This window comes from Cohnella algarum, assembly GCF_016937515.1.
Taxonomy (GTDB): Bacteria; Bacillota; Bacilli; order Paenibacillales; family Paenibacillaceae; genus Cohnella; species Cohnella algarum.
The window spans coordinates 345,145-399,130 of record NZ_JAFHKM010000002.1; the positions used below are offsets into that span (position 1 = coordinate 345,145).

At 56.7% G+C, this 53,986-nt stretch carries 68 protein-coding genes and 2 pseudogenes (2 of these 70 running past the window's edge); 24 read left to right on the forward strand and 46 right to left on the reverse strand.

What is annotated here, in order from left to right; genetic code table 11:
- The 3 genes in view from JW799_RS01575 to JW799_RS01585 are tightly spaced (each overlapping or abutting the next) and all read right to left on the reverse strand, a layout consistent with a single transcriptional unit that may run on beyond the window.
- A protein-coding gene (locus tag JW799_RS01575) for a gluconokinase (RefSeq protein ID WP_080836348.1) crosses the window boundary here: on the reverse strand, positions 1-526 show its beginning. The gene continues 995 nt to the left of window position 1, outside the view; the window shows 526 of its 1,521 coding nt (coding positions 1-526); the start codon lies at positions 524-526; its stop codon lies off the left edge, out of view.
- Positions 523-1,797: a nickel pincer cofactor-dependent isomerase, group 22 gene (locus JW799_RS01580; RefSeq protein WP_205428388.1), complete on the reverse strand. Its 1,275-nt coding sequence runs from the start codon at positions 1,795-1,797 to the stop codon at positions 523-525. Before JW799_RS01580 ends, JW799_RS01575 begins: the two co-directional genes overlap by 4 nt.
- Entirely contained in the window at positions 1,794-2,561 is a 768-nt protein-coding gene (locus JW799_RS01585; RefSeq protein ID WP_205428389.1) for an SDR family oxidoreductase, read from the reverse strand. The genes JW799_RS01580 and JW799_RS01585 overlap by 4 nt, the downstream gene beginning before the upstream one ends.
- 190 nt (positions 2,562-2,751) lie before the next feature.
- Here JW799_RS01585 and JW799_RS01590 point away from each other — a divergent pair, with 190 nt between their 5' ends.
- Positions 2,752-3,774: a LacI family DNA-binding transcriptional regulator gene (locus JW799_RS01590; RefSeq protein WP_080836341.1), complete on the forward strand. Its 1,023-nt coding sequence runs from the start codon at positions 2,752-2,754 to the stop codon at positions 3,772-3,774.
- 112 nt (positions 3,775-3,886) lie between these two features.
- Here the strand turns inward: JW799_RS01590 and JW799_RS01595 are convergent, their stop codons facing one another.
- The gene (locus JW799_RS01595) at positions 3,887-5,236 is read right to left on the reverse strand and encodes a glucose-6-phosphate isomerase (RefSeq protein ID WP_080836340.1); all 1,350 of its coding nucleotides are present in this window, start codon (positions 5,234-5,236) and stop codon (positions 3,887-3,889) included.
- A gap of 201 nt (positions 5,237-5,437) precedes the next feature.
- On the opposite strand from JW799_RS01595, the gene JW799_RS01600 reads away from it, so the two are divergent.
- The gene (locus tag JW799_RS01600) at positions 5,438-6,325 is read left to right on the forward strand and encodes an NAD(P)-dependent oxidoreductase (RefSeq protein WP_080836338.1); all 888 of its coding nucleotides are present in this window, start codon (positions 5,438-5,440) and stop codon (positions 6,323-6,325) included.
- A 286-nt stretch (positions 6,326-6,611) separates the two neighbouring features.
- Here the strand turns inward: JW799_RS01600 and ppnP are convergent, their stop codons facing one another.
- The 5 genes from ppnP to JW799_RS01625 all read right to left on the reverse strand — a co-directional run bounded on the left by ppnP (position 6,612) and on the right by JW799_RS01625 (position 11,556).
- Complete coding sequence (ppnP, locus tag JW799_RS01605) at positions 6,612-6,923, reverse strand: pyrimidine/purine nucleoside phosphorylase (protein WP_080836337.1); 312 nt, start codon at positions 6,921-6,923, stop codon at positions 6,612-6,614.
- A 74-nt stretch (positions 6,924-6,997) separates the two neighbouring features.
- Complete coding sequence (gene tkt, locus JW799_RS01610; protein WP_080836335.1) at positions 6,998-9,013, reverse strand: transketolase; 2,016 nt, start codon at positions 9,011-9,013, stop codon at positions 6,998-7,000.
- Positions 9,014-9,277: 264 nt separating this feature from the next.
- A complete protein-coding gene (locus JW799_RS01615; protein ID WP_080836333.1) occupies positions 9,278-9,487 on the reverse strand; it encodes a hypothetical protein in 210 nt (69 codons plus the stop codon).
- Entirely contained in the window at positions 9,484-10,389 is a 906-nt protein-coding gene (purU, locus tag JW799_RS01620) for a formyltetrahydrofolate deformylase (RefSeq protein ID WP_080836330.1), read from the reverse strand. Before purU ends, JW799_RS01615 begins: the two co-directional genes overlap by 4 nt.
- Before the next feature lie 36 nt (positions 10,390-10,425).
- Entirely contained in the window at positions 10,426-11,556 is a 1,131-nt protein-coding gene (locus JW799_RS01625; protein ID WP_080836328.1) for a deoxyribonuclease IV, read from the reverse strand.
- Between the two features lie 169 nt (positions 11,557-11,725).
- Here JW799_RS01625 and JW799_RS01630 point away from each other — a divergent pair, with 169 nt between their 5' ends.
- From JW799_RS01630 to JW799_RS01640, 3 genes are all read left to right on the forward strand, one after another.
- Positions 11,726-12,190, forward strand: a complete 465-nt coding sequence (locus tag JW799_RS01630) for a DUF2621 domain-containing protein (protein ID WP_080836326.1) — start codon at positions 11,726-11,728, stop codon at positions 12,188-12,190.
- 100 nt (positions 12,191-12,290) lie between these two features.
- Positions 12,291-12,737 carry a hypothetical protein gene (locus JW799_RS01635; RefSeq protein ID WP_080836324.1) on the forward strand — a complete coding sequence of 149 codons (447 nt, stop codon included), beginning with the start codon at positions 12,291-12,293 and terminating at the stop codon, positions 12,735-12,737.
- Positions 12,738-12,758: 21 nt separating this feature from the next.
- A complete protein-coding gene (locus tag JW799_RS01640) occupies positions 12,759-14,183 on the forward strand; it encodes a DUF1731 domain-containing protein (protein WP_080836322.1) in 1,425 nt (474 codons plus the stop codon).
- A 6-nt stretch (positions 14,184-14,189) separates the two neighbouring features.
- Here the strand turns inward: JW799_RS01640 and JW799_RS01645 are convergent, their stop codons facing one another.
- The 11 genes from JW799_RS01645 to JW799_RS28190 all read right to left on the reverse strand — a co-directional run bounded on the left by JW799_RS01645 (position 14,190) and on the right by JW799_RS28190 (position 24,973).
- Complete coding sequence (locus tag JW799_RS01645; protein ID WP_205428390.1) at positions 14,190-15,857, reverse strand: DUF6382 domain-containing protein; 1,668 nt, start codon at positions 15,855-15,857, stop codon at positions 14,190-14,192.
- A 21-nt stretch (positions 15,858-15,878) separates the two neighbouring features.
- Positions 15,879-16,382 (reverse strand): A24 family peptidase, encoded by a 504-nt coding sequence (locus JW799_RS01650; protein ID WP_205428391.1) that lies wholly within the window; start codon positions 16,380-16,382, stop codon positions 15,879-15,881.
- A 71-nt stretch (positions 16,383-16,453) separates the two neighbouring features.
- Positions 16,454-17,401 (reverse strand): TadE family protein, encoded by a 948-nt coding sequence (locus tag JW799_RS01655; protein ID WP_139787223.1) that lies wholly within the window; start codon positions 17,399-17,401, stop codon positions 16,454-16,456.
- The gene (locus JW799_RS01660; RefSeq protein ID WP_205428392.1) at positions 17,364-19,655 is read right to left on the reverse strand and encodes a hypothetical protein; all 2,292 of its coding nucleotides are present in this window, start codon (positions 19,653-19,655) and stop codon (positions 17,364-17,366) included. Before JW799_RS01660 ends, JW799_RS01655 begins: the two co-directional genes overlap by 38 nt.
- Before the next feature lie 17 nt (positions 19,656-19,672).
- Positions 19,673-20,368: a pilus assembly protein gene (locus JW799_RS01665; protein ID WP_205428394.1), complete on the reverse strand. Its 696-nt coding sequence runs from the start codon at positions 20,366-20,368 to the stop codon at positions 19,673-19,675.
- Positions 20,355-20,561 (reverse strand): Flp1 family type IVb pilin, encoded by a 207-nt coding sequence (locus JW799_RS01670; RefSeq protein WP_205428396.1) that lies wholly within the window; start codon positions 20,559-20,561, stop codon positions 20,355-20,357. Before JW799_RS01670 ends, JW799_RS01665 begins: the two co-directional genes overlap by 14 nt.
- 24 nt (positions 20,562-20,585) lie before the next feature.
- Positions 20,586-21,434: a type II secretion system F family protein gene (locus tag JW799_RS01675; protein WP_205428398.1), complete on the reverse strand. Its 849-nt coding sequence runs from the start codon at positions 21,432-21,434 to the stop codon at positions 20,586-20,588.
- On the reverse strand, positions 21,431-22,171 hold the full coding sequence (locus JW799_RS01680) for a type II secretion system F family protein (protein ID WP_205428400.1): 741 nt from the start codon (positions 22,169-22,171) through the stop codon (positions 21,431-21,433). Before JW799_RS01680 ends, JW799_RS01675 begins: the two co-directional genes overlap by 4 nt.
- A gap of 4 nt (positions 22,172-22,175) precedes the next feature.
- Positions 22,176-23,411, reverse strand: coding sequence for a TadA family conjugal transfer-associated ATPase (locus tag JW799_RS01685; protein WP_245809743.1), 1,236 nt, complete (start codon positions 23,409-23,411; stop codon positions 22,176-22,178).
- Complete coding sequence (locus JW799_RS01690) at positions 23,405-24,520, reverse strand: P-loop NTPase family protein (RefSeq protein WP_205428401.1); 1,116 nt, start codon at positions 24,518-24,520, stop codon at positions 23,405-23,407. The genes JW799_RS01685 and JW799_RS01690 overlap by 7 nt, the downstream gene beginning before the upstream one ends.
- A 180-nt stretch (positions 24,521-24,700) precedes the next feature.
- On the reverse strand, positions 24,701-24,973 hold the full coding sequence (locus JW799_RS28190) for a hypothetical protein (protein ID WP_240353886.1): 273 nt from the start codon (positions 24,971-24,973) through the stop codon (positions 24,701-24,703).
- Between JW799_RS28190 and JW799_RS01695 the strand changes: the two genes are divergently transcribed.
- Entirely contained in the window at positions 24,941-25,987 is a 1,047-nt protein-coding gene (locus JW799_RS01695) for a WD40/YVTN/BNR-like repeat-containing protein (protein WP_240353468.1), read from the forward strand. The two genes, JW799_RS28190 and JW799_RS01695, sit on opposite strands and share 33 nt — an antisense overlap.
- 293 nt (positions 25,988-26,280) lie before the next feature.
- Complete coding sequence (locus JW799_RS01700; protein ID WP_205428403.1) at positions 26,281-27,210, forward strand: J domain-containing protein; 930 nt, start codon at positions 26,281-26,283, stop codon at positions 27,208-27,210.
- A 65-nt stretch (positions 27,211-27,275) separates the two neighbouring features.
- Here the strand turns inward: JW799_RS01700 and JW799_RS01705 are convergent, their stop codons facing one another.
- Positions 27,276-27,656: a hypothetical protein gene (locus JW799_RS01705; RefSeq protein ID WP_205428404.1), complete on the reverse strand. Its 381-nt coding sequence runs from the start codon at positions 27,654-27,656 to the stop codon at positions 27,276-27,278.
- A 329-nt stretch (positions 27,657-27,985) separates the two neighbouring features.
- On the opposite strand from JW799_RS01705, the gene JW799_RS01710 reads away from it, so the two are divergent.
- Together JW799_RS01710 and JW799_RS01715 are read left to right on the forward strand one after the other, a co-directional pair.
- A complete protein-coding gene (locus tag JW799_RS01710; protein ID WP_080836291.1) occupies positions 27,986-28,114 on the forward strand; it encodes a sporulation protein YjcZ in 129 nt (42 codons plus the stop codon).
- A 172-nt stretch (positions 28,115-28,286) separates the two neighbouring features.
- Positions 28,287-28,856, forward strand: a complete 570-nt coding sequence (locus JW799_RS01715) for a stalk domain-containing protein (RefSeq protein ID WP_080836288.1) — start codon at positions 28,287-28,289, stop codon at positions 28,854-28,856.
- Between the two features lie 78 nt (positions 28,857-28,934).
- Here JW799_RS01715 and JW799_RS01720 read toward each other — a convergent pair whose 3' ends face one another.
- The 8 genes from JW799_RS01720 to JW799_RS01755 form a co-directional block, all read right to left on the reverse strand.
- Positions 28,935-30,323, reverse strand: coding sequence for a ComF family protein (locus JW799_RS01720; protein WP_205428405.1), 1,389 nt, complete (start codon positions 30,321-30,323; stop codon positions 28,935-28,937).
- A gap of 18 nt (positions 30,324-30,341) precedes the next feature.
- Positions 30,342-31,250, reverse strand: coding sequence for a DNA-processing protein DprA (locus JW799_RS01725; protein WP_176220782.1), 909 nt, complete (start codon positions 31,248-31,250; stop codon positions 30,342-30,344).
- A 142-nt stretch (positions 31,251-31,392) separates the two neighbouring features.
- Positions 31,393-32,223 carry an SDR family NAD(P)-dependent oxidoreductase gene (locus JW799_RS01730; protein ID WP_205428406.1) on the reverse strand — a complete coding sequence of 277 codons (831 nt, stop codon included), beginning with the start codon at positions 32,221-32,223 and terminating at the stop codon, positions 31,393-31,395.
- A 437-nt stretch (positions 32,224-32,660) separates the two neighbouring features.
- The gene (locus JW799_RS01735; protein ID WP_080836282.1) at positions 32,661-33,281 is read right to left on the reverse strand and encodes a GNAT family acetyltransferase; all 621 of its coding nucleotides are present in this window, start codon (positions 33,279-33,281) and stop codon (positions 32,661-32,663) included.
- Positions 33,281-33,457 (reverse strand): hypothetical protein, encoded by a 177-nt coding sequence (locus JW799_RS01740; protein ID WP_176220781.1) that lies wholly within the window; start codon positions 33,455-33,457, stop codon positions 33,281-33,283. Before JW799_RS01740 ends, JW799_RS01735 begins: the two co-directional genes overlap by 1 nt.
- Positions 33,458-34,443: 986 nt before the next feature.
- Positions 34,444-34,842: a YhjD family protein gene (locus tag JW799_RS01745; RefSeq protein WP_205428408.1), complete on the reverse strand. Its 399-nt coding sequence runs from the start codon at positions 34,840-34,842 to the stop codon at positions 34,444-34,446.
- Positions 34,839-35,039 carry a hypothetical protein gene (locus JW799_RS01750; RefSeq protein WP_205428410.1) on the reverse strand — a complete coding sequence of 67 codons (201 nt, stop codon included), beginning with the start codon at positions 35,037-35,039 and terminating at the stop codon, positions 34,839-34,841. The genes JW799_RS01745 and JW799_RS01750 overlap by 4 nt, the downstream gene beginning before the upstream one ends.
- A 108-nt stretch (positions 35,040-35,147) precedes the next feature.
- Positions 35,148-35,588, reverse strand: a complete 441-nt coding sequence (locus tag JW799_RS01755; RefSeq protein WP_205428412.1) for a hypothetical protein — start codon at positions 35,586-35,588, stop codon at positions 35,148-35,150.
- Positions 35,589-35,748: 160 nt separating this feature from the next.
- On the opposite strand from JW799_RS01755, the gene JW799_RS01760 reads away from it, so the two are divergent.
- Positions 35,749-35,955: a hypothetical protein gene (locus JW799_RS01760; protein WP_205428414.1), complete on the forward strand. Its 207-nt coding sequence runs from the start codon at positions 35,749-35,751 to the stop codon at positions 35,953-35,955.
- A gap of 18 nt (positions 35,956-35,973) precedes the next feature.
- On the opposite strand, the gene JW799_RS01765 is transcribed toward JW799_RS01760, so the two are convergent.
- Together JW799_RS01765 and JW799_RS01770 are read right to left on the reverse strand one after the other, a co-directional pair.
- Positions 35,974-36,132: a hypothetical protein gene (locus JW799_RS01765; protein ID WP_205428416.1), complete on the reverse strand. Its 159-nt coding sequence runs from the start codon at positions 36,130-36,132 to the stop codon at positions 35,974-35,976.
- Positions 36,113-36,325: a YlcI/YnfO family protein gene (locus JW799_RS01770; protein ID WP_240353121.1), complete on the reverse strand. Its 213-nt coding sequence runs from the start codon at positions 36,323-36,325 to the stop codon at positions 36,113-36,115. Before JW799_RS01770 ends, JW799_RS01765 begins: the two co-directional genes overlap by 20 nt.
- A 127-nt stretch (positions 36,326-36,452) precedes the next feature.
- On the opposite strand from JW799_RS01770, the gene JW799_RS01775 reads away from it, so the two are divergent.
- From JW799_RS01775 to JW799_RS29140, 13 genes and pseudogenes are all read left to right on the forward strand, one after another.
- A complete protein-coding gene (locus JW799_RS01775; RefSeq protein WP_205428420.1) occupies positions 36,453-36,965 on the forward strand; it encodes a CBM20 domain-containing protein in 513 nt (170 codons plus the stop codon).
- Between the two features lie 66 nt (positions 36,966-37,031).
- Positions 37,032-37,268 carry a hypothetical protein gene (locus tag JW799_RS01780; protein WP_205428422.1) on the forward strand — a complete coding sequence of 79 codons (237 nt, stop codon included), beginning with the start codon at positions 37,032-37,034 and terminating at the stop codon, positions 37,266-37,268.
- Positions 37,269-37,432: 164 nt separating this feature from the next.
- A complete protein-coding gene (locus JW799_RS01785) occupies positions 37,433-37,705 on the forward strand; it encodes a hypothetical protein (RefSeq protein WP_205428424.1) in 273 nt (90 codons plus the stop codon).
- Positions 37,706-37,808: 103 nt separating this feature from the next.
- Positions 37,809-38,354 (forward strand): hypothetical protein, encoded by a 546-nt coding sequence (locus JW799_RS01790; RefSeq protein ID WP_205428426.1) that lies wholly within the window; start codon positions 37,809-37,811, stop codon positions 38,352-38,354.
- 92 nt (positions 38,355-38,446) lie between these two features.
- Positions 38,447-38,773, forward strand: a complete 327-nt coding sequence (locus tag JW799_RS01795) for a hypothetical protein (protein WP_205428428.1) — start codon at positions 38,447-38,449, stop codon at positions 38,771-38,773.
- A 67-nt stretch (positions 38,774-38,840) separates the two neighbouring features.
- Positions 38,841-39,119, forward strand: coding sequence for a hypothetical protein (locus JW799_RS01800; protein WP_205428430.1), 279 nt, complete (start codon positions 38,841-38,843; stop codon positions 39,117-39,119).
- A gap of 257 nt (positions 39,120-39,376) precedes the next feature.
- Positions 39,377-39,577 carry a DUF7695 domain-containing protein gene (locus JW799_RS29895; RefSeq protein WP_420830595.1) on the forward strand — a complete coding sequence of 67 codons (201 nt, stop codon included), beginning with the start codon at positions 39,377-39,379 and terminating at the stop codon, positions 39,575-39,577.
- A gap of 216 nt (positions 39,578-39,793) precedes the next feature.
- The gene (locus JW799_RS01805) at positions 39,794-40,246 is read left to right on the forward strand and encodes a nucleotidyltransferase domain-containing protein (protein ID WP_205428432.1); all 453 of its coding nucleotides are present in this window, start codon (positions 39,794-39,796) and stop codon (positions 40,244-40,246) included.
- A 113-nt stretch (positions 40,247-40,359) separates the two neighbouring features.
- A pseudogene (locus tag JW799_RS29900) lies at positions 40,360-40,593 on the forward strand (stalk domain-containing protein); the annotation flags it as partial.
- A gap of 39 nt (positions 40,594-40,632) precedes the next feature.
- Positions 40,633-41,109 (forward strand): annotated as a pseudogene (locus JW799_RS29905) (stalk domain-containing protein); the annotation flags it as partial.
- The gene (locus JW799_RS28205; protein ID WP_338026339.1) at positions 41,104-41,316 is read left to right on the forward strand and encodes an excalibur calcium-binding domain-containing protein; all 213 of its coding nucleotides are present in this window, start codon (positions 41,104-41,106) and stop codon (positions 41,314-41,316) included. The pseudogene JW799_RS29905 and the gene JW799_RS28205, both read left to right, overlap by 6 nt.
- A gap of 133 nt (positions 41,317-41,449) precedes the next feature.
- Positions 41,450-42,301 carry an ATP-dependent DNA ligase gene (locus tag JW799_RS01815; protein ID WP_205428434.1) on the forward strand — a complete coding sequence of 284 codons (852 nt, stop codon included), beginning with the start codon at positions 41,450-41,452 and terminating at the stop codon, positions 42,299-42,301.
- Positions 42,302-42,447: 146 nt separating this feature from the next.
- Positions 42,448-42,582: a hypothetical protein gene (locus JW799_RS29140; protein WP_275901428.1), complete on the forward strand. Its 135-nt coding sequence runs from the start codon at positions 42,448-42,450 to the stop codon at positions 42,580-42,582.
- Positions 42,583-42,666: 84 nt separating this feature from the next.
- Here the strand turns inward: JW799_RS29140 and JW799_RS01820 are convergent, their stop codons facing one another.
- From JW799_RS01820 to JW799_RS01875, 12 genes are all read right to left on the reverse strand, one after another.
- The gene (locus tag JW799_RS01820; protein ID WP_205428436.1) at positions 42,667-43,299 is read right to left on the reverse strand and encodes a hypothetical protein; all 633 of its coding nucleotides are present in this window, start codon (positions 43,297-43,299) and stop codon (positions 42,667-42,669) included.
- The gene (locus JW799_RS01825; RefSeq protein WP_205428439.1) at positions 43,292-43,777 is read right to left on the reverse strand and encodes a Panacea domain-containing protein; all 486 of its coding nucleotides are present in this window, start codon (positions 43,775-43,777) and stop codon (positions 43,292-43,294) included. The genes JW799_RS01820 and JW799_RS01825 overlap by 8 nt, the downstream gene beginning before the upstream one ends.
- Positions 43,778-44,076: 299 nt before the next feature.
- Positions 44,077-44,919 (reverse strand): N-acetylmuramoyl-L-alanine amidase, encoded by an 843-nt coding sequence (locus JW799_RS01830; RefSeq protein WP_205428442.1) that lies wholly within the window; start codon positions 44,917-44,919, stop codon positions 44,077-44,079.
- Positions 44,912-45,274, reverse strand: coding sequence for a hypothetical protein (locus JW799_RS01835; protein ID WP_240353122.1), 363 nt, complete (start codon positions 45,272-45,274; stop codon positions 44,912-44,914). The genes JW799_RS01830 and JW799_RS01835 overlap by 8 nt, the downstream gene beginning before the upstream one ends.
- Positions 45,274-45,567, reverse strand: a complete 294-nt coding sequence (locus JW799_RS01840; protein ID WP_205428443.1) for a hypothetical protein — start codon at positions 45,565-45,567, stop codon at positions 45,274-45,276. Before JW799_RS01840 ends, JW799_RS01835 begins: the two co-directional genes overlap by 1 nt.
- Before the next feature lie 43 nt (positions 45,568-45,610).
- Positions 45,611-48,103, reverse strand: a complete 2,493-nt coding sequence (locus JW799_RS01845; RefSeq protein WP_205428445.1) for a hypothetical protein — start codon at positions 48,101-48,103, stop codon at positions 45,611-45,613.
- Entirely contained in the window at positions 48,103-48,390 is a 288-nt protein-coding gene (locus JW799_RS01850; RefSeq protein ID WP_205428447.1) for a ketopantoate hydroxymethyltransferase, read from the reverse strand. Before JW799_RS01850 ends, JW799_RS01845 begins: the two co-directional genes overlap by 1 nt.
- A complete protein-coding gene (locus JW799_RS01855; protein ID WP_205428450.1) occupies positions 48,387-48,974 on the reverse strand; it encodes a putative phage tail protein in 588 nt (195 codons plus the stop codon). Before JW799_RS01855 ends, JW799_RS01850 begins: the two co-directional genes overlap by 4 nt.
- Positions 48,967-50,046, reverse strand: coding sequence for a baseplate J/gp47 family protein (locus JW799_RS01860; RefSeq protein ID WP_205428451.1), 1,080 nt, complete (start codon positions 50,044-50,046; stop codon positions 48,967-48,969). The genes JW799_RS01855 and JW799_RS01860 overlap by 8 nt, the downstream gene beginning before the upstream one ends.
- On the reverse strand, positions 50,039-50,419 hold the full coding sequence (locus JW799_RS01865; RefSeq protein ID WP_205428452.1) for a DUF2634 domain-containing protein: 381 nt from the start codon (positions 50,417-50,419) through the stop codon (positions 50,039-50,041). Before JW799_RS01865 ends, JW799_RS01860 begins: the two co-directional genes overlap by 8 nt.
- Positions 50,304-50,708: a DUF2577 family protein gene (locus tag JW799_RS01870; RefSeq protein WP_205428453.1), complete on the reverse strand. Its 405-nt coding sequence runs from the start codon at positions 50,706-50,708 to the stop codon at positions 50,304-50,306. Before JW799_RS01870 ends, JW799_RS01865 begins: the two co-directional genes overlap by 116 nt.
- The gene (locus JW799_RS01875; protein WP_338026204.1) at positions 50,695-51,675 is read right to left on the reverse strand and encodes an XkdQ/YqbQ family protein; all 981 of its coding nucleotides are present in this window, start codon (positions 51,673-51,675) and stop codon (positions 50,695-50,697) included. The genes JW799_RS01870 and JW799_RS01875 overlap by 14 nt, the downstream gene beginning before the upstream one ends.
- A gap of 93 nt (positions 51,676-51,768) precedes the next feature.
- Between JW799_RS01875 and JW799_RS01880 the strand changes: the two genes are divergently transcribed.
- The gene (locus JW799_RS01880; protein WP_205428455.1) at positions 51,769-51,972 is read left to right on the forward strand and encodes a hypothetical protein; all 204 of its coding nucleotides are present in this window, start codon (positions 51,769-51,771) and stop codon (positions 51,970-51,972) included.
- On the opposite strand, the gene JW799_RS01885 is transcribed toward JW799_RS01880, so the two are convergent.
- The 3 genes in view from JW799_RS01885 to JW799_RS01895 are tightly spaced (at most 48 nt apart) and all read right to left on the reverse strand, a layout consistent with a single transcriptional unit that may run on beyond the window.
- Positions 51,953-52,264: a hypothetical protein gene (locus JW799_RS01885; protein WP_205428457.1), complete on the reverse strand. Its 312-nt coding sequence runs from the start codon at positions 52,262-52,264 to the stop codon at positions 51,953-51,955. The genes JW799_RS01880 and JW799_RS01885 overlap by 20 nt on opposite strands.
- Positions 52,265-52,282: 18 nt before the next feature.
- Entirely contained in the window at positions 52,283-53,002 is a 720-nt protein-coding gene (locus tag JW799_RS01890; protein WP_338026205.1) for a LysM peptidoglycan-binding domain-containing protein, read from the reverse strand.
- A gap of 48 nt (positions 53,003-53,050) precedes the next feature.
- A protein-coding gene (locus tag JW799_RS01895) for a copper amine oxidase N-terminal domain-containing protein (protein ID WP_205428459.1) crosses the window boundary here: on the reverse strand, positions 53,051-53,986 show its 3' portion. It continues 51 nt past the right edge of the window; only the last 936 of its 987 coding nucleotides appear in the window; its start codon lies beyond the right edge, outside the window — the gene reads right to left on this strand; the stop codon is at positions 53,051-53,053.

Genomic DNA, 53,986 nt, shown 5'->3' on the forward strand with positions numbered 1-53,986 from the left:
CGACATAGCGCCCGAACAGCCGCATCAGCACGTATTCCTTGATGCCGATCCATTTGCGGACGGAGGCGAACAGCTCGGGCTGCCGCTCCCGCATCCAGATCAGCTTGACGAGCGGCGACATCGGATGCACGGGCGTTCCCGTGCGCAAATACACCTCGAGCCCCGAGCCGTCCCGGTTGAGCCGGTCCGCCTGCTCCGCGCTTCGCTGATCGGCGAACGTCAGGCTCGGCGTGAGGGGAATTCCCGCGCCGTCGACCCCGATCAGGCTGTGCATCGCGGCGCTGAACGAAACGCACAGCACCTGGTCCGGCCGCAATCCCGCCGCCTCTGCCGTGTCCCGGATCGTCCGCGCGACCGCCTCGAAAATCTCCTCCGGGTCCTGCTCCGCATAGCCCGGCTTCGGCGTATGCAGCGGGTAGCCCTGCGAGCGGCTCGCCAGGACGTTGCCGTCCGAATCGATGGCCAGCGTCTTCGTGCTCGTCGTTCCGATGTCGACCGCCAAAACGCAAGAAGTCGTTCCGCTCATTTCGGCAAATATCCTTCCTCGTCGAATTCGAACTCGTAAGGCCCTTCCAGCACTTCGATCTGCGGATGCTTCAGCGCCTCGGGCAGCAGCGTCTCCGAAATCTCGATCTCGCCGAGATGCAGCGTATCGCGGATACGAACGAGCCTGCATTGCTCGTAATCGAGGATGTTGCACGTCTTGACCGCGGCTTTGATCGCTTCCCGGTCGTTCGGCAGCGTCGTCGCCTGCTTCGTCGGCGCGCATACGGTCGAAGTCAGGCCGTTGGCGTACGTGCCCGGCCAATCCGTTTTGTCCACGAGCCGCTGCGTCGTAAAGTCCGCCGTGCCGACGCCGTTCGCGTTGCCTTTGGATTCGGGCGTAAGATCGAGCACGACCATCTTCGTCACTTCGGGGCCGCCGAACGCGTAAGGCGTCGGATAGCGCCCGGTAATGTTCGGGTCGGCGCCGTCTCCGCTGATGTTTTTCCCGATGTAGTCGATGACGAGCACGTCGATTTGCGGAAAAAGAATTTGCGGAAGACGGGATTTCGCTTCCTCCAGCAAAGGTGGCTCCTTCTCCAGCATCTCGGACGCGGCCACTACTTCGACCCGGCAAATCTGGTCGTAGGCGTTTTCCACGACGGCCACGCCGTAGATGATCGGCAGCTTCTGAAGCATCACCTCGGCCATCGCGGGCACGTTTTCCGCCATATACTTGAAGCCGAGCTGGTGGCACGCTTCCGCGCCTTTTTGCTTGCCGAGCCCGATCGCGATCATTTTCAGCAGGCCGCTTTCGACCTTGCCGCGGAACGCCGTGTGCGGCTTGATCCGGTTGATGACGACAATGACGTCGGCCTCTTTGGCGGCGATGGCGTCGCAGTATACCGGAAGTCCGTTCGGCAGGCGATCCAGCAAAACGACTTCCATCGAGGAACGGACCGGAGCGCCCATCCGCTCCTCGGAAACGCCCAGATGCGCGAGCACGTCCTTCTGCCCTTCGGCCGTCGCCCCGCCATGGCTGCCCATGCAAGGCACGATGAACGGCTCGGCCCCCTGGCGCTTCAAATCGTCGATGACCGCCTTCGTCAGCTCGTCGATGCGCGAGACGCCGCGGCTGCCGACGGCCACCGCCACCTTCTGCCCCGGCTTGACGGCCGCCGCGGGGGCGGCGCGCAGTTTCGCGGCCAGTTCGCCGATCGGGTCCGCCAGCTTGTCGTCGGCGAACTTTTGGCGAATGCGGACCATTTTCGGAATCGGGATTCCTTCCAGCAGCTTCGTCAAAATGTCGTTCATATCGTCATCGCCCCGAATCCGCCGTCGACCCGCAGCGTCGTTCCGGTCACGAACGAAGACGCCTTGGCCGACGCGAGATAAACGATCGCGCCCTGCAGCTCCTCCGGATTGCCGAAACGCCCCATCGGGGTGTGGCCCATAATCGACTGCACCCGCTCGGGGGACAGGATTTTGCGGTTTTGCTCGGCCGGGAAAAAGCCCGGAATAATGGCGTTCACCCGCACGTTATGCGGGGCGAATTCGCGCGCGAGAAATTTGGTGATGCTGTTGATGCCCGCTTTCGAAGCGGAATACGTGAACACCTTGGACAACGGCGGATCGGACGACACGGAGGAAATGTTGACGATCGAGCCTCCCTCGCCCTGGTCGATCAAATGCTTGCCGAAAATTTGCGCCGTGACGACCGCGCTCTTCAGGTTGACGTCCATAATGCGGTCCCATTCTTCCATCTTCAGCTCGAAAAACGGAGTCGGGCTGTTCATCCCCGCACAGTGGACGACCGTATCGACGCGTCCGCCCCATTCGAGTACCCGGCGAAGCACTTCGCGCAAATCTTCCTCGCGGGTGGCGTCGGCCGCGAACGTCGCCGCCTCTCCTCCCGCTTCGGCGATGCGCAAGCGAACGGCTTCCGCCTTTTCCATATCCCTGCCGACGACGGCAACCTTGGAGCCCGCGCCCGCAAGCGCTTCCGACATCGCTCCGCCCAGCACGCCGTTGCCGCCGATGACGACGGAAACGGTGCCCGTCAAATCAAACAAATTCATGTCCATCCCCCAATTGCGCCAACTGGAACGCGCTTAATAACAACGTTGTTATTGCCATCATAGCCGAAACGATTCCCGATGTCCATACATCCCGAAAATGAAAATGAGGCTTTCTTTTCATTCCGCGATCGATTAAGATTAAAGAAAATAACAACGTTGTTAAAAAACTGTGCGGAGGTTGTCGCGTCCTATGTCCGTAACGATTAAAGACATCGCCGAGCGTGCCGGAGTGAGTTTTTCGACCGTCTCGAAGGCGCTTCGCAACAGTCCGCTCGTTCAGGAGAAGACAAAGGCGAAAATACTCGCCATCGCCGAGGAGATGGGCTACCGGCCGAACATCGCCGCCCGGAGCCTCGTCTCCAAGCGCAGCGGGGTCGTCGGCGTCGTCTGGCCGTCCGTCGAGCGCACGACGCTGTCCGCCCTGATCACGCTGATCAATGCGGAGCTTGAGGACAGCGGCTACGCTACGCTGCTGTCGATCAACCGGGCCGACGCCGCCATCGAGACGTTCCGCCGCTTCCAGGTGGACGCGATCTTGCTGTTTTCGGAAAAGGACGAGCCGCTGCTCGGCGTCCCGAGCCCGTCCGGCATCCCGATTCTGTGCTACGGGAACGCCGTCCGTTCCGGGTTCCCGTCGCTCGACGTCAACCGGCAAAAGGCGGTGCGCCTCGCCGTCCGGCACCTGTACGAGCTGGGTCACCGGGATATCGCCTACATCGGCCGGCCGGAGGGGGGCGACCCCCTCCAAGAAGAAAAGGCGTCGGCGTTTCTCGACGAGCTGCGGCGGCTCGGAAAGCGGGAGCCGGCGGAAAAGGCGGTCGCCGCCATTTCCGGCATGGAGTTCCACGACGGCTACGTTGCCGCCAAGGAGCTGCTCAAGCGGCGCGACCGGCCGACGGCGCTGTTCGGCGGCAGCTACGATCTCACCCGCGGCATGATGCGCGCGGCGGCGGAATCGGGCATCCGCGTCCCCGACGACGTCTCGATCGTCGGTTACGACCACATTCCGCAGATGGACAACTTGGAAGTCCCGGTCACCTCCGTCGGCGTCGACATCGCGACCATCGCCGCTACGTTGGCCCGCAGGCTGATCGCCATGATCGAGGAGACCGGAGCACGAGGGAATGGCGCCGAAGGGTCCGCCGTCCTGCTCGAGCCCGAACTCGTCGTGCGGACGTCGACCGCGCCGCCCGCCGCCCCGGCAAGGCGCTGAGATCTCTTCGATAAGATCGCCGCGAGGAGATCGCCGCGAAGCCAATAACGCGGACAAAAAAACGGCCGCATCCCCCGTTTCGGGATGAGGCCGTTTTTTGGCGCTGTCGTACTTACAGGCGAGCTTCCAGCGCTTTTTTCTCCGCTTCGAAGCCCGGTTTGCCAAGCAGCGCGAACATGTTTTTCTTGTATGCCTCGACCCCCGGCTGATCGAACGGGTTGACGCCGAGCAAGTAGCCGCTCACGCCGCACGCGATTTCGAAGAAGTAGACGAGCTGGCCGAACGTATGCGGAGTCATATCCGGCAGGTGAACGACCAGATTCGGCACTTGGCCGTCCGTGTGCGCGAGGAGCGTGCCCTCGAACGCCTTTTTGTTGACGAAGTCGAGCGTTTTGCCCGCCAGGAAGTTCAGGCCGTCCAGATCGGCCGGGTCGCTCTCGATCGTAATCTGCTCCGGCACCTCGCCGACCTGCAGCACCGTTTCGAAAATAATCCGGTTGCCCTCTTGAATAAATTGCCCCATCGAGTGCAAATCCGTGGAAAAGTCAACCGATGCGGGATAAATGCCCTTGTAATCCTTGCCTTCGCTTTCCCCGTACAGCTGCTTCCACCATTCGGACACGAAGTGCAGGCCCGGCTCGTAGTTGACGAGAATTTCCACCGTCTTGCCTTTGCGATACAGCGCGTTGCGGATCGCCGCGTATTGGTAAGCCGGATTCTCGCTCACGTTCGGATTGTTATACAGCTTGGCCGCTTCCTGCGCGCCCTTCATGATCGCTTCGATATCGATGCCCGCCGTGGCGATCGGCAGCAGGCCGACGGCCGTCAGAACCGAATAGCGTCCGCCCACGTCGTCCGGAATGACGAACGTTTCGTAGCCTTCTTCGGTCGCCAGCTTCTTGAGAGCTCCGCGCGCCTTGTCGGTCGTGGCGTAGATGCGCTTCTTGGCGGCTTCCTTGCCGTACTTCTTCTCCAGCGCGTCGCGGAAAATGCGGAAAGCGATCGCCGGCTCGGTCGTCGTGCCGGATTTGGAAATGACGTTGATCGACCAGTCCTTGCCTTCGAGCGCCTGAAGCAGGTGGGTTACGTAGGTGGAGCTGATGTTGTTGCCGGCGAAGAAAATTTGCGGCGTTTTGCGCTGTTCTTTGCCGAGCGTATTGTAAAACGAGTGCGACAGCATCTCGATCGCGGCGCGGGCGCCGAGATAGGAGCCGCCGATGCCGATGACGACGAGCGCTTCCGAATCGGACTGAATTTGCTTCGCGGCCGCCTGAATGCGGGCGAATTCCTCTTTGTCGTAATCGAACGGCAGGTTGATCCAGCCGAGATAGTCGGATCCGGTGCCGGTACCGTTATGCAGCTGCTCATGCGCGAGGCGGATGGCCGGAGCCAGATTGTCGATCTCGTTTTGCCCGATGAATTGCAGCGCTTTGGAATAATCCAAACGAATGTTAGCGGACACTTTACACTTCTCCCTTCAATTCCTATCGGCACGCATAAAGGCGCGCGTCGCTTCTTTGATTTACGTAGCTTAAGGATACTCAAAAAAAAGACGCGGCACAAGCTTGTACGAATGAGTTTCATTAAGTCTTCATCTTATAAGTTCCCATCATTAGGAAAATATGATACAAAGGTTATGATGAAAAGAATGGAGGTTTCACCCGTGAAAAAAATCGGATTTGTCGGACTTGGCGTCATGGGCCAGCCCATGGCGGCCAACCTGGTTCGCAAGGGATACGAACTGGCCGTCTACAATCGCACGCCGGGAAAAACGGCGGAGCTCGAAAAGCTTGGCGCCGTCGCGGCGTCATCCCCGGCAGAGCTTGCGGAAACCTCGGAAGTCGTCATGACGATGATCAGCAACGACCGGGCGATCGAGGACGTCTATTTCGGGCACGAAGGCATTATGGAGGGAATTCGGGCAGGATCGACCGTCATTGACAGCAGCACGATTTCGCCGAGCCTCGCGAAGCGGCTTGCCGCCGAGCTAGGCGCGAAGTCGGCCGGCTTCCTGGACGCGCCGGTAACGGGAAGCAAGCCGGCCGCCATCGACGGCACGCTGCTGTTTATGGTTGGCGGCCCTAAGGCGACCGTGGACGCGTGCCGCGAGCTGCTGCTGGCGATGGGGCGCGAAGTGCTTCACATGGGGGAAAACGGAAGCGGGGCCTCGGCGAAGCTTGCCCACAATACGATCGTCGGCATCAACGCCGCCGGGCTGTTCGAAGGCATGGCGATCGCGGCCAAAGCGGGGATCGACGCCGAATCGTTCCTCCGCGTCGTACAGGGCGGCGGCGCCGCGAGCAAACAGGCCGAGCTGAAAGGGCGCAAAGTAATCGAGCATGAGTTCAGCGTTCAGTTTTCGCTGGCGCTCATGCTGAAGGATCTGAAGCTGTCGTCCGCGTTGACGGACGGGCTCGGCGTGCCGACGCCGATGCTGGAAGCGGCCAAAAGCCTGTTCCAGGCCGGCCAGTCGGCCGGCTACGGCGACGAGGATCTGGCCGCGCTCGCCCGCATTTACGAATCGTGGATCGGCCGGCGCATCGGGGAGTGAGGTCGGCGTGCCCCCGTACTCGGTAATCCGTTTTGCGCTGCCTGGTTGCGATATCCCGTTCGCTCAGTGCTGCGCTTTTTGTCCGGATACCGAAACCAGAAGCGTTTAGTTTGCCTATCACCGACCCAACGGGATACCGCCATAAAGTGCGACAAAAACCCGTACTGACCCAACGGGATACCGCCATAAAGTGCGAAGACGCGCTGCACATGCCCGAAGAAACTTAAAAAACCTTCCCCGATGAACGACGCGTTCGCAAGGGAAGGTTTTTGGCTTTCGCATTCGATTACAGGTAGGAACAAAGATAATCGGTCGTTTGCGTAACTTTTAATTTGAACTTCGAGTTGGCCGGAACGGTGAACTCGCCCGTACCGGAAATCGAAATCCACTCCTCGCTTCCGGGAAGCTGCACGGTCAGCTCTCCGGCCATAATTTTCATAATTTCGGTTTGCGAAGTGCCGAACTCGTAATCGCCCGGCAGCATGATGCCAAGCGTCTTATGGGTTCCGTCCGGAAATTTGACGGTACGGCTCGTGACTTTTCCTTCGAAATAAATGTTCGCTTGCTTGACGACGCTGACGTTATCGAATTGGGACATGTTGGAAAGCCTCCTGTGTGATGGCAACGGCCTTATGAAGCGCCCGGCGGCTTTCGCCCCGGGCGCCCGTTGAATTACAGCAATTTATTGAACTGTGCGATGACGTTTTCGACGGTAAAGCCGTATTCCTTGATGACGCGGTCGCCCGGAGCGGAAGCGCCGAAGGTGGAAATGCCGAGAATCGCGCCGCTATCCCCGACATACCGTTCCCAGCCGAACGGGGAAGCCATTTCGATCGCAAGGCGGGCTTTGACCGATTTCGGCAGCACGCTTTCCTTGTATTCCGTCGATTGCTTCTCGAACAGGTCCCAGCTCGGCAGGCTGACGACGCGGACGTGAACGCCTTGTTCGGCAAGCGCCTTTTGCGAAGCGATCGCGAGCTGAACTTCCGACCCCGTCGCGATCAGAATGCCTTGCGGATTGCCGTTTGCGGCTTCGGAAATGACGTATCCGCCCTTGGCGATGCCTTCGCGCGCTTTTTCCGCCGTGCCGGCCAAGATCGGCAGGTTTTGGCGGGTGAGAACGAGCGCAACCGGATTGGCGTTGTTTTGGACGGCGTACGCCCAAGCGGCGGACGTTTCGTTGCCGTCAGCCGGACGGATGACCGTCAATCCCGGGATGACGCGAATCGATGCCAGCTGCTCGATCGGCTCATGGGTAGGGCCGTCTTCGCCGACGGCGATCGAGTCGTGGGTCAGCACGTAGACGACCGGTTGTTTCATGATCGCGGCGAGACGAACGGCCGGACGCAAATAGTCGGTGAAGACGAAGAACGTGCCGCCGTAAACCTTCAGGCCTCCGTGCAGCGAGATGCCGTTCATCGCCGCGGCCATCCCGAACTCGCGAACGCCGAAATAAATGTTGCGGCCGTCGTATTGGCCGGCCTTGTATACGGGCAAACCTTTCAGATGGGTCATCGTCGAGCTTTCCAGGTCGGCGGAACCGCCGACGAGGTGCGGAACGTTTTTCGCCAGTCCGTTGAGCGCGTTGCCCGAAGCGACGCGGGTCGACAGAGGCTTGTCTTCCGTCGAATAAACCGGGAGATCCGCATCCCAACCTTGCGGCAAACCGCCGGAAACGGCGTTTTCGAATTGGGCTGCGAGCTCCGCGTGCGCCGATTTGTACTTGGCATACAGCTCGTCCCATGCGGCATTCGCCTTCTCGCCTTTCGCTTTCACTTCGGCAAAGTGAGCGCGGACTTCGTCCGGCACATGGAATTCTTCATGCTCCCATTCGTAAAACGCCTTGGTAAGCTTCGCTTCCTCGGAGCCGAGCGGGGAACCGTGCGGTCCGGCGTGTCCGCCTTTGCCGCCCTTGTTCGGCGAGCCGTAGCCGATGACCGTTTTGACTTCGATCAGCGTCGGCTTGCCCGTTTCGGCCTGGGCGGCGGCGATCGCTTCGGACAGCGCGCCGAGGTCGTTGCCGTCTTCCACCCGCAGCACTTGCCAGTTATATCCTTCAAAACGCTTGGCGACGTTTTCCGAGAACGAAAGGTTCAGTTCGCCGTCGAGCGAGATGTCGTTCGAATCGTAAAGCACGATCAGCTTGCCCAGCTTCAGGTGTCCCGCAAGCGATGCGGCTTCGGAGGAAATGCCCTCCATCAAGTCGCCGTCGCCGCAAATGGAGTAGGTGTAGTGGTTGATCAGGTCGAAGCCTTCGCGGTTATAGGTGGCCCCAAGCTGAGCTTCGGCCATCGCCATGCCGACGGCCATCGCGATCCCTTGGCCAAGCGGACCCGTCGTAGCGTCGACGCCGGCCGTGTGCCCGACTTCCGGATGCCCCGGAGTCAAGGAGCCCCATTGGCGGAAGTTTTTCAGTTCTTCGATCGGCAGGTCGTAGCCGCTCAAATGGAGCAGCGAGTAAAGCAGCATCGAGCCGTGGCCCGCGGACAGAACGAAACGGTCGCGGTTGATCCAGGTCGGATTGGACGGGTTGTGGGTCATCGTTTTGGCAAACAGTTGATAGCCCATCGGCGCAGCGCCCATCGGCATGCCCGGGTGGCCGGATTTAGCTTTCTCGATGGCGTCGATCGCCAGCGTACGAACCGTCGTAACCGACAATTGTTCAATGGATTTCGCACTTGCGGTCATTTCGTAAAAAACCTCCTTCTATATGTCGCATAGACGTTGAACGCCTGCGATAAATCACAAACCGAAACCAGGCACGGCTGCCGGTTTATCCCACCTATTGTACCACGGGGCGTCTGGTTTTACCACAACTTGTACGTACAAGCTGAGCATCGGCTCCGCGTCCGGAAACGGCCCGAGACTGCGCTCAAGGGCGCGCGACTGCGCCCCAAGGGCAAGGAAACTGCGCTTCAAGCGGCAGCGGCATGCGGGCGAAAGCGAAAGCCGCTACCGCCTAAGCTTCACTTCCAACTCGTCGCCGGCCTTAAGCGGCGGCAAATTCCGCTCCGCAAGCCGGCGATTGACGGCCGCATACAAATCCGCCATGTCGACGAAGCGGTCGTCGATGTACATGACCCATTCGTCATTCTCCACGTCGTAGGCTACCCGGCCTTCGATGACCGTTTGCTCCTCGCGCGTCGCCATAGCGAACGTCAAACGAAAGCGACCGTCTTGTTCTGGTACACGACCAGACGGTCCTCCGCATGCCACTTGACGGCGCGAGCCAGTACGATACGCTCGATATGGCGGCCGATTCGTTTCAATTCGTCGACGTCGTTGCGATGGCTGACCCGCTGAACGTCCTGCTCGATGATCGGTCCCGCATCGAGTTCCGCAGTCACGTAGTGCGCGGTCGCCCCGATCAGCTTGACGCCGCGGTCGTATGCCTGATGGTATGGCTTGCCGCCGACGAAAGCGGGGAGGAACGAGTGGTGAATATTGATGATGCGGTTCGGAAATTGCTCGATAAACTTGGGCGTCACGATTTGCATATAGCGCGCAAGCACGACCAGATCGATTTTTCCGGTAGCCGTCAGTTCCAATTGCTTGCGCTCGGCTTCCGCCTTCGTATCCGGAGTGACGGGGATATGATGATAAGGAATCCCGTAGGATTCGACCAGCCCGCGCATATCGTCGTGGTTGCTGATGACCATGGCGATGTCGGCGTTCAGATCGCCGGACTGCCATTGCCAAAGCAGCTCGAGCAGGCAATGATCCTCTTTGGACACCATCACGGCGATTCGCTTGTTCCGGCTTGCCCGATACACGCTCCATCGCATGTCGAACCGGTCGGCGACGCGCGTGAAATCCTCCTGCAGCGACGGCAGCTTCCGCTCCAGCTCGCTCAGGTCGAATTCGATCCGCATGAAAAACATGCCGCCCTCGGGGTTCATCGTGTATTGGTCGGATTGGATAATGTTGGCGCCCTGCTCGTACAAAAATTGCGAAACCGTCGCCACGATCCCCGGGCGATCCGGGCAGGAGATCAGCATGCGGGCGCGATTTTTGTTTTCTTCCCTTTGCCGGGCCTCCTGCGCCTTGTAAACGTTGAGACTCATCGATTACGCTTCCTTTCTATCGTTCCGTCTGCCGGATCAAACCTTGGCGAGCCATTCCTTGCCCGCAAGGCTTGCGGTCAAGCGATGGTTGATTTCTTCTTCCGTGTAGTCGGCGGACAGCACCCGGTTTTCGACCGCAAGGTCGTACAGGCGCTCCATCGGTTCGCGCGGATCGGCTTTGCGGGCTTTGGCGTCGGATTTGAGCAATTCCCACGTCTGCAGCACATACAGCCGGGGCACGATCTCTTCCCGTTCGAAAAAATGGTGCAGGCGCTCGACATCCTCCAAAAACTCGCCGCCGAAGCGCTCCTGGGCATTGCCGCGGAGCATGGCGATTTCGGTTTCGTACATTGGGCGCTCCTTCCCCGCGACCTTTCCGATCCACGGGGTTTCCAAAATAAACGGCTTGCCTTGCAGCGCTTCGTGATGCACGATCCGGTCGATCGCGTCGAAACCGATCCAGCCCGACCCGACCGGCGCGTGGCGGTCTTTGGCCGCTCCTTGCGGATTTTTGCTGTCGTTGATATGGACGACGGCTACGCGGTCGAGACCGACGATTTCGTCGAATTTGCGGATGACGCCGTCGAAATCGTTCACGATATCGTAATCGGCGTCGTGCATGTGGCAGGTGTCCATGCAGACGGCGAGGCGATGATTGTCTTCGACGCGCTCGATAATGGCGGCGATCTCCTCGAAGGTTCGCCCGATTTCCGAGCCTTTGCCGGCCATCGTTTCGAGCGCGATATTGACGTCCGTCTCCTTCGTTCCGCCGAGCACTTCGTTCAAACCTTCGGCGATGCGGTCGATGCCGTATTCGGGATCCTTGTCCGTGTACGCTCCCGGATGAAGAACGATATTTCGGACCCCGATATGATGCGTGCGGCGGATTTCCTCCTGAAGGAAATTGACCGCCAGCTCGAAGGTGTCGTTCTTATAAGAACCGAGGTTGATAATGTAGGGGGCATGAACGACGATCTCGCCGATGTCGGCTTCCGCCATCAGTTCCCTACCCTCGGGAATGTACAAGCTCTCGATCGGCTTGCGGCGCGTGTTCTGCGGGGCTCCGGTATAAATCATGAACGTGCTGGAACCGTAGGATACCGCTTCTTTGGCCGCCGTCAGCAAACCCTTGTCCGAAAAAGATACATGAGATCCGATTTTAAGCATTGAGCTGCTCCTCTCCGTATCGACGCCAAGCGCGGTGCCGTATCCGGACCGGTCCGGGCGTCCGTTTGGATCATCCCCTATTGTAGCGCGAACGTCGAAATAAATCTAGAAATGAGATATAATTTAACGATGAAGAATTCATGCGCGCTGAATACGAGGTGGTACGGCTATGAGAAACACGCCCGAATGGTTCATGTATTTCATCGGGTTTTGGACGATCGTGATGGTCGGCTTTATGTGCGTCGGCGGCTTTTTCATGTTCCGCAAATTTCTTAAAGTTCTGCCCAAGCAGGACGGCAAGTCGAAGCTGGATTGGCAGAACTATTGGGTGGAAAAAAGCCGGCCGCTATGGACGGAGGAATCGAAAGCGATGCTGGACAAGCTGGCTTCGCCGGTGCCGTCCGCGTTCCGCGATATCGCGAAGCATTCCATCGCTGCCCGAATCGGGCAGCTCGCCGTCGAAAGCGGCGCCAAGAGCGTCACGGAGGAGCATTGCATCGAAGGCTACATCCTCGCGACGCCGAAGCGGGACCACTCGTTTTTGGTCAGTTTTTTGGAGAAGAACGGAATCGACTATTCGAAATACCGGCATCTGATCGGCGACGTTTCGGAATCGCGGCAAGCGGTTGAATAATAGAAATAACGAAACCTTTGCGCTTGCGAGCCGTCTAACCTCATGAGGGCCTGTTTCGACAGCTCAGATCATCGACTAACTCCTGGAGGTGCTAGATCCTATGAAAAGATCCGGCAAACATTACGGCAAACAATTCGCCTGGTACGTCGCAATCCTGTCTCTGCTTATGGTAGCGGCGGCATGCAGCAATGAAAATAACGCAACGAACGCAAGCGGAACGCCGACGGCAAGTCCTTCCGCCAGTCCTTCCGCCAGTCCTTCCGCCAGCCCGTCTTCGGCTCCCGAATCGCCGAGTGCGAGTCCTTCGGACGAAGCTCCGGAATTGCTGGAAGCGACCGGCGAATATATCGGGCTGATGGACAGCCATTCGATCGAAATCGAAACCGAGGACGGCCCGACCGGCTTCCAAATCGACGAAGCGACGGCGGAGAAAGTTTCCGATTGGGAACAAGGCACGCCCGTACGCTTCGAATACCGTCAAGATACGCTGGATGTAGACGGCGAGCAAGTCAAGCAAAATACGATTCTTACCATTGAGAAGCAATAAAGCCAAAAAGGAGCGCAAGTCATGCGATTTTTGATTTGCGGCGGTACGGGGTTTATCGGCCGGGCGCTAGCCGAGGCCATGCTCGACCGCGGAGACGAAGTGTGGATCGTGACCCGAAAGCTGCCTGCGGCCCCGGCCGCGGGCTTTCTCTATGTTACCTGGGAAGAGTTGTCCAAAAACCCCGCCCGCTGGAACGGAATCGACGGCATCGTAAATTTGGCCGGCGAAACAATCAACCAGCGCTGGAGCGAGGATTCAAAACGGCGAATCCTCATTTCCCGAACGCAGGCGGCGATGCATGTCGCCGACATCGTCAAACGGATGCCCGTCCCGCCCAAAGTCGTCGTAAACGCTTCGGCCGTCGCGATATACGGGCATTCGTACAGCGCGACCAGCCGGGCGAAGGCGGCCTACGCACCGGTTTCGGACGACGAACCATCCCCGAACCCCCCTTCACGCCCGGAACCCGTTGCCGAAACGACAAACGGCCTTGCAGCAAAGGCATCCGAGGCCGTTTCGATGTCCGCGGAGCCGTATCCGGAAACGGGCGACGAGCCGCTTAAAGCCGCTTTCGGCGCAAGTAAAGCACCGGAATCCGAGAAGAACCTCCCCTCCGCCGAACCGTTGCCGGAAGAGCAGCCGGCGCAAAGCGTTTATGCAAACGGGATAAAAGGGTTTTCGCGGGTCCGTCCGTCCCGGATCGACGCAAACGAAGCCGCCGATGCCTGGCCCGGGTTGCCCTCCTCCGCGGAGAAGCGAAAAGAAGCGAGCCCGGCCGAAGCCCGGGAACATCCCGGTCCGGCCGAGGGGCATATCGAGAGCGGCGCCCCGAACGACGCTTCCGCATTCGCTCCGGACGCTCTTTCGGCGGCGGAAGAACCGGCGCAGCCCGCCGACTTCGCGCAATCGTTCATCGAAGAGTTGTTCGACGAAAACTCGCCCCCCGAACCGGCCGATTATCTCGGACGCGTCGTCGTCGCCTGGGAAGAGGCGGCGGATCAAATTCCGGTCGAACGGCTCGTCAAGCTGCGCCTGGGACTCGTGCTCGGTCGCAAAAACGGTTCGTTTCCGCTGTTAAGATTGCCTTACCGGCTCTTCGCCGGCGGAAGAATGGGCGCGGGAAATCAGGGAATGCCATGGATTCATCTGAATGACGTCGTGTCGCTTATTTTATTTTGCCTCGACAATCCCGATATCGAAGGCCCGGTCAACGCGGTCGCTCCGGATCCGGTTACGAACGACGACTTCGGCCGCATCCTGGGTGAAATTACGCGTCGGCCCCATTGGCTTCCGATCCCTTCCACCCTGCTGGAGGCCGCGCTGGGGGAAAGGGCGGAGCTTGTGCTCGCGGGTCAGATGGCATTCCCGCTCAAAGCGCTGGAACACGGTTTTGAATTCGCCTTCCCCAGGCTCGAGGATGCGTTGCGGGATTTGACCGCCCGCTGAGCCGGATCAACTTTCGTCGTATCGATAAACGGACGACGCGACTTGCAGGCTGTCGCCGTTTTTCAGCGGGTACGGCTCGTACGGCGTCATCGGCATGCCGTTAATCCAGCTTCCGTTGCGGGAACCGAGATCCTTCGCCTGCCAGAGTCGATCCTGACGGATTAATTCCAGGTGGGCCCGGGAGACGCCCTGCGTGTTATCGATCAGTTGGGCGGCCTCGCCGGATCTCCCGAGAACCACGGAGGGACCGCAAAGCTCGAATTTCACTTGCTTTCCGTCGGTTTCTTTGCATAAGTAAGCTTTGGCCTCCGCAGTTAACTCGGCAAGCATCGCGGTCTCCGCGCCGTTGCCGGACAGCCAGCTCGTCCGGTGCTCCGAATCGGGACGTTCTTCGGTCTCTCTGTCGATCAGGCCGAAGGAGAACGCGCCGGCCGCCCCGGTTTGCCGCTTTGGCGCCAGGCCGCCCGCCCCTTCGGCATCCCGATGCGAAGGTGCGGCGAAAGGCGCAAACCTTGATCCTCCGGCTTCCCTCGCGGCTGGACGAAATCCCTCCTCCATCTCTCTTTCGCTTTCTCTTTCCGAAAACGGCTCATCGAACGAGGAAGCCGTTTCCGCAGCGGCACGGCGCTCTTTTTTCCAAAAGGGCAAGCCGTTCCAGAGGAAAGCGCAAGCGCCGAAAGCCAGCAGCGTAAGACCCGCGGATAACGCCATATTTCGCGTTCCCGGCGAAGGCAAATACAAGAAACGCCACGCCAAGGCGGAAGCGAGCGCCGCGCATGCGGCGGCATACGTTCGAATCCGTCCGACGGGCATCGCTTCTTTTTCCTCGTTGCGCTTTTCGGGTCCGTTCTCCGCGCCCAGCAACCCGGATAAACTTTGCGGATCCTGCAGTTCGGGCTTAAGCCGCTTCAGCAAACCGCCGGGAACGGACGCGGGCTCCGAAGCGGCAACCGTTCTTCCGTTCGGGCGGGCAACCGAATCGGCGGAAGGGCCCCGATTGGACGCATCCCCGATGTTTTCCCGGTGCAGGCTTGCCGCCGCCGGGCGAGCCGGCCGCTCCTGCCGCATGCTCGAAGCGCTTTGCGGCTCCGGCCAAGCGATCGAACCCTCCGCCGCGATCTCCCTGGAACAACGGCGAAGCGCCGCCGGGGAAAAATCGGCCGATCCCGCGATTTGCAGCAGCTTTTTCATGGCGAGGCCGTCGGGACGGTCCACATGCATGAGCCAGCGAACGACCAGACGCTCGAGCGTCGCGGAAAAATCGCCCCCGGGCGCGCCCCTGAGGACCGGCAAATAAGTAAAAGATAGATCGTGCCCCTGCTCTCCGATAAAAATAAAATCGTCGGTCAACGCGAAACGCTCGCGATCCAGCATCATATCCTCGGCATTTTCCAGCATATCCGCCAAAGAACAGAAGGCGGACATCGCTTCTTCCATCGTCCAACGTCCCCCGCGCAGCGCCTGCGACAGCATCCGGCGTCCCGACAAAGCATACCGCAACGCGATCCTGCCGTTCAGTTCTTCCGTTTCGAGCTCGAGAAGGCCGGGCGCTTTACAGGCCCGCAGCATCGAGAGTTGGAGCGAATCCAGCTCGGAAATCCCGATCGGAGGTTCCCCTTCGACGATCATTTTATGGCCCCTTCCCCGTTCGAATCTGATTTTGTAACCGTCCATTTCTCCCCCTCCTTGGCAGAGCTAGGCGAATTGTCCCCACGTCAATACGGCGAACGCGGGAACCACCGCCAGCATAAACGGAAATTTGGCCGCTCCCTTGGCCGCCTCCAACGGGTGCCGTCCCCATGGCCAGGCTACGGCTTTGCCGATTTTTCTTAAGCCCGGAGCGCGCATCATGAGCAGCAGAGCCGCAATCCCTCCCGCAAAGAGGATCGACCAAAAGGCGAGCGCAAGCGCCTGCGCGACGCCGGTCCAAGCCCCGTAAGCGGCAAACCACTTGACATCCCCCCCGCCGATTCCCCGAAGCAGATACAAAACAAGCAGCGGCGCCATGCCGCACAGCAATCCCGAAACGGAGCTCCCCAATCCGTCCCAGCCTTGCGTCGAGCCGTGATAAACAAGCCCGGCCAAGGCGAACGGAACGGTCAGGACGTTCGGAATTTCCATTTTCCGCAAATCCGTCCAGCAAGCAATGAAAGTAAGCGTCGATACCGCGGCGAGCGCGACCGCTTCAACTAAGTCCATACCCGGCCTCCAACCGTTTGCGAAAATTCCGTACGATAGCCAAACGGAGCTGCCGCCTCGTAATTCGGCGGTCAAGCTTTGGCTCTGACTTCAAAGGTTTGCGTCAAAAGAGCGCCGCTTGCGGACCGCGCCTCCCAGGACCACTGCCCTGGCGTCGTGTTTCCCGAAACGTGCCACGTCCAGGTCACGACGCCCGATTCGTCCGCCGTCGCGGTCCCGAGATTTTTCGCCTGGCTCTCCCCGCTCTTGTAAACGACGGTAAGATCGACCTGCTGTCCCGGCTCGGTTCGCAGCCGCAGCGTCACCTTTCGGCCCCGCGTGACCGGATCGGGCGAAATGGACACAAAGGTCAGCGTTCCCGTTTCGGCCCCCGCTTCGGAGCGCCGGGCGGCAGATGGCGAGCCGCCGTACCATACCCGCTCCCTTGCCGACTCGCGAAGCAGCAGCGTTCGGCCGACGAACGGCACCTTGAACGGCAGCCGGTATTCCGCCTCGATCGTCAAAAACGCTTCCGCCGCATCATCGTCGTCCGGCAGCTCGACATTCACGACGTCCAAACGATCTTCCGCAAGTCCCGTCCCTTCCAGCTGCCGCTTGAGCATTTGTCCGAACGCCGCTCTGGCCGCGTTTTGTTCGAGCGACCATGAGCCGTCTGCGGCTTCCCTGGCCCATTCCGGCAAAGGGGAAGGAAGCCGCTCCCCGTACTCGGCCAGCGTCTCGCCGATCCCTTGCAGCTTCGCGGACCATTCTTCCGTTTTTTGATAAATGGGGGTCGACCTGACTTCATCGACAGCGAGCGCTATCGGATACCAGGCGGACGCGACTTGCCTGACGGTCTGCGATAACGCTCCGTGAAGCGACATCGCAATGATCGAAGTTTGAATCAGAAAAATGAGAAACAAGACCGTCAGCAAAAACATCGGCATGACAAGCGCGGCCTCGAGCGTGACGCTCCCTGCCGATCTCCGTTTTGCTCGGCCGTTACTGGTAAGCGTCGTCTGCCGTAAACTCGGCTTCATAACGGTTCCCTGCCACCTCTCCGCCCATCTGCCCTATTTTCCCCAACGCACCGGCCACGCCGGGAAAAAACCAAAGCCGCAGAGTTGCCCTTCCCGTGCCGCTAACATAGGTGTAAGCTTTTTGGAGCGTTAGTCCCGTATTTCGTTCGATAACGGCGATCATTCGGGCGATTTGCCCGGCGGACCCGCCTTGAAGCAAGTAAAACAAACGCAAGTAATCGGAGTATGCCGTCTCCGCCTTCAAAAATTTGGACAACAGGACCGTTCCCGAATCCAATAGCTGCCGGATATCCGCCACGGCATTCGCGACCGCGTACAGCAGTGCGCCCGCAAGCACGAGCAGAGGATGTCCGAGCGTCCGGCTTTCGATCAATCCCTCCATCGTCCGGATCGCCAGCCGGAGCGAGAATATTTCACCGTAAGCCGCCGCGATATTGCCGCCGGGATGGTTCAGCCCGTACAAAATAAACTCGGCCTCCTGCCGCTCCGGGCTCGTCGCCCCCTCCCCCGTTCCGGCGAGCAGGGCCATGACCTCCGCATGATCGGAGATGGAAAAACGGGATATGGCATACTCGGCAAAATATAACGTGTCCCTGGCGTTCAATGCCGCTTCGGTCAAGGCGCTAAGCCACCCTTCCGCGGCGCCGACGGCTTCGTCCCTCCCCTGCGAAGGATCTCGCGAAGGGACGGGTTCCGTCCGGCTGTCCTCCGCTTCGTTCCACGCCAGGTTGCTTTCGTAAAGCTCCGTCAGCTCGGCGAACGCTTCCCGATCCGCGGAAGTGCCCCCGATGGCGGCCAAGCCGCCAAGGAGAGAGCGGGCGGACTCCCACTGGACGGCGGCTTCCGATTCCATCCGCTTTCGCTCCTTGTCCGCGGAATTCAATTGATCCAGCCGATCCCGCCTCGCCTTCAAGACGGAGCCCGAAGACCCGTATCGGGAACGGTAATGCGCGCCCGAAGACTGAAGACGCTCCGCCCAGCTTCTCAACGTTACGCCAAGTCCGGATGCGTCCGGCGCGGAAGCTGCCGTCTCCCCGAAAGCTTCCGCCGCCGCCGCGATTTCCGAGGCATCCGCTTGCTGCCCGTTCAATTCGCCCGCGTAATCGGCAAAAAAGCCGTTGTCCATAACCAACTCGTCCGCCGATTGCCGAAGCTCCCTCAGCGTCTCGCTCGCCTCCTTCCCGATTCCGCCGGCTCCGGCACCCGCGCCGACCGAACCCGAAGCTTCTTCCGCCGAATCCGAGGCGTTCGCCGCGATTTCGCGCATTTCCTCGTTCGCCTCTTCCGCAGCGCGCAAAGCCTCTTTCGCCGCTTCGAGCGCTTCCCATGCCTCTCGTTCCGCCTTGCGCAGCTTGTCCGGCAAATCGGACGCGATTTCCGCCATCCCGGAAGCGTATGCGTTCGTCGCCGCCGTATGCATCGCCCCGCCGGCAGGATAAGGCTCGCGAAACGGCTTTCCTTCCGCTGCCGCCGCCTCGCGGCGGCTGTTCCATTGCGCGACCGCTTCGCCGTGCGCCCGGCTGCGTTCCTCGTCCTCCATACGTTTCGTCCAGTAATCCGGATACATCAGCGCCGCGTCCGCGATGTCGGCGACATCTCTCGCCGGCCTTGTCCCCGACATGGAGACGGCCGGATCGGGAACGTAGCCCGCCATCGCTTTCTCCAGCTTTTCTCCCGCTTCCTTCTGGCGCTTCAGAACTTCCTCCAGAGCGGCTTGCCGGCGGTCGTAAGCCTTCCGCATCTTCTCCAGCACGTCGACCGTCCGCTTCGTCTCCTTCATCGCTTCGTCCACGCCGCGAAATCGCGACAGCAGCTCGATCGTCAAATCGATCGGAGCCTTGTACTTCATGTCCTCCAGCACCTGTCGGCGAAATACGTCGTGCGAAGCGAGCGGACGGCTTTCCGTCACTTCCGAGCCGTCCCACCTCGCATCCAGAAACCGGAACGTCCGCGGGCCGTCCTGCTCCAGATTGCCTTCCAGCGTTCGGCGAAACACATCGTTTGCCGGCTCGCCTCCCCGGATAAACAAGCCGTACCGGGCATATACTCCCGGATCGAAGGAGGACAGGACCGAGCGGGCGCCCGATTTCGCCGCGAGCTCGGCCTGCTTGCGAAAAGCGGCTACCCGGGCGAAATCGATCAGCAGGCCGTTCAGCAAAACGAAAGCCGCCGTCGCCGCGATAAAATAAACGGAAACGGCTCCTTCCGCGCGTTTTCTTCGGCCGGCGTCTTGTTCCTTTCGTTCCCACGGCAAGGGTTCCCCCTCCTCTCTTATTGGCTCTTTCGCTCTTCCAGGACGCCGGCGGCCTGTTTGCGGTAGGCGGCCGCTCCGCCCGCCGCGTTCCGGATTTTCACCGAGTAATAGCGGAGAAGATCGATTGTCCGCAAAAATTCCGCCGGCTCCACGATCGCCGCGGATGCCTTCATGCCGAAAACCGTCGTGCCGTTAAAACGGCGAAGCGGTTCCGGGGCCAGCTCGCTTTGCGCGGCGGTCGCGATTTCCCGCCATATCACCGAGTTTCGGTAGCTCATCTCGCCCGTGGCGGCCGAATCGATCGTCTCCGCGGAAGCGGAAAGCTTGCGGAGCGCGAGGTTTCCTTCGTCCGCCCCTGCTTCGGCGGGAAGCGGTACGCCGGAGTCCGATTCCGCGACGGCCTGTCCGAACAGTCCGGCCAACAAACGATCGTCCGTCAGGCGCCAATACAAACCGTCGTGAACTCCGTTCGGATAAGCTCCGGTTCGGAACTCCTTGTTCGAATTCGACCAATTGAAAGCGGCCCTCTCCCCCGCTATCGAAACGTTATAGTACAATATCGCGCCCTGGGCGATGAAAATGGCGAAAAATAGCGCGACGAACGTAAGCATCATGATGATCGGGACGACCATGGAAGCTTCCAGCGCAAAGCTGCCGGAGCTGTCCAGAAGGCGGCGGGGGAACGGAAGGCGTCGTTTTTTAAGAGAAGACATCTTCCGATTTCGTCTCCACTTTGTCAAAGAGCGAATTCAGGAATTCCGTAATTCTTTCCCTGAACAACACCACGATGACGATGATCACGGCGGCGATCAGCACGATTTCCAGGGTTCCCAGGCCCTCTTTGTTTCTCCAAAATGCCGTTAGCCACTTGGCGCCGGCGCGCTGCATTCGTCTTGTCAAGCTCATTTCGAAATTCCTCCTCCATCGTTTTCAGATCGACATCATGAACATAGCCGGCGTGCCGACGAGCACCATCACGATCAAAAAAATCAGCACGAGCGGGAACGCCATTTTGGAGGACGCCTGTTCGCCCAGCGTGCGTGCGACGGCTTTCCTTCTCTCCCAAAGCGTCTGGGACAACTCCCTCAACGAGGAAACGAACGTCTCGCCGCCCCGCTTCGCGTTCGTCAGCAGCGTCGAGGCGAACATTTTCGCTTCCGGCACGGCGCAGCGCCGACCGAACTCTTCCATCGCGATCGCCATCGTCTCGCCGCGCTTCATCGCTTCGAGCGCCGATCTCAGCTCCGCGTAAAGCGGATGCCCGTCAGCCGCCTGCCTCTGGACGCAGCGTTCCAGCGCCCGCATGACGTTTTCGCCGGCATTGACCATCAGCAGCAGCCGATTCAGCAGCTCGGGGAGCTCCAGCACGATCGACTGGCGATGCCGGTTCACCTTTTCTTTCAATTCCCGCCATCGCAGCAGCGGCATCAGCGCGGCAACGACCGCGCCGAACGGAACGAGCTCCGGGCTCTCGGCCGCGATGCCGAGCAAGCCGACGGAAAGAAAAACCGCATAGGACAACCCAAGAGCTTCCGCCGCCCAGCCGATTAATCGTTCTCTTGTGCACGCCCCGCCATGGAGCGCCGCCAGCGCCGCTTGCGGACGCTGCAGCAAGCCAAGCAGATGCCTGTAGATGGGGGGACGGTTCAAAAGCCGCGCCATCGGAGCCGCGAGAAGGTTCCGCTTCCCGCCCCCGCGGGCGGTTTTCAAAGCTTGCAGGTGCAGCAGCAAATAGACAAGACCGAAGAGGCTCCAAACTGAGATTGCGGCCGCCATCATATCCGGATATCCATCAAACGCGCCATCCACCAGCTGATCAGCCCCAGCAGCGACAAGCAGGCCGTCAGCACCACCCAACCGATGCCCTGCCGCAGGGCGGACATATAATCGCTGGCGATAACCTGCAGCAGAAAAACAAACCCAAACGGCATCGCCATCATCAGCTTCGACTCGAGTTTTTTCTGCGCGATCAGCACCGTCACTTCCTGCTCCACCTCCATCTTTTCGCCGATAAGACCGGCCGTTCTCCGGACGACTTCGACGAGATTGCCCCCTGCCCGCTTGCAGATCTGGAAAGCTTCCGCGAAGTTCCGCACCTCTTCCAGCCCGCTTCGCTCGGCAAAATCGGCAAGTCCCGCTTCGAACGGCTCGCCGTTACGAAAGCGGATGACGATCGCCCTGATTTCCCGAAGCAAATCGGCGTTCGGATCCCCGATCAGCATGGCGACATCCTGCTCCAGCACCGAAAAGGCGTTCTCCACCGACCTTCCTGCCGACAGCAGCGCCGACAAAGCGCCGAGCGCTTCTTTGAAATGGCGGCGAAGCTTGTCCAGTCGCTGCCTGCGAAGCTGCTCCCGCAGCAAGCGAGGCCCCCCCATTCCGCACAAGGCCGCCGCCAGCGCGACATACGGATTGCCGTAAAGCATCCATGCGGCTCCAAAGCCAAACAGGCTCCCGGCGCCAATCGCCGCGAGCCGCTGCTTGCGGCTTAAAACGTAGATCCGGTAATCGGTCAAAAGCTCACTCTCCTTCCTCGATTCCGGCAAACCTCAGCTTCCGCACGTTCGCCAACGGGGCGATTCGCGCAAGCATCCCCTCCTTCGGGCCTCCTCCTTCCGTTCCTTCCTCGAACCGAAACAGCGTGCGCAGCTTCACCTCCCCGTCCTTCATGCCCTCCATTTCGCATATTTCGGCCACCCTCCGGGAACGGTCCCGAAACCGGCTCAAATGAACGACGATATCGATCGCGGAAGCGATTTGCTGCCGAACGACCGGGACGGGCAAATCCGCGCCGCTGAGCACCATCGTTTCGAGCCTCGACAGCATGTCGCGGGCGCCGTTGCTATGACCGGTGCTCAAGCTTCCCTCATGCCCCGTATTCATCGCCTGCAGCATATCGAGCGCCTCCTCCCCGCGAACTTCGCCGACAATGATCCGGTTCGGCCGCATCCGCAGCGAAGCCCGGATCAGCTCGCGCATCCCGATGCGGCCCTTGCCCTCGGTATTGGCGTTACGGGTTTCGAGCGACACCAGATTGGGCACGCCGCGAATTTGCAGCTCGGCGGCGTCCTCGATCGTAATGATGCGCTCGTCCTCCGGAATCCATTGCGCAAGGGCGTTCAGGAACGTCGTTTTCCCGGAGCCGGTCCCGCCGCTGATAAAGATGTTGTACTTCGCCCGCACCAGGCGCCGGAGCAAATCGGCCGCCTCCTCGCTGACGGAGCCGCGGGCGACCAGATCGGCCATGGCGGGAGGCTGCCGGGGAAACCGGCGGATGGTCACGATCGGACCTTTAAGCGAAATCGGAGGGAGAACGACGTGCACCCGGGATCCGTCGTCCAACCGCGCGTCCACGATCGGCGACGACTCGTTCACGATCCGATTGACGCTGCCGACCATCGCCTGAATCAAATCCTCCAGCCGCTCCCGGCTTTCGAACTGGATGCCCGCGGGCGCCAGCTCCCCGAATCGCTCGACGAAAATATCCCCGTGCCCGTTGATCATAATTTCCGTAACGTCCGGATCGTCGAGCAGCGGCTGAAGGGCGTCCAGCCCCCGAAACGAATGGTAGAGCCGGCTTACCGCCGCCGCCCGTTCCGCGGCCGTCATCCTTTTCGCCTTCTCGTGCCGAAACAGCTCCCTTTCGATCAAATCCCGCAGATCGTCGTCCGACAAAGAGGCGTCCCAGGCGAGCTGCGCGCGGACCGCTTCGCGGAGTTCGCCGAGCTCGGCGGAAGACAGCCCCGAAGTCACCACCTTCCCGCACCGCCGACGCTGCCCGCTCCGGAATTCGCAAATCCCCACTCGTCGAGAAGCTTGTCGACCGCTCCGCCGAAAACCGGAGAAGCCAGCCATTGTTCCGGATCGTTCACCGTCTTCCACTGCGGGATATAGGGGAGCCGGCCGGCCGGCTCTCCTCCCGGCAACCGCCAACCGTTCCTCATCGCTCCGGAATATTTGTTCACCACGAAAGCCGTATGCCCGCGATCCGCCGGGAGCTTGTCCCGCCAATGCCGGACCAGCTTCTCCGTCTTCCGCATGCTGAGGACGTCGTCCAGCACGATCCATGCCACGCGGTCGCTGGCGTTAAGCAGCTCCAGATGCCAGTCTCCGCACCCGCAGTCGGGATCGGCCACGATCAGGTCGTATTTGCCGTGCGACCGGATGGCGGCGACCAGCTCGCGAAGCTGCTCCGCGGACATCGCAAGCCGCTCGCCCGGATGATCCGGAGCGTCCAGGTAATCGAACCGCAAACGCTCGTCGTTTCTTCTGAGGCGGCCCCACTCCTCCGCCCCCCGGTCCGGCCGGGCGCGCATCGCGTACAGCAGCCTCGACAAGCTGTCGGGCTCTCCGCCGCGCCATAAAACGTCCGATGCGTTCAGAGCTTCCAGATTCAAATAAAAAACCCGCTTCCCCCGCTCGCCCGCCAATCTCGCGATGTTGAGCGCCAGCGCCGTTTTCCCGCAGCCGCCGGAAGCCGAAAACACCGTGAGCAACGACGCGCCTTCGATTGACCCGCCCCCTTTCTCTTTTCCGCCGCGCGCGAACGCCGTCAGCTCGGCGCGAATGCGGGACAAAGGCTGGTAGGCCGCGATTTCGGGAGCCCCTTCGCCCTCCCCTTCGGCCTCCGCCAGGGCAACGATCCGGTCGCCCCATCTCCCCATATCGGCCTTCGCCCGGAGCTCCCGGATAAACGAAGAATGAAGCAGCAGCAGCTCCGGTTCCGGACGTTCTTCCAGATGGCGAAGCAGCGCGATTTCTTGCGTAAACGTCGCGATCCGCCACCTCGGCTCGCTCTCGCGCAAATAGCGAGAAAGCTTGTCGACATACTGCAGCTCGGGCGCGGCCAACACCAATCGCAGCAAACAAGTCCCTCCCTTCGTCTTGCGGAAAACGCAAAAAACCGCAACCCCCGATGCGAGATCATCGGAAATTGCGGTGCTTCCGCCAAGCGTATTCAACGTATTTCCACTTTACCACGGCTTCCGTTGACGGTCAATGCTTCCACGAACAAAATACGGAAAATTTACTCCCTATTGGGAAAGCTACATAGCGGAACGAATGCGATCCCCCGATCCCCCATTCCCAGAGCGCCCCCGCGCGGAAAGGAAAATGAACATGCTTAAACATGCCGCAATCCCGATCGCCGGCTGCTTGCTGGCCGCGCTCGCTTTCGTTTGTGCCCCTTCCGCTTCAACCTCGACGGTCGCGGCGCAAGCCGCTTCCTCCGCTTCCGTTTCCGCTTCCAACGCCCCCTCGGGCGCCGAAACGGCCACCCCCCGCGGCTGACGCGCGTCCAATTCGTCGATTCCGAGCATGGCTTCGCTGCCGGAACCGCCGAAGAAGACGCGACGAGCCGCCTGTGGCGAACCGCCGACGGAGGGAGGACGTGGGCGTCCTTTCCGATCGAAGAAGGAATGCGCGAGGCAACCTTTTCGTTCGCGGACGAGAAAAACGGCTGGGCAATCGGCCCGAGCGAATGCAACCAAGCCGGCGGCGACGTTCTGTGCGGCCGGATGACGATCCTGCGCACCGAAGACGGCGGCCGGTCCTGGCGCGGCCAGTGGACGGTCGCGGACCCGAGAGCCGGAGGCGACGCCGAAATCCAGGCGGTCGACCGCGACACGGCATTCGTTCGGGTTCGCTCGGCGATCGGCAAAACGACCGACGGCGGCAAAACCTGGCTGGACGCCTCGATCGAAAATGCCGAAGAAGCCGCGCCCTATCATATTTCATTCGCGGACGCCGCCACCGGCTACGCCGTCGGCCGGCTCGGAACCGAATGCCCGGATCCCGGCCTCGTTCCGTCCGATTTCGACGCGGATTGCCGCGCCGCCGTCTGGAAAACGAAGGACGGCGGCCGGAGCTGGACGCTTCAGCGCCGAGCCCCGAAGCTCGGCGGCGAATGGACGCCCGCGGCCGTGCAGTTTGTCGACGCTGGCAAAGGCTTCGCCTTGTTCGTCAATCCCGAGACGCGCGGATCGCTCCTGTATGCGACGGACAACGGCGGCGTCCGCTGGAAGCTGCGCAGCGACAAGCTGCCGGGCATTCGCCCCTATCCGGCCAAGCTTGCGTTCGTCTCGCCCCGCGTCGGATACGTGCCTTTGCGGACGGGCGCAGGCCCGGTAGAAGGCGGTTTGATGAAAACGACAGACGGCGGCTCGACCTTCGTCAAGCTGGAAGATCCTCGTCTCGTCAGCGTCGAGGATGCCGACTTTCTCGACCCGCAGACCGGTTGGATCGTCGCCATGACCCCCGACCGGCCCGGGTCGACGCTCCTTCTCGGAACGAAGGACGGCGGCGCTTCCTGGACCGATTTCACCCCTCGTTGAAGAAGAAAAACCGCCGCCTAACTTTCGGCGCCCGCCCCGGCCCGGTCCCGGGGCAGGGCAATGCATTTCCGTCGAATCGTGGCGATGATCGGCCATCGCAAGCCTGAATCCGGGGCCGGATTTCCCCTTGCAGCCATTCGGCATGAAACAATCCGGTCGTTCCCATCGTTTTCCCGACCCCGATGGTTGCGCCCCCGCCCGTCCGCCCGCTCCGCAAACCTCGGCGGCGAATTTGTGGAACCGCTTTATAGATTGTATACTTATTTATAACATGAAAAATAGAGGGTGACCCGATGGAAAGCTTGAAACAGGCTTACGAAGTACTGGGACTTTCGGAGGATGCGACGAAGGAAGAGCTGGAACACCGCTATTACTTGCTGATGCGGCGGCTGCGGGCGCAGAAAATGCGAGAAGCCTCGGAAATTCCCGACGGCGAACGGCTCGACGAGGATGCCATAACCCGAGCCTACCGCTTTATCCTCGATTACGAGAAGGAGCAGGAAAGCCAGGCGTACATCGAGCAGCACTACGGCAAAAACAAGGCGAAAGCCGAACGAAAGCTGAAGCGGGAGCACTTTTTCCAATACTATAAGTTTCATATCCTGGGCGCCATTCTCGTGCTCGCTCTTATCGGTTACGGCATAAACAGCTATATCGATCACCGCGAGGAGCAGCGTAGGCTCGCCAGCCTTCCTCCCGCGAGCCTGTCGGTCATGTTTTTCGGCGAATATTTTTACGGCGAGGGCTTCGGCAGCGATACCGAGCCGCTCGCGGAAGATATCGTCGCCCTTTTCCCCGATTGGCAGCGCGTCATCGCCGGACTGACCTACGTGCCTTCCGAAATCCGCAGCGAGCAGGATATGGCCCTCATTCAAAAAAGCATGATCACCATGATCGACGATAAATCGGATTTATTCATTCTGGACAGGGACAACTTTTCGAAGCTGGCCAAGCAGGAAGCGTTCCTGCCGCTCGAGGAAGCCGCCGGCGAGGCGATCCGGCCGCTGCTGGATACCGATGCCGCCGTTGCGGAGACGCTGGAGCCGGGCCTAAACGAGGAAGATGAACAACCGGAAGAGCACGTCTACGGCATCGATCTGAGCGATACCCCGATCGGCGAAACGCTCGGCATTACCGGAAACGAATTTATCGCGGCGATTCGCGCGACCGCCGAACATCAGCAAAACGCCGAAGCGTTTATCGCGTATTTCGCAGCGCAATAAAAGAAGCCCGAAGGCGATGTGACGCCTTCGGGTTTCTCCGTTTTTCGGCCTTCGCGGCTTTACGCTTATTCGGCGGCCGGCAAGGTGACGCCGTCCGTCACGCCGGAATCCGTGCCCTGAACCGGCAGGTCGCCCGCTTCCGCCGGCGTCTCGCCTGCGCCGATCGCTCCGGCATCGGCTTCCGCGTCTTGTTCGGCGGCCCCTTCGCCGGCCGTCCCTTCAGCCGCGCCGTCCGTCGCTTCGCCGGAAGCCCCGTCATCCAGGCTGCCTTCCGTCTCCATATCCGTTTCCTCATCCAATCCCGTATCCGTCGGAGCTTCTTCTTGTATCGTGCCCGTATCGGTTACGCTGCCGCCGTTCCCGTTATCGCCGTTCGACGAGCAGCCGGCGGCGAATGCCAGAAAAGCCGCCAACGCCAACATGATGGACCATCTGTTGAATTTCATCCGATATGACCTCCTTGAAATTTTTGCATGTATTGTCGCGAGTTGCTCCCGCAGTCTCCGGTTGAGCTATCGCCTCCCTCCCGCTACGATAACGGTACCCGCGAAACCTTAGCGCTTCCTTAAAAAAAGGCGAATATGAACGATCCTTCATTATTTTTACATTTTTCTCATCGGATCTTTTTCCGTCGCCCGCTTGTCTTCTTTCGGCCAAAATGCTTGTGCGCTCGCGGATATTTGCCGATCCGGGCGCCTGTACTGTCGATCTGCTTCCCCGCACATAGATTAACAGGGTGATATTCATTCACAATAATCAAACGGTGGTGATTGCCATGAGTTATCCCGTTGGAGGCGCTGCTTGCGAAGGTCCCAAGTACGGCGGCATGGGCGCAGCCGCGTTCGCTCTTGTTCTCTTCGTTCTGCTTGTCATCATCCTCAAAGCAGGCTACGGCGGCTACTGAGTTTTCGTTTTAAACGGTTTATCGGGCATCGCGCCGACAGGGCGCGATGCTTTTATCTTTTTTAGGCCGTAACCCCCGTCCCGAATCGCCGGATTCCATACGAACGTAGGAGGGCGAACGATGGCCTGTCGTGGTATAATGGACAACACACCGCAAAAAGGAGCTGATTTTGTTGAAATCCGCACGCATGCTCGTTGTCGGCGTTCTTGCCGGCATTTTGCTCGCCACGGCAGGCTCCGCGTTCGGCGCCTCCGCATGGAAAGAAGTAACCGCGCTGCTGCGGCCCGATTTCGTCGTGAAAATAAACGGAAAAACGGCGGACTTGTCCAACGATCCTTTGACCTATGACGGGACGACATATATTCCGCTCCGCGAAGCCGGGGAGTTGTTCGGTTATGATGTCGGCTACGCGAACGGTACGATTACGCTGAAAGACAGAGACGCATCCGCGGGCGGCGGCACGGAAGAAGGCATCGACTCGCAGGATTGGGTGGCGCTGGACGACACGGAGGCTTTGGGGATAAAAGCGGAGGTCGGCGAGCTCAGCGGAAACAGCATTTACAACGGGCTCACCTTGTCCGGCAACGGGATTACCGTCGAAGTGCCGCAATTCCGGCTGGACACCTCTCCGGGCGTAGCCGTTCATTCGTTGACGGACGGCGGAAAAATTACCATTAAATACGCCGACGGGAAAGCGTACTTATCGATCAAAAGCCTGCGCGAGCTGAAGCTGGTTTCCTGACGGACGCCCGCAAACCGCCTGCATCCGGTATTGAATCCGGGTGCGGGCGGTTTTTTTCGCGCGTACGGCGCAAGGTTGTCATTTCTTTGATTTCAGGATTTCGACGATTTCCGCATATCCTTTTTTCCTTGCGATATCGAGCAGGCTGTCGCCCATAGGGTCGCGGACGTTCAAGTTGAATCCCATGCCCGCCATTTTGCGAACCGCCTTGCTTCGTCCTTCGCGAACGGCTTGAATGATCGCTTCTCTTCGCTTATTCGAATGGAACGCCTTCACCTTGTTCTCAAGCATTTCTCCCGGGAAATCGGACTCAAGCGCCGCAAACAAAACCTCGTTCGTCAACGATTCCGGACACGCGTTTATGTAATCTTTCACAATTCGATCGTGCTTCGCCATGAGAGCCTGAATCAGAGGCTCGAAATCCGCAAGGCGGGTTCCTTCGCCCATCAGCCGCCGAAACGACTGCTCGTCTCCCGTTCTCACTGCCGTCGCAAGGCGGCTTTGCCGGTCGAGCTCCCGTTCCGCGCGACGCTGCGTTTCCAGCTTCTCCTCGGCCTTTCTTTCCGCCTCTTCCTGCTTTCTCTTTTCGGCGCGCGCTTCCGCTTCTTTGGCCTTTTGCTTCACATACTCGCCGTATTCCGGGGCATACGCTTTTCTCAGCTTGCCGTTATCGAACAGATAAAATTGTTCGACCGCGCCGGCTTTGACCCTTTGGGTCAGGGGCATGCCCGCGCTTTCGGCGGTTATCGCTCCGAGCTCCAGCAATTGAGGCGGATGTTCCCCCGCGGTCGACAGAATGGCGAGCGCCAAAACGTCCGCGGCCCCGCCCTCCAGCAAACGCTTCTTGGAAGCCGACATCGTATAGCCGGTCGTAATGATGTCGTCGAGAAGCAAGATCCGTTTATTTACGATTGCGGACGAATCCGTCAGACGGATCGAGCCCGCCGAGGCCTTGCGTTCCCCGGAACCCGAAGTTTTGGACGCCTGCCCGTTTTTTTCGAGCACTTTGAAATACGGAATCGACAAGCTTTGGGAAACCTTCTCCGCAATAAGCTCGAGCGGCTGCGTCGCCCGGATTTGGCTGGCGGGGCATGTGACGATACCGTCGATTTCGCGGCGGATCCCCGTTTTCAGGATGAACCATTGAACCGCTCCCGCGAACAAAGCGGCATTGGCGTGACGATAATGGTATTTCATTTCGATTATCGCCTTGGTCAACGTATCGTTATGATGGAGTTCCCGATCGGCCGTCAACGGAAAATATAAAGATAGGGCAAACGCTTCTCCTTTTGCAAAATACGGCCCCCGGATCAGCTTTTCGATGTCCTCGGGCGGAGAAGGCGTCAACGTCCGTTCTTTCCTCTTGCCGTTCAACGCGTCCAGCGCATGGCCGACCGCCACCCCGGCCGCGGTTCCTGCGGGTCCGAATATCGTTCCGATCGCCCCGCCGATCAATTTGCCGAGCATTGCAGCGCCTCCATGTCTTCACCTAGAAGTAATATGCGCAACGAACGAATCCAGACTGCCGCGATCAAACAGAGGCACCGCTTTGCCCTGCCCGATCAGGTATCGGTTGCCGGCAGCCTTTTCGTTGGATTTTAAAAACTTTCGCGGATGGTCGAAGCAGCCCAGCCCTTTTCCCTGTTCCAGACAGAAGCCGACGGTATGCATCGTTCCTCCGGTTATGCCGGTTTCGATGACGATCAGCCCGTCCGCAAGACCGACCTGCAACCGGTCCCGTTCGACGTACATGTTGCTCTCCGGAACCGATCCGAGTTTGTACTCGCTAAGCAGGCAGCCGCTTCCGGTCTCGATTTGGCGCGCCAGTTCCCGATTTCGGAACGGATACACCATGTCGAGCCCGTGAGCCAGCACCGCCACCGTCCTGCCGCCGGCAGCAAGGCAGCCTCTATGCGCATGCTCATCGCACCCAAGCGCCAGGCCGCTAACGACGGCCAAGCCGCTGCGAGCCAAGTATTCGCCGTATTTGAACGCGATCCGGGCGCCGTACTCGGACGGCGAGCGAGTCCCCGCCACCGCCGCCGAGGCTGGAGCCTGAAGGCAGTCGATGTTCCCCTTGGCGTACAGCAGAACCGGGGGCTTGGGAATCGTTTTGAGCCTTGCCGGAAACGGCTCGTCAAAAAAACCGAGCGCCCGTATTCCGAGAGCGGCGCATTGCTCCAATTGACGGACCGCCCGCTCGCGGGCCGACGCGAGACTGCCGTAGTCCGGCGCCGGCAGTCTTTTCAGACAGCTTTTGCACGCAAGCATCGCTTCGTACAGATCGCGCAAATCGTTCACGGGACCGTCGAGCAGCCCCAGCATTTGACGCACCGTGGCCTTTCCGACCCTCGGCAGCTCCAGCAGCGTCATGATCTGAAGCGTATCCAGCATGCGTTCACCTGTTTCCTTAACCCGTCTAAGCTCTATGCGGTTTATTCTACCATGCGCGGAAACTTTTTTTCTGCGTCTCCGCACAAAAAAACGCCAAAGTTTTCTTAAACTTTTGGCGAGGATGCTGCTATCGAGAACAAGGCTAGCCGAGTCCGCACAACGCCAAACTGCGTTCGTACAGCATCTCCTGCTGCTGTATATCATAGGAAAACGGTCCCGTTTGCTTTTTCGTTTCTCTGTTGTAATAGTGCCCCGTCGCGCCTTCAAGGGAGGGATCCATAGCCAGTCTCAGCGATGGCCGCGCCCCTTTTTCCGGAGCGGACATAAACAGCTTTAAGAGCGGCCGAAGAAAGGACGGCACCATTCGCGCAGATTGAGGCGTATAGATCACCCCGGGATGAACCGCGTTGACCGTTACGGCCGTGCCTGACAGCTTGCGGGCAAGCGCGTAAGTGAACATGACGACGGCCAGCTTGGCAGCGCGATAAACGTTCATTGCGCGATAGTCGCCGGGATCGATCAATTTCTCGAAATCCAGGCTTACGGCCTGCATTTCCGAAGCCACGTTTATAATGCGGGCGGGCGAACTTTTCTTCAGCGTTTCAAGCAAAAGCTGCGTCAAAAGAAACGGCGCATAATAGTTCAACGCAAAGGTCAGCTCCATTCCCTCCGCGTTTTTCCGATAATCTTTGAAAACGCCGCCGGCATTATTGATCAGCACGTGCAGGTTGTCATGCCGGCTTAAATACTGGCTTGCCAAAGACCGGATGCCATCGCCGGCCGTCAGATCCGCCAGCAGCAATTCGACCTTCCGGTTCCCGCTGAGCCGAATGACCTCCTCTCTGGCTTCCTCCCCGCGCTTTCGGTCCCTTGCCGTCATGACGACATGCGCCCCGGATTTCGCGAGTCCGAGAGCGGTTGCCTTGCCGATTCCCGAATTCGCTCCCGTTACGAGACAGATCTTCCCGGTCATGTCCATTGCCTCCCGCCCCCTCCCGATTGAATGGCGCTCTTGCGCGGATTGCATTTGCGTGATAATCGCCAAATTCGTAATATAAATAAACTTGCCGCTGCGGTCTTTGTCCGGTATTTTGGATCATATTTCAAACATAAGGACTCGCCTGTCTTCGTCAATTGGACTAGCTGTGCAGACGTCTACGGGATCGAAAAAATGATCTTCATATGGGAAGATCAGGATTATATATATCTGCAATCTAGCATACAAGCAGTCGTCCGTTCAAGAATTGAACGCGGAAATCTGCGCTTGCCAAATTTGCTCAGTTTGTTGTTGAATACGACTGAACTAGATTTCATTTTTGACGCCGTGCGATCGAATAGTTCATTACATACCAGATACCGTCCTTTTACACGTAAAGCAAAAAAAGCAACGAGGCTTACTCTCTCGTGCTTTTATAAAATATCCTTTAATTGTTTTACCATCATGCAATATCCATTTTCTGTTTCAAACGCATCAATCAGATTAAATCCATTTGCTTTATAAAAATTAATAATTTTTTCTACGTTCTCACATTCTAGATATAATATACGACCGCCCACAATACGGTGGGCCTCAGCAATCTTTCTATAAGCAAGTTGGAGAAGATCATTACCACTACAACAATTAGCTGAGCGAGCTTCATCACTAAAATTCTTTCCTAATTGCCCCAAAAGGTAACCTTTAATAATAAAGGTACTTTGCTCAGTTTTATGCCCAATTCCCATTAAACGTTTTTGCATACTATTTGTTAGTTTGCGAAATTGTTTGTTAGGAATTGAAAGAGGTTTATTAGAAATAGAAAAATATCCGACGAGAACTGGATTAGATTTGTAAGTAGACATAACTAAATAAGTCCTAGCCAAATCCATTTTTTCGAATTGAATGGCTTTATTATGCAAAAAATATTCTACATCTTCGGCACCAGAACTATCTTGAGCTTTATAAGTGCTGAACGAAAAGAGGAGTTTTTTAATATCCTCCTCTGTTGGTATTGATCTAATCATATCATTAAGGGAAATGACATTTAAGGACATTATTTCCCTTTCAAAAAGCCTTCCATAATTCTTTGTATTTTTTCAGTCCGCACGACATCATTAACCGTCAGCTTGATTTCATGATCCACTCTTTTGGATTTTTCAATCGCATCGGCCAATTTCGAACTGGACTTCTGATTAAATTTGAACTCTGAAGTAAAGCTTTTGGTAGCCATAAATGTTGCCACCTTTCGTCGTCAATTCCTGATCAACGCCAACACCAATATCTTACCCTAAACTTATCGGTTCGCATAGTGGTAAAAAAAATTTCACAATTCATTATATTTATTCATATTCAACGTAACTCGAGATGTTCCGGTTTTAACTTCTCTTTTCGTTAATTAAATTATCCCCATTTTCAACAATTTTGAATCAGTTTATTTCATCATAACGCGCACTCATTTTTTCTGAATTGAATCAGTTCATCAAGTAAAAGATAAAATCAGAAATTATCCGTTCAATTCTAACTTTTTATCCTCCACTTTAACATGGCATTCGTACGACAACTCAAATATAGTTTGTAAGCCGAGTTCCGAGCGTACGCCAATCGATCCATTCGATAATTCCCCCGGTTTCTCTTGCACGGTTGGCTACGCATATTTGGGGCAGTTATTGATCTTTTGCAGCCGCGAGTCGATCTCGCCCGCCCCCCACTTGATTGCAAGGGATGACCGATACGTGTAACGATGCATTAACCAAGGTGTTCAAAAGTTGGAAAGGTGGACGATAAAAGCATACCCGGGAGTCAAAAATGTATTAGTCATACAGTGGGATTTGGGGATCAATAAAATCAGATGAAGAGGGAGTGAAACTTTAGACAAGTATGTGACTAAAAATTGGCGTGTAACGGCCTCCGAAAAGCATTCCTCCTTCCGCTCCAGTAAAATGACAAAAATAAAAATCCCTTATGTATCGAGGGATTTCATCGATTTAAGTATGGTGCGGTCGGCGGGATTCGAACCCGCACGCTTTGTGGGCGCTACCCCCTCAAAGTGAAATATTGGCCGTTTTCAATCCGATTGAATCCTCGGGACCCTTGTAAATCAAGGGTCTTTCTTTCATCGTTCTTTGCAGATGCGAGTGAATTTCGGGGGTCACGAGCAGCTTTTGTCCCCAATTTGTCCCCAATCCGCCCCCAGCGTAAAATAAAGAGCCCCGGCTCTTAACCGGAGCGTCCATCGCCTTGCAGCCGTCGCTCCATCTCCTCTATGTGCTGGGTCAGCCGCAGGCGCATCTCGGTCTTTACGACCTCCCGTGTGACCCCAAACTCATTTTGGTATCCCCGGCAGTTGTATTGCACGTAAATGATGTCGTTGTCCTGTCTCTCGTCCCACACCTTGATTTTGCGGCGCTGCATCTCCATCCGGAGCTTGGAGTGTTCCCGGCTGACTGCATAGATCAGCGCATCCGTAGCAGCCTGATAAAGCGGCTTGAGCAGTTGTGTCGTATACTCCATCTTTTGGCGTTGCTGCTCGAGCATTACGGCCAGGTTGGGCAATACGATCATATCCCGGATCATATCCCATTCTTCGATTGTCGGGACTCCCTTCGGGTCCTTCACGACACACGCCTCCCGTCAGCTGGCAGCACGGCGAGGATGCGATCGAGGGTTAGCGTCCGAAACGCCCTTTTGCCGGCGTCGTAAACTCTGGCGTACCCGCCGCCAATCGATCGCACCGTGACGATCCGCTGCGTGATCAGTCCTTTGCTGTCCTGGTAAATGATTTCGACGAGCCGGCCAACGTATTTGTCGATCATGCTGTTCGCCTCCAAACAAGAACACTTGTTCTTATTATATTGCGAACGTAAGTTCCTATTCAAGAGGTAAAAAAAGAGCAGTCTCAAAATTCTGAGCTGCTCAGTTTATCATCTTAACTCCCTTGGGTATAAAGTCGCCCACCCGAAGCACCGGGAAAAATCTCCTGTCCATTCCAACGCATCCATGTGCAAAGCCGCGCTGACCTCTAACCGATCAGCAATGTACGGCAACGGTACGGGATCAGTCGCTTTTGTGGCGAGCGGCTCGCCGGCCGTCTCGTGCAGCATACGCCAGATTGCACCGCTGTCGAGTTTGCTGCAAGCGGTCGTCAGGATCGGCGCGCCGTCGCTGGCATAGACAGTTGCGATTGTGGCCATGTCGGCGTGAATGCTCTTGACTCGATAACCGTCAAACATTACCGCCCCTTCCGGCTTGGTTGCATCCCGCAGGATCCGCTGAAGCACGAAATAAAGCTCCTTGTTAACCTCGTTCGGATAGGTTTTTCGAACATGGCCCGTGTTAAGGGTTATATGGTTAAGGTGTTTCAAATCTTCCCCTCCCTCCTATCGTCCACCCATATTATATCCGTAATTACGAGTTTTGTCTGTCTATTTAGCACTATGATTTATACTTATATAAGTACAAAATGCTTGACATTATACTTATATAAGTATATAATAAAAATATAGAAAGGAGGTGAGAAAAACAATGAGCAAAGAAGCATTTAGAGCAATTGAAAAACTCCAAAAAAGAGAACACCTCTTGCAGACGATGCGTCATCGCCTGGAAACGGGGCGCATCACCGAAGAGGTGTTCTCGCAGTCGGTAGCAGACATTGATAAAACCTACCGACTGACGGCCGCTGAACAAGCCGCTTACGATCAGTATATCATTCGTAAAGCGCAGAGCAAGTAAGGCGAGGGAGAGGGGCGATCAGGCCCCTCTCTTTTTACGTCGGCGCGGGATGTTCTTTATTTCGATTCGACCAGCTGCGTCCTCTTGGACGAAGTAGTCGAATAAGTCTTGATCGATCAGGATTAATGGATAAACAACATTACCATCAACGGCGTAGTCAAGATGGGTCAGTTTCATGATCTCCGCTTCCCTCCCGCTGGATTTTCTCCTCAATCGCTTGAACGACAAACGAGTTCAGGCTTGCATATCCGTGTTTTTTTGCGTGCTCGGCGTAGTCGTCTTTTTTTCCTTTCGGAGTGACGACTAAGAATTTATCATAATTCGCGGCGTTATACTTGTTCTTCGCCCGCGTAGATGCTTTTCCGGTCATCATATCGACCTCCTTCGTTCTTATTTAACATAACAAAAAAAATATACTTATACAAGTACAAAAAGTGTTGACTCTATACTTATATAAGTATATAATTGAGATATAAATTACAAGGGAGCGATGAACGATGAAAGCAACGATTATGAAACGGGCACACGAACTTGCAAAAGGATTCGAAGGCCATTACGCCGCCTGCTTGGCGCTGGCCCTGCGCCAAGCCTGGGTTGAAGCCCGGACGCCAGCTCCCGCAGTTGAAGAAGTCGCTGAGGCGATCGTATCCGGTCTGAGCTTAGTTCGCGGCTGCCGCAAGATCGACGAGGCTGTTATCCGGACCGAGGCCCACAGTGGATGGAGCAAGGGCTGGCTGGCCCGTGTATCGTTGTCAGCGCCGGGCGCACGCTTCGACCTTGAACGTGAGTTCGTCCGTGCCAGCGCTGACAACACCAATCGGTCCGGTAACGGCTACAAAGAGTACAATTTGAGCCAGTTGGTCGACGGCATCTATGAGGCCGACAGCGTGGCAAAGAGCTACCAATCGCACCGGACATTCTTCCAAGTCGCCGGCGGATCGGTGGTTGAGATTTTCGAGGATAAAGCAGCCGCAAAAGCCGCGCTTGGTGCGGGAAAATATGCAGCATAAAACTACTTGACCATATACTTATATAAGTATATAATAGAATCATAAAGAACAAAGGAGACGATGCAAATGAACAAACCGAGCTACGAAGAAGTAATCAAGTTGGTAAACGAAATGAACGCGGCGGCAAAAGTCTTCCACGAAATGTTGGAGCGCTCGAAGACCAACCCTCTCGGCCCGAAAGAGTTGATCGAGATGGAGAGGGCCGGGCACAAAGCTTCCGACCTCAATAAAAAGCGAAAGGAAGTGCTGGTGCTCTTCACGCCGGAAGAGTTGGACGAAATCCGCAAATTGGCACAAAAATAACCCCGCCTGACGATGGCCGGATGGGAACCGGCCGAAACGCCCTCCGGGGCGTCGCGGGATCCCGCTACGAGCTGGCCCGGCCGGGCTGGCCATTACATAGATCACTCTTTGAAAATCAAATACCGCGACAGCCCATAGGAGGCGGCGGACAGGAGGCACACGAAATGAGCGTAAACGTTTATTTTCGGGGCATCAAAGCCCCGACCGAGGAGTATCGGAAGAAAGTCGCCGCCTACAAAGCTCTGGAAGATGCGGGCTTGGACATTCCGGAGGAGCTGCAGGAGTTTTTCGATTACGAAGAACCGGACGAATCCGGACAGACCGTCGAAATCGAGGAAGCCGAAGACGGTGACGTGATGGAAGATGGCGAGGTCACCATCGACCTTTCTAAGCTTCCTCCGGGGGTTACGCACATCAAGGCAATTTTGAGCTACTGACAGGGCTAGGGACTGTCCCGTGCAAGCCGGGACCGCCGGGCAACCGGCGCTCCGCTCAACCTGTCCGCAGGGCAGGAATACATTATTGGAGGAATGACATATTATGAAACTCTCTCAACTGCTCGCATCCAAAAAAGTCGTCGCTTCCGGTTTCGCCGCCATCTCGGGGCTGTCCACACACTCCCTCGGAACCGAGGAGGCTGTCCTGTCGTCGCTCGCGCCGTCGGTGCTGGCGGAGCAAGGCGTGGCGGAATATTACGCGCTGCAACTGGCGCGCGGGACCGTCTACAACACGACGGAGGAGATCGTCGCAGCGGATCCGGATGTCCGGCGCTATGTGATTCTGGCGATCGACAACACATACGGCGCCGACGTGGTTATCGTCTCGCGGCATGCCGGTACGGTCGCCCTGCTGCTTGAACGCTACCCAGGCGCTGACGTGCTGGAATCCGTGACGGCTGACCAAATCGCCGGCAAGCACGTCGTCGGCACGTTACCGCCATATCTCATCACCGCTGCGGACGCGTACACGGCCGTCACCATCCGCGGGTTTGACCACACAAAGGACGGCGACCTGGCAGGTGACGAGCTGGCGGAGCGGATCGTCATCGCGGACAAGCCGCTGCGGGTTGTCGAGCTGCCTGCATAAAAAAAGCCCCACCCCGTCAGAGTAGGACTTTTTGGCGAGTGCCGGATTGCGGCCGGCCTCGCCTCCATCATACCATAATTGGAGGTCATGAAATGTACAAAGTACCTGTTTATAACAATGTTTGCGACCGCGATGTCATTTCCCGGGTCCGCTATAACGAGCGGCTCGATCGCTGGAACGGAAGCAACTGGCAAAACGGCGGCGTCGGCCGTCATCTCGGCATTACCCGCTTGCAGGACGGGCGGTTTGTGCTGATTTACGGAACGCAATGGGAGGGCGAGCGCGATTATGGCCTGATCGCCACGGATCGGGAGGCGCTCGACGAGATCCTCCGGTCCGGGAATGATGATCTTTTGGAGGATAAACGGTTTGCGCCCCTCAAGGCGCTTGCCGAAAAGCTCATGCCGGAAATAGTCTGATTTTCAAGGGGCTACTTGGCCCCTTTTTGCTTTGCTGGTAAAATACGATAAAAGGAGATGAGACGGGATGAAACAAAATCATAAATCGATAGGTCAGCGCTTAAAAAGGGCTCAATCGCCGGAGTCCAAAAAGGCAATCGCCCTTGATTGGGCGCAGAACTGGAAAGAGGATCACGACGAGCTTATCCGCAACCTCGAGCGGGCCATACGCACCAACGACTATGATCTGCTCTGCATCGCGACAGGACAGTTAAAAGCCGTCGGACAAAAGCGATTTGACGCCCTCCCGCGAGTTTTATCCCATCTTGCCGAGGCGGCGGCGCCCGAGCCTGAAAGCGTGGATTGAAATGAAAACGCGAGTTTGCAAATCCAATTCCTGCGATAAATCGTTTATCCCATTACGGGACGATCATTATTTCTGCTCTGATCGATGTCGGTACCGGGATCACAAGGCCCACAAGCGGGCATCGAATAAACGCGCCGGGAATTGTCCGCAATGCGGCAACGTATGGATCGAACCGCGAATGACACGCCGGGGCAAGCCGGAGCATTGCCTGCGGTGCCAGGACTATTATGCCCGGCGACACAAGGAGATGACGCACCTTGAGCAGGCTCAGGCGTAATGCGGTACGATGCCTTCGGTGCGGGGATGTCGTCGACTCCACATCGTTGCACCAGATTGCCCGCTGCAACTGCGGCGCGGTGACCGTCGATGGCGGCCTTGAATACGCCAAACGTATATGGGTTGGTGGGCTTCCGGAAGAAATCTTCGAAGAATTATCCGAGTACGAAAAAGAGCAGTGACCCCGAAAGGCCGCTGCTCTTTTGAAATGACTTGAAAAAAATTATTTCAATCCACACGGTTTTTAGCCGTGAATACACTTAATAAATTATATGCTTCAATCCACACCCGCTCACCACGGGCGACCTACCTGTAGAATATCCCATTAGTTATATTTTGTCAACCCGAGTTGGGTATTGAGCCTGTCCCGCATGAGAAACGTAGAATGGGGTGGTATTATGGGAATCGAAAAGGTACCTCAGGAGATTAGAGACAAGCTTCAAAAGCTTTTTAACGAGTATGGCCTGAACGAGGGATATCTTTATGTTGACCTAAGTTCAGGCGACGTTGAACTGCGTACGAATAAAGCCTCGCCTGAAGATTTAAGGTTGGCGAAAATCATAGCAGGCATCTATGCAGAGAGGGACCCCGAAAATATTGAGAAGATCGTATTGTTCGGGTCACGAGCTCGCGGGGATTCAGGCGCCAGCAGCGACTTTGATATCCTTATTTTAGTGCAAGAGGATAGTAAAGATATTCGGTCAAACATACGAGCGGGAAGACGGCACTCAAGTAAATTTCCTATAGTTGATCTAGACTTGATTATTTGTACGGATGAAGATTTCAAAAAGTCCAAGATTTATGAAAGTGTTTTGAAGGAAGGGATCCTGTTATATCAGCGTGGCAATTAGGGAATATTTTCAGCCGATAACACCGACGAGTGATTAGTATATGTTTACCTCCTATCGCCATGTTTTGAATTCCATTGTATGATAATGATGGAAAAATGATGGGAGGTTGAAAAATGAAGCGCTGGAAAATTGCCATTTTATCTGTTATTGTCGCGCTTTTCTCTGCAACCGTCACAAACGCCGCTCCGAAGATTTCACTCATAGTCAACGGCAAGACGTCAACAGCCGAAGTCAAAGCTATCGACGGAACTACGTATGTCCCACTCCGCGCAGCTGCTGAATTACTCGGAGCGGATGTAAATTATGTAACCAGCACAAAAACGGTCGTAATTACCTCGAAAGGTGCTCAACAAACCGCAACCCCGACGATCGAAAAAACGTCGAAAATGACGCTTGTCGTCAACGGCACAATCGCCAAGGTTGAGCCAAAAGTGATGAGCAACACGACGTACGTTCCCGTACGCGCGGCGTCTGAGCTTTTGGGCGCAGACGTCAAATATGACCCGAAGACTTACACGGTCACGATTACCCAAGGCGAGATTACATACGACGTTACCATCACGTTCCCCGCAGACCGCTATCCTGAAACGGCGGCCCACATTAAAGCAGCGATTGCAAAAGGTGAATCCGCGGTCTGTACAATCGATCGCGACGGCGCAGATGAAAACCGAGAAGAGTCCTTAAAGGGAATACCGACAAAGGACGGATACGATCGGGACGAATGGCCAATGGCCATGTGTGCCGAGGGCGGTACCGGCGCGGATGTCGCTTACGTTGAGTCGTCCGACAACCGCGGCGCGGGTGCCTGGGTCGGAAATGCACTTGAGGAGTATCCGGACGGTACCCGTGTTTTGTTCGTGATATCCGGAGGAGCAGGGACGACGACCAACCAGCCGGAAACATCGACGGGTAATGATCCGAGTGAACCAACAAATCAACAATCTGGAACTGTAGTTTACGAAACGTGCAAAGCTGCCAGAGAAGCTGGAGCAGCTCCGCTGTACGTTGGCGATCCTGGATACAGCAAAAAGTTAGACCGCGATGGTGACGGTGTCGCGTGCGAATCATAATGATGCTCCCCGGCTTTTATGCCGGGGATTTTTAATGTCCTGCAGAAAGGTAAGGGAACATTTACCGCCGTCAAAGCCATGCCCAGAGTGATACAATCGGTATATCAAAAATGATATACGGACGGTGTGCCTTATGTTTATCTCCCCCATGCTGTTGGAAAAACGCGAATCCCCTTTCGACGACGATCGCTACATATTCGAGCCCAAGATCGACGGCCACCGGATGATCATGTCCATCCAGGACGGCGCCGTCCGGCTCTACACGCGCCATGAAAACGAGGTCACGCGCCAGTATCCCGAGCTGCATGACGTACCGATCGCGAACAGCTCCGACGCGGTCCTAGACGGGGAGGTGGCGATCGTGGATCCGGAGAGTGGCGCGGTCGAGTTTGAATCGATCATGGAGCGGTTTCGAATGAGTCGGCCGATGTCGATCCGGGAAGCGTCCGTCCGGCGGCCAGTCCATTATTTCGTTTTCGACATATTGCGGTACAAAGGCCAGGACGTCCGCTCGAAGCCGCTGACGGAGCGCCGGGCGCTGCTGGATGACGTGCTGCAAAACAATCGGTATTTCAGCCGTACGCTGGCCGTGGACGGCGCTGGAAGGAAATTATTCGAAGCGATCAAAGATAAGGATATGGAGGGCATTGTCGCAAAACGCAAGGACAGCACATACGTAAGCCAGCGCAGCCCGAAATGGCTCAAAATCATCAATTACCAGTATGCGACGGTCCGGATCGCCGGATACCGTAAAAATCAGTTTGGATGGCTGGCGCAGCTTGATGGCCGAGGAGTGGGAATCATTGAGCTGGCCGTGCCGGCGGTTCACCGGCAGGCGTTTTATGGGATCGCAAAGACGATCGTTACGGGCGAGGATCGGAATTATGTATATTTAGAGCCGAGCATTCAGGCCGTTGTCCAGTTTCGAAATTGGACGCGGGCCGGGTTGCTGCGGTCGCCGGAATTTGTGCGATTTATAGTCTAGTCTTTTCACAAAATTAACCTCACATTATGCTCCCTATCGTATAATTTTGGTATTCATCGTATTATAAAAGGGGTTAAATTACCTAGCTCGGGAGAACGAATAGTTCGACGGTCACATCCCGTTTTCCCGAAAATGGAGGGCATAATATGGATCATGAACTGCTTAAAAAAGAAACTGAAGAAAACGTAAGTTGGTTATCATTCAGGATCTCTTCAGGTGCAAATATTGTTAGCGTAGAACTAAAGAGTGGAGAAGTCTATAACTTCTATCTTCAAGCTTAACTTTTACATGGATACTGAGACAATAATAAACGGAAGTTTGTATACATATAAAAAAATAAGCAGTAAGGTAAATCCCTCCCTGCTTTAATAAAAATCATTCTTATTTGTCTTTAGTTCCATCTCCAGCGCGTGCCTATCTATTTCTGAATAAATCTCGTTTTTTTCTTCCTCTAATGCTAATAATTCAGCGCTATAACAGTCATAGCAGTCATCGGGGGGGTCGCATTTAACTATTCCTCCGTGTTTCTTTGAAGGGTAAAGATTATGATCTGGATCCAACCATACTATGTAAAATACGTTGTCAATTAAAAATCCGTGTACCCTTCCTCTTGCAGTAGACAATGCAAATTGATATGCGTCGTTTTCAATTTGTTTAAAAAGTTCATCATTAAGAGGAAATTTTGCACTCACATGATCCCAATTATGGGGATGAACTCTTAACGGTTTATGGCGATGAACTTTAAATTCTACTACTTTCATTCCCGAGACTTTTTTCATGGTCTCTAAACAATTGAGAAGCCATCCTTGATCAGCATTTCCACAATTAAAATACTTATGTTCACGATCAAAAAATTGCCACGAAAATATTACATTTTCTTCAGCGTATCTGTTCAATGTCTTTTGAGCTGATTCTGAAAATAAAGACCCCATCTTTTTAGAAGGGGCCTCCGGTCTAGGTATAGAAAATCCTTTGTGCTCCCTTTTAGGATTAGGCATTTCCCAATTCCATCCTAACCTGTTCAATAATATCCTTATCTTTAATCGGTGAATTTGATGCTTGGAAAGGTTGAAGACCAGCTCTTGCCCTTTTCCAAGGAATTTGATCATGAGTTAAGGCTTCAAGTTCATCAGCATCCAAGTGGCCGTAAGATTCGTAAAGCGATTCAAGGAATTCATATACCTCTGCATCATTTGTTATTACATTTGGGACGGTAGCCTCACGTGGGATAGCCGACCACCCAAATTCTTTGTAAGTGTGGTAAAGGCTCGGATCAACTGGCCCATGCACCCATGCCTGAAACCTATTGTCAAAGAGTGGTTTTTCGAAATAGTATAGGTACCAAGAGTAAGCGTAGAAGCAAAGCTTCTGAAGTTTTTTTGGAGACATTGATTCCATGTTTAAGAACGTTTTTGCCACATCGTGAATGGTGACCATTTTCCTCACCCTTCTTTTAAAATCTATAATGACTCCCATGATCTCACCACTCCTTAAATTTGGATTGCTACATTCATTACCCAAATTAAATAAGGATATTCTGGTTAGATCAAAACAAGAGGTTAAAACTAATTTGATTCCATAATACACCAACGTAATGTCGAATGTTGTCGTAATTTGTCTTTATTGATTAATTTTTTATTCCCACAGCAAAAATTTATAGAACATCCTTGTAGGTCAAAGTCCCCAATATTGGCACCTCGTACAATCTAACTCATATATCAGTGGCATTCGTTTGACAAATAAAAGCCCGAGAGCCGAAGCCCCCGGGCTGATTATTATTGATAAATGAAGACTTTTTTAACCCCGCCGTGCCAGTACACTTCGGCCCCCAGCAGTTCCCCCGCCGCGCGTACACCGACGAACGTCATGCCGTCGACGACGGAGAACGTCTCAACAGCTTTGCCGTCGACATACGGCAGCTTAGCCTCATTGTCCCAGTGGACCGGTTTGCCGAGGGCGTCGCCGAGCTGGCGAAGCGGCAAATAGACATGGCCGTCGATCACCCGGCCGTGGCCGGCCAGCTTGTCGTTGACGATGACCGGGACGTCGGCGGCCGCCGCCTGCTTGAGCTGCAATCCGAGGTAAGCCGCCATGCCCGCGACGATCCCGTCGGCGAAGGCGTCCAGGACGTCCTCCCGCCGGAGCTTGGCGGCGTCGGCTGCCACATCGATGAAAAGGCACTCGATCAAAACGGCCGGCATATTGGATTCCCGGCACATGTGCAGGTTTGCTCGTTTCTGGCCGCGGTCCCGCTCGACGCCGAGCCGGTTGATTCGCTGCCAGATTTCCCGGTGCAGAACATTTTGAAACGCAGCCGACGCCGCGCTCGCGCCTGTATAAACGAAGGATTCGAAGCCGCCAGCCCCTCCCCCAGCGTTGACGTGGACGGAGACGAGCGCATCGGCCTTCGCGCGGTTTGCAAAGCTGGTCCGCTCAGACAGCTCCAAAAACGTATCCATCGAACGCGTCAGCAGCACGCGGGCGCCATCGTAGCGCTCGAGTTTGCCGGCCGCGAGCTGCGCGATCCGTAACGTGATGTCTTTTTCCTGCAAGCCGTTTCCGACGGCGCCGGGATCCCGCCCGCCGTGGCCAGCGTCAATTACGATCGTCTTAGCCATTGACACCATCCCCCTGTTTATCATATTCGCGCTTGTCCGCTTGCGTGTCGGCGGCCGACGCCCCCGGTGGGTTCAGCGCTTTGTTCTGCATCTGGCCGGCGGCCGCCGCAACCAGGAAGGCGTTGGCCACCGCCAGCGCGTAGACGCGCCAGTCTCCCGCGCTCGAGCTGTCCACGGCGAGCTGGGCCAACGTCAGCACCAGCCATGCCACGATGACCGCGTACAGGTCCGTCGGCAGCCAGCTGACAAACCGATCGACGAGCCCCTTGGTGTACTGTACGACGAAATAGACAAAAACAGACGCCCCGGCCATCGTGCCCAGGGCGCTCCAAGTGAAAAGCTGATTTTCAGGCATTACGCATCCGCCTCCAATTTATCGATTCGCTTATGTGCTTGCTTTGTCGACTCCTCAACCCGCGTCACGCGTTCGGCCAGTTGGTCGAAGCGCTGTCCCTGAGCCCGCTGTTCCAGCCGCACGTCGTCAACACCCCGCTTGATGTACTCCATGTCGAGCATTAAACGGGCATCCTGACTCGCTTCTGCGACCGTGTCCTGCCGAACTGATCGGGATCGCCCAAGCCACCCGATGATGATGCCGCTTATGGCTGCCACCGCTGAAACTATTGCCCCGATGATTGAATAATCCACCCTCGCACCCCCAATAAATAAGGCCCCGCGTATCGCGGAGCCATTACCAAAATGCGTACCATGTGAATGTCTGTCCGACCAGTTCCGACCATGTGCCAACCGGTATCCGGAACGGGGTAGGACCTCCCAATATACCATCATCTGCAAAAGGACCGGAGAAATGCATCGACGTCCCGAAAGTCCCGGTGTCCCTCGCGGTTTTGGTACAAAATGCTATCTGGCCATAGGAAAGTCCGCTCGTGTTGGGCAAAGTAGTTCCCATTGATATACCAGATGAATAGACGACGTTGTATAGCCAGCCGTTGGGGTGATTACAATAGCCAACGATCAACCTCGGAAGTCCTATGTCAGTACGGACATTACCCTCGATATAATAGGAGTCGTACACATAGCTACCAGGGTAATTGGAGAACCCATATACCCTGATAGTGGCATTCGGCACCCCCGACGATCCACTCTGCCTCAGGGAGGTGAGGTTGCCGACGATCCTCTGTCCGTTTGTGTAGCCGACCCTGCCGTTCAGTATGTCGCCCGCGCCAACATTCCCGTCACTCGTGAATGTGCCTGCGACCCCTCCGACCGTCACCCCTGCTTTGATATTGCCCGCAGCCAGATTACTAACCCCAGCAACCGTACCACCACTCGTGTATCCCGCTGGGATGGACTGAGCGTTCGGACCGGGCGTGAAGGACAGGGAACCATTGTTCGGCATCGTGCCTGTCACAAGTCCGTTCTGGGTGCCGATCGTTTTCCCGGCCAGTACGTCAGCAGCTACTGCCGTGCCATACTCACCCCCTTCACCCTGCAAGATAAAATTTGTGCCATCGTAGACCAGCGTATAAACGCCGCCCGACTTGAGGAATCCTGACGGCGGCGCGGTACCGTCTACCCGCCGAATCGCCTTGGCCCCGAGGCTGTTGACGTTGATCGTCGGGTTTGCACCGTTGGCCGCATTGAGCTTAACCGATATCCTCATGCCCATCGTGAGTTCCGTGGGAGCCGGGCTGAGAGACACCGTGTAGGCCGTCCCGGTCCCGGCCGTCGTGCCATACCCGATCGACTTCATGGCAACCTCGTTCACAGCGCTGACGAGCGAGTTTTTGTTGGTCGTTAATAACGCCGAACGGGCCCCCACCTCTCCCGTTACGTACGCTGTATTTGCGATTTGTTGGGAGTCGCTTCCGGGCGAGGCAGTATTCACCGTAGGCTCCCCCGGCAGGAAGATATTCGCCTCCGGGAGTGCAGTCGAATCCGTCGTATAGACGGGGCTGAGTTGAGAACCGAGAAGGTTTTGCTGCCCTCCCGAACCATTAGCGTACCCTCTGACATGAACATCGATCGGACTGTTTGTGGTTATGTTGGATATACCTATCTTAATTCTCCATCGGGAATTTGCCGTGTCATATTCTACATCCCCAATGGATATATAGAGACGGGCTGCTCCGAGCGCTTCCACGTAACGCGAGCCTTGGTAAGCGATGGTAGAAGCCCCCGAGGTCGCAACAACAATACGCTTAACCACCCTACCGGTCAGATTCCCGGTATTCCACGCGCTTGTAACCTCGACGTCTATATATCCTTGAATGCCGCCTGTCCAATAAAGGTCGAACTTCTTATTGGTCTGATCCGTGGTGTGAGTTCCACGCCCGACGTACTTTTCGAAATAGAACGAACTAAGCTCACGGAACGTCGCCGCTCTTACCGAGTTCGCCGACACTGGACCGGAGAAGGTTACGGCCCCAGTGTTCCTGTTGATGGTAAACGGCATCGCCCTGTACGATCCGTCATCGTTGTATGACCAAATCGAAAAGTTAGAACCGGAATTATCGCCGTTTTCGATGCCATTAAGGCCAATATTGAACCTAATTTGTTCGCCAGAATGCAAGCCCAGGTGTTGTGACCCTGATCCGCTTGTTCCGGCATTAGTCATGATTCTAGCAAACGTCGGGCTTGCCATCGTTCTTACGTCTTGGTTCGTACGCGCATCTAAGGCCGCCTGCACTGCATCAACTTCTGCTTTGCGCGCGATGTCGTCCGTCGCGGCCGGAGCTGCCACCTTGGCCCGGCCGGAAGCGTCGCGCTGCATAATCGTGTTGGACGTCGCCGCTGCCGTCGCGCCATGCGCTCCGGTCGTCGTATCCATATGCCCCTTGGCCGCCTCCAACGTCGTGGCCGGAGCCGTCCGCCAGTTGCTTTTGCCTGTGATCGCCTTGATCATGTAGGCCAGCCAGCTCAGTAGACTGGTCAGCGTCCCAGTGTTCCCGGTCGGCGCGGTCGTGTCCGAGACCGTCCGGTTGCCAATGACCGCATCCGTAGCCGACCCCGCGCTGCCGGCGCCCGAGGTGATCCCGTCGAGCTTCCCTTTGTCGGCAGCGCTCATGAAGCCTGCGGACGATGTTGTCGCTGCCGCGTGGGCGGCTCCGCCGGCGCCAATATGGTTTTCCAGGCTCTCCGCGTTATCGTTAATCTCTTGGCCGATCTGGTTCATGTCCTCCGGCTTGACGGTGTCGCCCATCGTCCAGTTTGTTTTTGCCATCAGCTCGTGACCTCCTTGACTTCGATGTTTTGCAGCATCAGCGTGTCCGTTGTAATCGGCACGTTGACGTTCGCGGAGCTGATCACGTTGTCGGCCGCGTCCATGAGCTCGATCGTCGTGATCAGCGAGACGTCCGCGACCGGCACGATGTAATTCAGCGCGACGGTGTTTTCGGCCACGTCCTTCGCCTCGAACTCGGTGATGACGTAGGTCCCGTTGATGACCACCTTCGCGATCCGACCGTCAACGTACTCGGCGACATCCATTAAAAACGATTGCGTGATCATGTGATCTGCTCCTCCGTTCCAAGCGTCGAATAAGGTTCCTCGCCGAGATCCCATGATCCGTCCAGCTTGTAATTCCAGGTGATGGTCTGTCGGCTGATGTGCTCCTCAAGCCCGATTACATCCAGCAAGGACGTGTTTTGCTGATAGATCAGGTTGGCCGGCTTGACCGTCTGGATCGTATGCAGGACCTCATGAAAGATATTGGCGTTCTCGATATTTGTCGTGACGTAGAGGACGAATTCCTCCACGTCGACGGAGACGATCGTCATCCCTTGGCCGACAAGTTGGTCGAGCTGCTGCTGCAGCCAGCGGATCGTAAACGGCGGCTTGGTTTGGTATCGGTTGAGGATCCGCTTTTTACGAAATTCAAGCGTCTCCGTCGTTGGGTCCGCTTGAATGCCCAGCATCGCCTCCCGCCGCTTGATCGCCAGCAGGTCGGATGTCTCGACAAACTGGTCGTCAAAAAGCCGCTGCACGGCAGCGGCCATCAAATCCAGCTCGATATCCTCTGTTTCGGCCAACTCCACGACATCCAGGATGCCGCGATAGTACGCCGGCAAATACTGCAAAATGCGATCAGACATTGACGGTCACCGTCCCCAGCGCGGGCATTTCTTCAGCCCCGAACGTCAGGTTAGCCGGGGCACCGTTGAGCGCCGTGTCCCTAACATCGATGACGCCGGGCACCGTCAAGATCGCCGCGTCGATCTGCGCTACGCGCGCGACCAGCTCCGTCTCATTCGCCCAGCTTCGCCGAAGCCCGAGCAGGTACGCGCCAATGGCGTCCTCGATCGGCCCCTGCACCTGTCCCACCGTCGTGCCGCTGGCCAGCGTCACGGTCGTGACGACATTGACGGTGAGCGCCTGCACGCCGGTGATCGTGACCCGATGGCCAATCGGCGCCGTCCCGAGCCCCTCCCCGCTGTTTTCCGTCGGGTCCACAATGGTTTGAACCTCGTCGATCAGCGCCTGTGACGGCTCGTTCCAATCCGCGGCGATGATCGTGCATTTGACCGTGCCGCCGCCTTGCCAAACAGGGAAGACTTTTGTGCCGCCGACGCCGTCGATCTCGTTGATCGTCTGCCGGTAGTCGGAGACGTTGCCGCCAAACCGAGGCTCGTTGACCGCCTCATAGTATCGTTGGCGCAGCTCCGCGTCCGGCTCTTGATCCTCCCCCGGCACCAGGACGTCGGTCAGCTCGGCCCGGACGAGCCCGGCCACGTATTCGATCGGCAGCATCGCCCCGAAGTATTGGTTGCCGATGGTCCCGGCCGTCTCGCACCGGAGCGAAAACTCGCCGGTGGCGATCTGCTCGGCGACCGTATAGTTGATGCCCGATATGCCGTACCGGCTGCCGATCGGCACATTGACGGGGACATTGTTGTTGCCGTAGAACACGCCTTTCCGGATCGCGGACGTTGCGGCCCGGCGGTTGACGCCGAACTCCGCGGTCCGGCGCGCCAACTCGTCGCCGGAAGCCGTATCCGCGAAGGACAAATTGCGGTTAATGTCCAAATCGATGTACATCTGGGCAAGCTCAGCCGCGGCGGGCGCCAGGGCGTCGTAAATCAGGCTGCCCTGCCGCTTGTCGACGTCCGGCCGCACGCGATCCAGCATCCGCTGCAAAATCACTTCGTAGGTCAAAGTCTCATACATTGACGCTCGTGCTCCTTTCTACTCGGATCGAGCCAAAAATCGTAACAACCGTAAAAGTAACGACGGCCGTGTCGCCGGCCCCGATGGTAACCTCAAAATCCTCGACGGCCGTAATCCGGTCGTCCTGAAGCAGCGCATCGGTGACGAGATTCTGAATTTCGCTCGCCGGCCCGCGAATTCGGCCGTACGAGTCATTGTAAATCAAGAATGCGAATCGCTCGGTGTCGACGATTTTGTACACCGCCTGCTTGACGGCATCAACCCCGTCGGTCATGCCCGCGATCCGCCCCTTGTCGAAATCGATCCGGTACGTATGGCTCGTTTGGACCGTGTCCTCCGTTACCGGCGTGGCCCCTGCTGGCAATATGCTCATGGCAACCTCCCCAGAATGACGTAATCTCGGCCCCCATCGATCGCAGCAGGACGAGCCGGTCCCCCTCCTCGATTCCGCGGCGGATTTCCACCGTTTGGCCGTCCACGGTGACCGAGTAGGCCGTCATGTGCTCCGGGACAATTAAAAAGTCCGCTGACAAAGGCAACCGTTGGTCAACGGTTACCTCGAGCGGACTTGTTTGGGTTACGACGCCATACATGACCGTGGCGGGCTGAGACGCTTGATTTACATTCGAGGCAATCTGCTTCATCACATCAGTGAGGCTCATTGCCGTACACCTTCATTTCGAGCTGCATGGTATGCTCGTCCCCCTTAAACCGGTGCGTGCATTCGTCGACCAGGTAATATTGATTGATGCCAAGCTCCTCAATCGTCACCTGCAGCTTCACACCCGCGCGCACCCCGGGGTACCCGAGAGCCTCCAGCGTAAAGCGTACCTGCTCGCGATTTTTTAAAGCGATAAACCGCGCCATGATCTGATTGATCTGCGCCTCATTGAGGCCATCGTCTACCTTTTGGTAATATTGCAGGCGGCCCCAGCGCGCGATCGTGGCGCTGTCTTGCGTGATGTAGACGTCCCGGTTGCCAGTCTCCTCGTTGTCCCTGACCAACTTAATCCGGTTGTAGGTGTCGCTGTCGATATCGCGCTTGAGATTGTACCCGTAAACGAGGCTGCCATCCCCCAAGATCAGGTCAACCGTCAGGTTTTCGACATCCCGCAACGTAAGCGCGCCCGCGTCGTCGTAAAAGACGTACAGCCGCCCCGTCGCCATTAGCGTCTCGTCGAGCGCAGAACAGATGATGTCGATTCGTTTCTGGCCGTCCTGGAGGAAACGAGGGATTCGGTGCACAGTGTCAACCAAATCGCCGACGTTCAGGTCGACGGCGCTCGTGTTGTCCCGGATGACCTCCGTCGCCGTGACGTTGGTTTTGACGTACGTGTCGGTCTCCATCAAGTACCGGATCTGATCGTACGCGGTGATCTTTAGTTCGCGGTCGTCTGATTCCTCGATCACAAACACGTTTCCCACGAACAGCAGATCCCCGTCCATCCGAACCCGAACGACATCGCCGTTGTTAACGACGAGCTGCTCCTGATAGGCGGGGCCGCGGACGATCGATAAATCCAGCACGCCCGCCTTTCCGACGCGCGACGTGCGCCAGGACGATTCGGCGACCAGCTGCGTGATGTCCCACAGTATGCCGTTTCGGTTGTCGAGAATAACCTCGAACACGTTCGTTCCTCCTTCTGGAAGGACTTCCCTCATAAATGTCGAATTATGGTAGTTGTCCAAACTTTACTTATCGACAAAGAGGGAGGTGTCACTGTGGCAAAAATCAAAGATTGGAATGTCTCTTTCAATCGAGCCGAATTCTTCACTTCGGAAGATGGGAGGCGGCATCTTATTCGTGATGAACGCGGCGATGTTGCTGAAATATCAGACAACCCGAGTAACATCGTGATTCGCACATCCGACATCACGATCGTGATCGATGATGGCAAAAAAGAAATTACAGTTTCGCGGAAATAGTCTTTCCAGATTGAAGCCGAGCGTGCTTGAGCTCTTCCTTTACACGCTCAAGGATGTCCTCGGCTTCTCTGATGGTCGCTTCATACTTGGTCAGAACCTCGATAATTTCATATTGCACAACCGATTTTTCGTAATCATCCATGAATGGTCGACTCCTATCGTTTAGAATTAATGTCTGAGAAACTTCCCGCGTCACCCTCCGATCAATCTGACCGATCATTTCGTCAACATCGACCTTCTTATTGATGACCAATTCCTCCCGAACAATCTTCCTTATGCGCTGTTCATCCATCCTTACCGTCTCCTCTCATTATGTTCTTCTTGCCGGCATCTGCAGGACCCGCCCCGGCTGCAGCCGCTTGAGCTCCGAGTCGGTAATGTTGTTGAGCTGCTGGATCTCCCGCCAGCGGCCGGAGTCGCCAAGCTGCAGCCGGGCGACCTTCAGTAGCGTATCCCCGGGCTTGAGCGTGTACGTAGCCTGGGGGACGCGGGGGTCCCACGCCTGCGCTTGCTCCTTAACCAGCTTCGTCGTGCCATCCGGCTGTTGCACCGGACGCGCCCGCGCCGGGGCAAAAAAGACGTATTCCTTGAGCTTGAGCGAATAAAAGATGTCGCCCGGGGAGCCGCCCTGCTCCCAGCGTTCGAACGATTCGATCGTCATCGGGAGCCAGATTTTTGTTTTGTCGTCGTTTATGTTGCTACCAATGTATGAAAAGCGGACTGGATATCCGCTGTGCATCCATTTGTTAATGTAGTAAACGTATCGATGTGCGTCAGGCTTTCCATCCGTTTGAAAGTGTTTGGGGTTGATAAAGGGGTAACTGTTACCGGGGAAGAAACTTTCAAAACTGATTTCTGCCAATTTCGGCTTTTCGATCGTCTGAATAGGCCCGGTTCCGATGATCCGGTATTCCTTTCCTGACCCTTCTCGTTTAATAGTTACTTTTCCCGGAAGAATGGGAAACGGCCATCCCTCTTCGTTATTGTTCCAACTGATATACATCGAAAACGGCTTTGTTTCCTCTTCCACGTTTTTCCCTCCTATCCAAAATGAAAGCGCCCCTTTCGGGGCGCCTGTTCATTTCGAGATAATTCCTTCTCTTTGAAGGTCACTTATATTGAAAAATACATTGCCATAATATTTCTTAATTCGAATGCCATCTATTTCAAAGTCACCATCACGTGTCTCATTGAATTCTTCTGGTAAAGTTATTTCCTTGTAAATAGTTAAGTTCATGAGGTTTTCGTTGCTGAAAACCATTTTACCGGGAATGGTTGAAATGCCTCCGTAATATACATCTTCAATCTCTGACAGCATACTAACCGATATCCACCCCTCGCTCAGCAATGGGGGCAGCTCGTCACGCCCTTCGGCGACGGCCATCTGATACGTGATATCCGCCGAGTCCGGATATCCTTTGTACCCGGGCACTTCCTCCTCAACAAATTCCGTGTCCGGGCCCAGGATCCCGCCCTGCGGTAATCCGGAGCCGGGCGAGCTGACGTCGCTCGTTTTCCCGGGGTCGGAAATATCCCGGAAATATACGTTCCCTTCCTTGATAAACCCACTGCTTGCTTCAATCGTTCCATCCGGCTTGAGCGTCAAATAAGCGCCGCCGTCGAACGTATACGTGAGCCCTTGAAAGTCCGAGCTGATCACCTGCACGAGGTTGACTTCTTTCGTCCAGGTTACCAACCGGCCCGTCGATTCCCCGACGAATCGGAGGGGAACGTACGTCGATCCGTTTTGCGCAAACGGGGCCGCGCTGAGGGTTGTCGATTTTCCGTTGACCGTGGCGGTCTTGCTCCCCACGGTTAAGGCGACGCTCACGCCATCCCCTTTGCCGGTGACCGTCCGGCTGGCCGGATCGTATCCAACGTCCAGCGCCATGCTTTCAAACAGGGCGCGAAACGGTAAGTAGATGGTGCCGCTCTTGGTGATCGCATCTCCGCTGATCGGGATGCCATCAATAAAAATATGAGTCTTGCCGGCAGCTGACGAGGTGAACGGCAG

Excerpts from the sequence above, each read along its gene's own strand:
- JW799_RS01580 (WP_205428388.1), bottom strand. The coding sequence starts at position 1,797 with ATGAACGACATTTTGACGAAGCTGCTGGAAGGAATCCCGATTCCGAAA.
- JW799_RS01585 (WP_205428389.1), bottom strand. The coding sequence starts at position 2,561 with ATGAATTTGTTTGATTTGACGGGCACCGTTTCCGTCGTCATCGGCGGC.
- JW799_RS01590 (WP_080836341.1), top strand. The coding sequence starts at position 2,752 with ATGTCCGTAACGATTAAAGACATCGCCGAGCGTGCCGGAGTGAGTTTT.
- ppnP (WP_080836337.1), bottom strand. The coding sequence starts at position 6,923 with ATGTCCCAATTCGATAACGTCAGCGTCGTCAAGCAAGCGAACATTTAT.
- tkt (WP_080836335.1), bottom strand. The coding sequence starts at position 9,013 with ATGACCGCAAGTGCGAAATCCATTGAACAATTGTCGGTTACGACGGTT.
- purU (WP_080836330.1), bottom strand. The coding sequence starts at position 10,389 with ATGAGTCTCAACGTTTACAAGGCGCAGGAGGCCCGGCAAAGGGAAGAA.
- JW799_RS01625 (WP_080836328.1), bottom strand. The coding sequence starts at position 11,556 with ATGCTTAAAATCGGATCTCATGTATCTTTTTCGGACAAGGGTTTGCTG.
- JW799_RS01630 (WP_080836326.1), top strand. The coding sequence starts at position 11,726 with ATGAGAAACACGCCCGAATGGTTCATGTATTTCATCGGGTTTTGGACG.
- JW799_RS01635 (WP_080836324.1), top strand. The coding sequence starts at position 12,291 with ATGAAAAGATCCGGCAAACATTACGGCAAACAATTCGCCTGGTACGTC.
- JW799_RS01640 (WP_080836322.1), top strand. The coding sequence starts at position 12,759 with ATGCGATTTTTGATTTGCGGCGGTACGGGGTTTATCGGCCGGGCGCTA.
- JW799_RS01645 (WP_205428390.1), bottom strand. The coding sequence starts at position 15,857 with ATGGACGGTTACAAAATCAGATTCGAACGGGGAAGGGGCCATAAAATG.
- JW799_RS01650 (WP_205428391.1), bottom strand. The coding sequence starts at position 16,382 with ATGGACTTAGTTGAAGCGGTCGCGCTCGCCGCGGTATCGACGCTTACT.
- JW799_RS01655 (WP_139787223.1), bottom strand. The coding sequence starts at position 17,401 with ATGAAGCCGAGTTTACGGCAGACGACGCTTACCAGTAACGGCCGAGCA.
- JW799_RS01665 (WP_205428394.1), bottom strand. The coding sequence starts at position 20,368 with ATGTCTTCTCTTAAAAAACGACGCCTTCCGTTCCCCCGCCGCCTTCTG.
- JW799_RS01670 (WP_205428396.1), bottom strand. The coding sequence starts at position 20,561 with ATGAGCTTGACAAGACGAATGCAGCGCGCCGGCGCCAAGTGGCTAACG.
- JW799_RS01675 (WP_205428398.1), bottom strand. The coding sequence starts at position 21,434 with ATGATGGCGGCCGCAATCTCAGTTTGGAGCCTCTTCGGTCTTGTCTAT.
- JW799_RS28190 (WP_240353886.1), bottom strand. The coding sequence starts at position 24,973 with ATGCTCGGAATCGACGAATTGGACGCGCGTCAGCCGCGGGGGGTGGCC.
- JW799_RS01700 (WP_205428403.1), top strand. The coding sequence starts at position 26,281 with ATGGAAAGCTTGAAACAGGCTTACGAAGTACTGGGACTTTCGGAGGAT.
- JW799_RS01705 (WP_205428404.1), bottom strand. The coding sequence starts at position 27,656 with ATGAAATTCAACAGATGGTCCATCATGTTGGCGTTGGCGGCTTTTCTG.
- JW799_RS01710 (WP_080836291.1), top strand. The coding sequence starts at position 27,986 with ATGAGTTATCCCGTTGGAGGCGCTGCTTGCGAAGGTCCCAAGTACGGC.
- JW799_RS01720 (WP_205428405.1), bottom strand. The coding sequence starts at position 30,323 with ATGCTCGGCAAATTGATCGGCGGGGCGATCGGAACGATATTCGGACCC.
- JW799_RS01725 (WP_176220782.1), bottom strand. The coding sequence starts at position 31,250 with ATGCTGGATACGCTTCAGATCATGACGCTGCTGGAGCTGCCGAGGGTC.
- JW799_RS01730 (WP_205428406.1), bottom strand. The coding sequence starts at position 32,223 with ATGACCGGGAAGATCTGTCTCGTAACGGGAGCGAATTCGGGAATCGGC.
- JW799_RS01735 (WP_080836282.1), bottom strand. The coding sequence starts at position 33,281 with ATGTCCTTAAATGTCATTTCCCTTAATGATATGATTAGATCAATACCA.
- JW799_RS01740 (WP_176220781.1), bottom strand. The coding sequence starts at position 33,457 with ATGGCTACCAAAAGCTTTACTTCAGAGTTCAAATTTAATCAGAAGTCC.
- JW799_RS01750 (WP_205428410.1), bottom strand. The coding sequence starts at position 35,039 with ATGATCGACAAATACGTTGGCCGGCTCGTCGAAATCATTTACCAGGAC.
- JW799_RS01760 (WP_205428414.1), top strand. The coding sequence starts at position 35,749 with ATGAGCAAAGAAGCATTTAGAGCAATTGAAAAACTCCAAAAAAGAGAA.
- JW799_RS01765 (WP_205428416.1), bottom strand. The coding sequence starts at position 36,132 with ATGAAACTGACCCATCTTGACTACGCCGTTGATGGTAATGTTGTTTAT.
- JW799_RS01770 (WP_240353121.1), bottom strand. The coding sequence starts at position 36,325 with ATGACCGGAAAAGCATCTACGCGGGCGAAGAACAAGTATAACGCCGCG.
- JW799_RS01775 (WP_205428420.1), top strand. The coding sequence starts at position 36,453 with ATGAAAGCAACGATTATGAAACGGGCACACGAACTTGCAAAAGGATTC.
- JW799_RS01780 (WP_205428422.1), top strand. The coding sequence starts at position 37,032 with ATGAACAAACCGAGCTACGAAGAAGTAATCAAGTTGGTAAACGAAATG.
- JW799_RS01785 (WP_205428424.1), top strand. The coding sequence starts at position 37,433 with ATGAGCGTAAACGTTTATTTTCGGGGCATCAAAGCCCCGACCGAGGAG.
- JW799_RS01790 (WP_205428426.1), top strand. The coding sequence starts at position 37,809 with ATGAAACTCTCTCAACTGCTCGCATCCAAAAAAGTCGTCGCTTCCGGT.
- JW799_RS01795 (WP_205428428.1), top strand. The coding sequence starts at position 38,447 with ATGTACAAAGTACCTGTTTATAACAATGTTTGCGACCGCGATGTCATT.
- JW799_RS01800 (WP_205428430.1), top strand. The coding sequence starts at position 38,841 with ATGAAACAAAATCATAAATCGATAGGTCAGCGCTTAAAAAGGGCTCAA.
- JW799_RS01805 (WP_205428432.1), top strand. The coding sequence starts at position 39,794 with ATGGGAATCGAAAAGGTACCTCAGGAGATTAGAGACAAGCTTCAAAAG.
- JW799_RS01815 (WP_205428434.1), top strand. The coding sequence starts at position 41,450 with ATGTTTATCTCCCCCATGCTGTTGGAAAAACGCGAATCCCCTTTCGAC.
- JW799_RS29140 (WP_275901428.1), top strand. The coding sequence starts at position 42,448 with ATGGATCATGAACTGCTTAAAAAAGAAACTGAAGAAAACGTAAGTTGG.
- JW799_RS01820 (WP_205428436.1), bottom strand. The coding sequence starts at position 43,299 with ATGCCTAATCCTAAAAGGGAGCACAAAGGATTTTCTATACCTAGACCG.
- JW799_RS01825 (WP_205428439.1), bottom strand. The coding sequence starts at position 43,777 with ATGGGAGTCATTATAGATTTTAAAAGAAGGGTGAGGAAAATGGTCACC.
- JW799_RS01830 (WP_205428442.1), bottom strand. The coding sequence starts at position 44,919 with ATGGCTAAGACGATCGTAATTGACGCTGGCCACGGCGGGCGGGATCCC.
- JW799_RS01835 (WP_240353122.1), bottom strand. The coding sequence starts at position 45,274 with ATGCCTGAAAATCAGCTTTTCACTTGGAGCGCCCTGGGCACGATGGCC.
- JW799_RS01845 (WP_205428445.1), bottom strand. The coding sequence starts at position 48,103 with ATGGCAAAAACAAACTGGACGATGGGCGACACCGTCAAGCCGGAGGAC.
- JW799_RS01850 (WP_205428447.1), bottom strand. The coding sequence starts at position 48,390 with ATGATCACGCAATCGTTTTTAATGGATGTCGCCGAGTACGTTGACGGT.
- JW799_RS01855 (WP_205428450.1), bottom strand. The coding sequence starts at position 48,974 with ATGTCTGATCGCATTTTGCAGTATTTGCCGGCGTACTATCGCGGCATC.
- JW799_RS01860 (WP_205428451.1), bottom strand. The coding sequence starts at position 50,046 with ATGTATGAGACTTTGACCTACGAAGTGATTTTGCAGCGGATGCTGGAT.
- JW799_RS01865 (WP_205428452.1), bottom strand. The coding sequence starts at position 50,419 with ATGAGCATATTGCCAGCAGGGGCCACGCCGGTAACGGAGGACACGGTC.
- JW799_RS01870 (WP_205428453.1), bottom strand. The coding sequence starts at position 50,708 with ATGAGCCTCACTGATGTGATGAAGCAGATTGCCTCGAATGTAAATCAA.
- JW799_RS01885 (WP_205428457.1), bottom strand. The coding sequence starts at position 52,264 with ATGGATGAACAGCGCATAAGGAAGATTGTTCGGGAGGAATTGGTCATC.